The 56,420-nt window shown below is 54.9% G+C and carries 54 protein-coding genes and 4 pseudogenes; 19 read left to right on the top strand and 39 right to left on the bottom strand.

Annotated elements, in window-relative coordinates:
• Window positions 1-168: 168 nt before the first annotated feature.
• The 33 genes and pseudogenes from C8K58_RS27305 to C8K58_RS27150 form a co-directional block, all read right to left on the bottom strand.
• A complete protein-coding gene (locus C8K58_RS27305) occupies window positions 169-885 on the bottom strand; it encodes an MgtC/SapB family protein (RefSeq protein ID WP_065926226.1) in 717 nt (238 codons plus the stop codon).
• 16 nt (window positions 886-901) lie between these two features.
• Window positions 902-3,607, bottom strand: a complete 2,706-nt coding sequence (gene mgtA, locus C8K58_RS27300; RefSeq protein ID WP_108574677.1) for a magnesium-translocating P-type ATPase — start codon at window positions 3,605-3,607, stop codon at window positions 902-904.
• A 505-nt stretch (window positions 3,608-4,112) separates the two neighbouring features.
• A pseudogene (locus C8K58_RS27295) lies at window positions 4,113-4,280 on the bottom strand (FKBP-type peptidyl-prolyl cis-trans isomerase); the annotation flags it as partial.
• Between the two features lie 102 nt (window positions 4,281-4,382).
• Window positions 4,383-4,829, bottom strand: a complete 447-nt coding sequence (locus C8K58_RS27290) for a hypothetical protein (RefSeq protein WP_108574676.1) — start codon at window positions 4,827-4,829, stop codon at window positions 4,383-4,385.
• 180 nt (window positions 4,830-5,009) lie between these two features.
• On the bottom strand, window positions 5,010-5,222 hold the full coding sequence (locus C8K58_RS27285) for a hypothetical protein (RefSeq protein WP_108574675.1): 213 nt from the start codon (window positions 5,220-5,222) through the stop codon (window positions 5,010-5,012).
• 227 nt (window positions 5,223-5,449) lie between these two features.
• Window positions 5,450-5,917 carry a hypothetical protein gene (locus C8K58_RS27280; RefSeq protein ID WP_108574674.1) on the bottom strand — a complete coding sequence of 156 codons (468 nt, stop codon included), beginning with the start codon at window positions 5,915-5,917 and terminating at the stop codon, window positions 5,450-5,452.
• A gap of 80 nt (window positions 5,918-5,997) precedes the next feature.
• The gene (locus C8K58_RS27275) at window positions 5,998-6,543 is read right to left on the bottom strand and encodes a hypothetical protein (RefSeq protein ID WP_108574673.1); all 546 of its coding nucleotides are present in this window, start codon (window positions 6,541-6,543) and stop codon (window positions 5,998-6,000) included.
• Window positions 6,544-7,204: 661 nt separating this feature from the next.
• A complete protein-coding gene (locus C8K58_RS27270) occupies window positions 7,205-7,954 on the bottom strand; it encodes a recombinase family protein (protein WP_108574672.1) in 750 nt (249 codons plus the stop codon).
• A gap of 1,523 nt (window positions 7,955-9,477) precedes the next feature.
• Window positions 9,478-10,233, bottom strand: coding sequence for a Gp138 family membrane-puncturing spike protein (locus C8K58_RS27265; RefSeq protein ID WP_256592555.1), 756 nt, complete (start codon window positions 10,231-10,233; stop codon window positions 9,478-9,480).
• A gap of 185 nt (window positions 10,234-10,418) precedes the next feature.
• On the bottom strand, window positions 10,419-10,691 hold the full coding sequence (locus tag C8K58_RS27260) for a hypothetical protein (protein WP_256592554.1): 273 nt from the start codon (window positions 10,689-10,691) through the stop codon (window positions 10,419-10,421).
• 120 nt (window positions 10,692-10,811) lie between these two features.
• Entirely contained in the window at window positions 10,812-13,130 is a 2,319-nt protein-coding gene (locus C8K58_RS27255; RefSeq protein ID WP_108574670.1) for a hypothetical protein, read from the bottom strand.
• Between the two features lie 19 nt (window positions 13,131-13,149).
• Window positions 13,150-13,590 (bottom strand): hypothetical protein, encoded by a 441-nt coding sequence (locus tag C8K58_RS27250; protein WP_108574669.1) that lies wholly within the window; start codon window positions 13,588-13,590, stop codon window positions 13,150-13,152.
• An 11-nt stretch (window positions 13,591-13,601) separates the two neighbouring features.
• Window positions 13,602-13,979 carry a hypothetical protein gene (locus tag C8K58_RS27245; protein ID WP_108574668.1) on the bottom strand — a complete coding sequence of 126 codons (378 nt, stop codon included), beginning with the start codon at window positions 13,977-13,979 and terminating at the stop codon, window positions 13,602-13,604.
• 131 nt (window positions 13,980-14,110) lie between these two features.
• Entirely contained in the window at window positions 14,111-14,395 is a 285-nt protein-coding gene (locus tag C8K58_RS27240) for a hypothetical protein (protein ID WP_108574667.1), read from the bottom strand.
• Window positions 14,396-14,463: 68 nt separating this feature from the next.
• Entirely contained in the window at window positions 14,464-14,790 is a 327-nt protein-coding gene (locus C8K58_RS33225; protein ID WP_371921659.1) for a hypothetical protein, read from the bottom strand.
• Window positions 14,791-14,810: 20 nt separating this feature from the next.
• Window positions 14,811-15,056, bottom strand: a complete 246-nt coding sequence (locus C8K58_RS27230; protein ID WP_108574665.1) for a hypothetical protein — start codon at window positions 15,054-15,056, stop codon at window positions 14,811-14,813.
• A gap of 13 nt (window positions 15,057-15,069) precedes the next feature.
• Window positions 15,070-15,600, bottom strand: a complete 531-nt coding sequence (locus C8K58_RS27225) for a hypothetical protein (RefSeq protein WP_108574664.1) — start codon at window positions 15,598-15,600, stop codon at window positions 15,070-15,072.
• Window positions 15,600-16,130: a hypothetical protein gene (locus C8K58_RS27220; RefSeq protein ID WP_108574663.1), complete on the bottom strand. Its 531-nt coding sequence runs from the start codon at window positions 16,128-16,130 to the stop codon at window positions 15,600-15,602. The genes C8K58_RS27225 and C8K58_RS27220 overlap by 1 nt, the downstream gene beginning before the upstream one ends.
• A gap of 36 nt (window positions 16,131-16,166) precedes the next feature.
• A complete protein-coding gene (locus tag C8K58_RS27215; RefSeq protein ID WP_108574662.1) occupies window positions 16,167-16,427 on the bottom strand; it encodes a hypothetical protein in 261 nt (86 codons plus the stop codon).
• Window positions 16,428-16,458: 31 nt separating this feature from the next.
• Window positions 16,459-16,680, bottom strand: a complete 222-nt coding sequence (locus C8K58_RS27210; protein WP_108574661.1) for a hypothetical protein — start codon at window positions 16,678-16,680, stop codon at window positions 16,459-16,461.
• A gap of 90 nt (window positions 16,681-16,770) precedes the next feature.
• Window positions 16,771-16,905, bottom strand: coding sequence for a hypothetical protein (locus C8K58_RS32815; RefSeq protein WP_256592553.1), 135 nt, complete (start codon window positions 16,903-16,905; stop codon window positions 16,771-16,773).
• A 1,261-nt stretch (window positions 16,906-18,166) separates the two neighbouring features.
• Window positions 18,167-19,147: a hypothetical protein gene (locus C8K58_RS27200; RefSeq protein ID WP_108574659.1), complete on the bottom strand. Its 981-nt coding sequence runs from the start codon at window positions 19,145-19,147 to the stop codon at window positions 18,167-18,169.
• Window positions 19,148-20,703: 1,556 nt separating this feature from the next.
• Window positions 20,704-21,447 carry a phage baseplate protein gene (locus C8K58_RS27195; protein ID WP_108574658.1) on the bottom strand — a complete coding sequence of 248 codons (744 nt, stop codon included), beginning with the start codon at window positions 21,445-21,447 and terminating at the stop codon, window positions 20,704-20,706.
• 137 nt (window positions 21,448-21,584) lie between these two features.
• On the bottom strand, window positions 21,585-21,869 hold the full coding sequence (locus C8K58_RS27190; RefSeq protein ID WP_108574657.1) for a hypothetical protein: 285 nt from the start codon (window positions 21,867-21,869) through the stop codon (window positions 21,585-21,587).
• The gene (locus C8K58_RS27185) at window positions 21,866-22,336 is read right to left on the bottom strand and encodes a hypothetical protein (protein WP_108574656.1); all 471 of its coding nucleotides are present in this window, start codon (window positions 22,334-22,336) and stop codon (window positions 21,866-21,868) included. Before C8K58_RS27185 ends, C8K58_RS27190 begins: the two co-directional genes overlap by 4 nt.
• Window positions 22,333-22,779, bottom strand: coding sequence for a hypothetical protein (locus C8K58_RS27180; protein WP_108574655.1), 447 nt, complete (start codon window positions 22,777-22,779; stop codon window positions 22,333-22,335). Before C8K58_RS27180 ends, C8K58_RS27185 begins: the two co-directional genes overlap by 4 nt.
• A gap of 19 nt (window positions 22,780-22,798) precedes the next feature.
• Window positions 22,799-23,215 (bottom strand): hypothetical protein, encoded by a 417-nt coding sequence (locus C8K58_RS27175; protein WP_108574654.1) that lies wholly within the window; start codon window positions 23,213-23,215, stop codon window positions 22,799-22,801.
• A 2-nt stretch (window positions 23,216-23,217) separates the two neighbouring features.
• Complete coding sequence (locus C8K58_RS27170) at window positions 23,218-24,054, bottom strand: hypothetical protein (protein WP_108574653.1); 837 nt, start codon at window positions 24,052-24,054, stop codon at window positions 23,218-23,220.
• Window positions 24,055-24,109: 55 nt separating this feature from the next.
• A complete protein-coding gene (locus tag C8K58_RS27165) occupies window positions 24,110-25,054 on the bottom strand; it encodes a hypothetical protein (RefSeq protein ID WP_108574652.1) in 945 nt (314 codons plus the stop codon).
• A 790-nt stretch (window positions 25,055-25,844) separates the two neighbouring features.
• A complete protein-coding gene (locus tag C8K58_RS27160) occupies window positions 25,845-27,431 on the bottom strand; it encodes a recombinase family protein (protein WP_256592559.1) in 1,587 nt (528 codons plus the stop codon).
• Between the two features lie 54 nt (window positions 27,432-27,485).
• A pseudogene (locus tag C8K58_RS32810) lies at window positions 27,486-27,677 on the bottom strand (FKBP-type peptidyl-prolyl cis-trans isomerase); the annotation flags it as partial.
• Window positions 27,678-27,956: 279 nt separating this feature from the next.
• Window positions 27,957-28,358: a type II toxin-antitoxin system HicB family antitoxin gene (locus C8K58_RS27155; RefSeq protein WP_108574650.1), complete on the bottom strand. Its 402-nt coding sequence runs from the start codon at window positions 28,356-28,358 to the stop codon at window positions 27,957-27,959.
• 54 nt (window positions 28,359-28,412) lie between these two features.
• Window positions 28,413-28,596 (bottom strand): annotated as a pseudogene (locus tag C8K58_RS27150) (type II toxin-antitoxin system HicA family toxin).
• 317 nt (window positions 28,597-28,913) lie between these two features.
• Between C8K58_RS27150 and C8K58_RS27145 the strand changes: the two are divergent.
• The 3 genes from C8K58_RS27145 (at window position 28,914) to C8K58_RS27135 (ending at window position 33,057) form a co-directional block, all read left to right on the top strand.
• The gene (locus tag C8K58_RS27145) at window positions 28,914-30,863 is read left to right on the top strand and encodes an FAD-dependent oxidoreductase (RefSeq protein WP_108574648.1); all 1,950 of its coding nucleotides are present in this window, start codon (window positions 28,914-28,916) and stop codon (window positions 30,861-30,863) included.
• A 122-nt stretch (window positions 30,864-30,985) separates the two neighbouring features.
• A complete protein-coding gene (locus tag C8K58_RS27140; RefSeq protein WP_108574647.1) occupies window positions 30,986-31,873 on the top strand; it encodes a nitrilase family protein in 888 nt (295 codons plus the stop codon).
• Window positions 31,874-31,887: 14 nt separating this feature from the next.
• Complete coding sequence (locus tag C8K58_RS27135; RefSeq protein WP_169899763.1) at window positions 31,888-33,057, top strand: hypothetical protein; 1,170 nt, start codon at window positions 31,888-31,890, stop codon at window positions 33,055-33,057.
• Window positions 33,058-33,108: 51 nt separating this feature from the next.
• Here the strand turns inward: C8K58_RS27135 and C8K58_RS27130 are convergent, their stop codons facing one another.
• Window positions 33,109-33,330 (bottom strand): hypothetical protein, encoded by a 222-nt coding sequence (locus tag C8K58_RS27130; protein ID WP_133822152.1) that lies wholly within the window; start codon window positions 33,328-33,330, stop codon window positions 33,109-33,111.
• A gap of 22 nt (window positions 33,331-33,352) precedes the next feature.
• Between C8K58_RS27130 and C8K58_RS27125 the strand changes: the two genes are divergently transcribed.
• Window positions 33,353-34,849 carry a PAS domain S-box protein gene (locus C8K58_RS27125; RefSeq protein ID WP_108574646.1) on the top strand — a complete coding sequence of 499 codons (1,497 nt, stop codon included), beginning with the start codon at window positions 33,353-33,355 and terminating at the stop codon, window positions 34,847-34,849.
• 131 nt (window positions 34,850-34,980) lie between these two features.
• On the top strand, window positions 34,981-35,253 hold the full coding sequence (locus C8K58_RS27120; protein ID WP_027603187.1) for a DUF1652 domain-containing protein: 273 nt from the start codon (window positions 34,981-34,983) through the stop codon (window positions 35,251-35,253).
• On the opposite strand, the gene C8K58_RS27115 is transcribed toward C8K58_RS27120, so the two are convergent.
• Both C8K58_RS27115 and C8K58_RS27110 read right to left on the bottom strand, forming a co-directional pair.
• Complete coding sequence (locus C8K58_RS27115) at window positions 35,216-36,409, bottom strand: MFS transporter (RefSeq protein ID WP_027603186.1); 1,194 nt, start codon at window positions 36,407-36,409, stop codon at window positions 35,216-35,218. The genes C8K58_RS27120 and C8K58_RS27115 overlap by 38 nt on opposite strands.
• A gap of 76 nt (window positions 36,410-36,485) precedes the next feature.
• Window positions 36,486-36,794, bottom strand: a complete 309-nt coding sequence (locus C8K58_RS27110) for an RcnB family protein (protein ID WP_027603185.1) — start codon at window positions 36,792-36,794, stop codon at window positions 36,486-36,488.
• Window positions 36,795-37,014: 220 nt separating this feature from the next.
• Here C8K58_RS27110 and C8K58_RS27105 point away from each other — a divergent pair, with 220 nt between their 5' ends.
• Genes C8K58_RS27105 through C8K58_RS27095 form a run of 3 tightly spaced genes read left to right on the top strand, consistent with a single transcriptional unit; the run spans window position 37,015 to window position 40,042 of the window.
• Complete coding sequence (locus tag C8K58_RS27105) at window positions 37,015-37,572, top strand: helix-turn-helix domain-containing protein (RefSeq protein ID WP_065905559.1); 558 nt, start codon at window positions 37,015-37,017, stop codon at window positions 37,570-37,572.
• 11 nt (window positions 37,573-37,583) lie between these two features.
• The gene (locus C8K58_RS27100; protein WP_108574645.1) at window positions 37,584-38,930 is read left to right on the top strand and encodes a glutamine synthetase family protein; all 1,347 of its coding nucleotides are present in this window, start codon (window positions 37,584-37,586) and stop codon (window positions 38,928-38,930) included.
• A 14-nt stretch (window positions 38,931-38,944) separates the two neighbouring features.
• Window positions 38,945-40,042: a DNA alkylation repair protein gene (locus C8K58_RS27095; protein ID WP_098479926.1), complete on the top strand. Its 1,098-nt coding sequence runs from the start codon at window positions 38,945-38,947 to the stop codon at window positions 40,040-40,042.
• A gap of 39 nt (window positions 40,043-40,081) precedes the next feature.
• Here C8K58_RS27095 and C8K58_RS27090 read toward each other — a convergent pair whose 3' ends face one another.
• A complete protein-coding gene (locus tag C8K58_RS27090) occupies window positions 40,082-40,978 on the bottom strand; it encodes a LysR family transcriptional regulator (protein ID WP_027603181.1) in 897 nt (298 codons plus the stop codon).
• A gap of 128 nt (window positions 40,979-41,106) precedes the next feature.
• Here C8K58_RS27090 and C8K58_RS27085 point away from each other — a divergent pair, with 128 nt between their 5' ends.
• From C8K58_RS27085 to C8K58_RS27060, 6 genes are all read left to right on the top strand, one after another.
• A complete protein-coding gene (locus C8K58_RS27085; protein ID WP_098479928.1) occupies window positions 41,107-42,753 on the top strand; it encodes a GMC family oxidoreductase in 1,647 nt (548 codons plus the stop codon).
• 65 nt (window positions 42,754-42,818) lie between these two features.
• Window positions 42,819-44,441 carry an MFS transporter gene (locus C8K58_RS27080; protein ID WP_027603179.1) on the top strand — a complete coding sequence of 541 codons (1,623 nt, stop codon included), beginning with the start codon at window positions 42,819-42,821 and terminating at the stop codon, window positions 44,439-44,441.
• A gap of 229 nt (window positions 44,442-44,670) precedes the next feature.
• Window positions 44,671-46,620, top strand: a complete 1,950-nt coding sequence (locus C8K58_RS27075; protein ID WP_108574712.1) for a DNA topoisomerase III — start codon at window positions 44,671-44,673, stop codon at window positions 46,618-46,620.
• Window positions 46,621-46,739: 119 nt separating this feature from the next.
• Window positions 46,740-47,180 (top strand): CBS domain-containing protein, encoded by a 441-nt coding sequence (locus C8K58_RS27070; RefSeq protein WP_027603177.1) that lies wholly within the window; start codon window positions 46,740-46,742, stop codon window positions 47,178-47,180.
• An 8-nt stretch (window positions 47,181-47,188) separates the two neighbouring features.
• Window positions 47,189-48,052, top strand: coding sequence for an NAD-dependent protein deacetylase (locus C8K58_RS27065; RefSeq protein ID WP_098479929.1), 864 nt, complete (start codon window positions 47,189-47,191; stop codon window positions 48,050-48,052).
• A gap of 464 nt (window positions 48,053-48,516) precedes the next feature.
• Window positions 48,517-48,846, top strand: a complete 330-nt coding sequence (locus C8K58_RS27060; protein WP_025854475.1) for a hypothetical protein — start codon at window positions 48,517-48,519, stop codon at window positions 48,844-48,846.
• A gap of 62 nt (window positions 48,847-48,908) precedes the next feature.
• Here C8K58_RS27060 and C8K58_RS27055 read toward each other — a convergent pair whose 3' ends face one another.
• Window positions 48,909-49,814: a LysR family transcriptional regulator gene (locus C8K58_RS27055; protein WP_027603175.1), complete on the bottom strand. Its 906-nt coding sequence runs from the start codon at window positions 49,812-49,814 to the stop codon at window positions 48,909-48,911.
• A gap of 133 nt (window positions 49,815-49,947) precedes the next feature.
• Between C8K58_RS27055 and C8K58_RS27050 the strand changes: the two genes are divergently transcribed.
• The 4 genes from C8K58_RS27050 to C8K58_RS27035 all read left to right on the top strand — a co-directional run bounded on the left by C8K58_RS27050 (window position 49,948) and on the right by C8K58_RS27035 (window position 53,706).
• Complete coding sequence (locus C8K58_RS27050) at window positions 49,948-50,646, top strand: CoA transferase subunit A (protein WP_098479930.1); 699 nt, start codon at window positions 49,948-49,950, stop codon at window positions 50,644-50,646.
• A 34-nt stretch (window positions 50,647-50,680) separates the two neighbouring features.
• On the top strand, window positions 50,681-51,340 hold the full coding sequence (locus C8K58_RS27045) for a CoA transferase subunit B (RefSeq protein ID WP_027603173.1): 660 nt from the start codon (window positions 50,681-50,683) through the stop codon (window positions 51,338-51,340).
• An 11-nt stretch (window positions 51,341-51,351) separates the two neighbouring features.
• Window positions 51,352-52,533 (top strand): acetyl-CoA C-acetyltransferase, encoded by a 1,182-nt coding sequence (locus tag C8K58_RS27040; RefSeq protein ID WP_108574644.1) that lies wholly within the window; start codon window positions 51,352-51,354, stop codon window positions 52,531-52,533.
• Window positions 52,534-52,911: 378 nt separating this feature from the next.
• The gene (locus C8K58_RS27035) at window positions 52,912-53,706 is read left to right on the top strand and encodes a DUF4349 domain-containing protein (RefSeq protein ID WP_108574643.1); all 795 of its coding nucleotides are present in this window, start codon (window positions 52,912-52,914) and stop codon (window positions 53,704-53,706) included.
• Here C8K58_RS27035 and C8K58_RS27030 read toward each other — a convergent pair whose 3' ends face one another.
• Window positions 53,707-54,792 (bottom strand): DUF1615 domain-containing protein, encoded by a 1,086-nt coding sequence (locus tag C8K58_RS27030; RefSeq protein ID WP_027603170.1) that lies wholly within the window; start codon window positions 54,790-54,792, stop codon window positions 53,707-53,709.
• Between the two features lie 333 nt (window positions 54,793-55,125).
• On the opposite strand from C8K58_RS27030, the pseudogene C8K58_RS27025 reads away from it, so the two are divergent.
• Window positions 55,126-56,420 (top strand): annotated as a pseudogene (locus C8K58_RS27025) (type IV secretion protein Rhs); the annotation flags it as partial.

The following is a 56,420-nucleotide window of genomic DNA, read 5'->3' as shown; positions in this document are numbered from 1 at the left end:
ACACCTCAGGCAGTACAGGCCCCTCCTTTTGAAAAACACAGTAAACATGTGAAGCCACGCCTTGATTCCTGAACAGGCGCAAGCGCGCAACCTTAGCAACCGCGTGTTTTTGCCAATGAAGGGATAATCTCGACTAAATGTAGGACTTTTCCTCGGAACTCTCCAAAGCTACTCGGTGGTGCTGGGGCTCCAGAAGGCCTGAACCACCAGGGTCGACCTGGAAATTCGCGCCACCAGGGCGTCCAACTCGTCACCGTCTACCGAGGTCACCGCCAGGGTGGCTTCGATTTCAACTTCCTCAGTGCCGAACGGCCGCACATCGACATCGCTGGCCGGGTAGTTACAGCGCGCCAGTTCGGCTTCCAGCAACGCCAATACCGCGGTTTGCTGGGTGCGCCGGGCAATCACATAGAGGATGTTGGTGACCTCCGCCGACACCACATCCAGCGGTTGGCGGTTGATGTTATTGACGATGGGCCGCAGCAGCGTATTGGCCGCCAGCACAAACAGCGTGCCCAACAACGCCTCGAGGACCAGGTCGGCACCGGCGCACGCCCCCACCGCCGCCGACGCCCAGAGCGTGGCGGCGGTGTTGAGACCGCGCACATTGCCTTCTTCGCGCATGATCACACCGGCCCCCAGAAAGCCGATGCCCGACACCACATACGCCACCACCCGCACGGCGCCTTCCGCACCGCCGAGGCGGTTGGCCATGTCAACGAAAATCGCCGCCCCCACCGCCACCAGTACGTTGGTGCGCAGGCCCGCCGTGCGTTGGCGGTACTGGCGCTCGAAGCCGATCAGGCCACCGAGGATAAACGCGGCGGTGAGGCTGACCAGGGTATCGACCAAAGAGTTGAGGTTGATATTGTCGATTGCTTGCATGGGAAACCGTCCCTGTTCACTGCCAGCCAAACTTACGGATGTAGTAGCCCTTCACCGCCTGGGTCAGCGCCATGTACGCCAGCAGGATCACCGGCAGGAACACAAAGTACAGCGACGGCAGCGCCTGCAATTTGAAGTAATGCGCCAGCGGCCCCATCGGCAGGAAGATCCCCACGGCCATGATCACGCCGGTCATCACCATCAACGGCATCGCCGCGCGGCTTTGCAGGAACGGGATTTTCGGGGTGCGGATCATGTGCACGATCAGCGTCTGGGTCAGCAGCCCCACCACGAACCAGCCGGACTGGAACAGCGTCTGGTGGTCAGGCGTATTGGCATCGAAGACGTACCACATGAGTGCGAACGTGGTGATGTCGAAAATCGAACTGATCGGCCCGAAAAACAGCATGAACCGCCCCACGTCCCCCGGCTGCCAGCGTTGGGGTTTGGCGAGCATGTCCTCGTCGACGTTATCGAACGGGATCGCGATCTGCGAGATGTCATACAGCAGGTTTTGCACCAGCAGGTGCATCGGCAGCATCGGCAGGAACGGGATAAACGCGCTGGCCACCAGCACCGAGAACACGTTGCCGAAGTTGGAGCTGGCGGTCATCTTGATGTACTTGAGCATATTGGCGAAGGTGCGCCGGCCCTCCAGCACGCCCTCCTCCAGGATCATCAGGCTCTTTTCCAGCAGGATGATGTCGGCGGCTTCCTTAGCGATATCCACCGCGCTGTCCACCGAAATCCCGATATCCGCCGTCCGCAGCGCCGGTGCGTCATTGATGCCGTCCCCCATAAAGCCCACCACATGCCCGTTCGCCTTGAGCAGGCGCACGATGCGTTCCTTGTGGCTGGGCGTCAGGCGGGCGAACACATTGGTAGTTTCCACGGCCTTGGCCAGCTGGGCGTCGGTCATGTCCTCGATGTCGTTGCCCATCAACAGGCCCTGCTGCTCCAGGCCCACTTCGCGGCAGATCTTGGCGGTGACCAGCTCGTTGTCGCCGGTCAGCACTTTGACCGCCACACCATGGGCTTTCAGCGCCTTGAGAGCGGGCGCAGTGCTTTCCTTGGGCGGGTCGAGGAACGCGACGTAGCCGATCAGCGTGAGGTTGTTTTCATCCGCCAGGCTGTAAGTGTCGCGCCCCGGGGCCATCGGTTGCGCAGCCACGGCCACCACCCGCAGGCCTTCTTCGTTGAACGCGGCAGTGACCTGGCGAATGCGCGCCAGCAGCTCGTCGGTCAGCGCTTCGTTGACCTCGCCATGGCGCACGCTGTTGCACACCGAGAGGATCTCTTCCACCGCACCTTTGCAGATCAGCAGATGCGGCCGGCCCTGTTCGGCCACCACCACCGACATGCGGCGGCGGTTGAAGTCGAACGGGATTTCATCCACCTTCTGGAACGCGGTGCCGACCTTCAGTTCGCGATGCACCTCCACGTGCTCGAGCACCGCCACGTCCAGCAGGTTTTTCAGGCCGGTCTGGTAGTAGCTGTTGAGGTAAGCCATCTCCAGCACGTCGTCGGACTCCTCGCCCCACACGTCCACATGACGCGCCAGGAAAATCCGGTCCTGGGTCAGGGTGCCGGTCTTGTCGGTGCACAGCACATCCATCGCGCCAAAGTTCTGGATCGCATCCAGGCGCTTGACGATGACCTTCTTGCGCGACAGGAACACCGCGCCCTTGGCCAGGGTGGACGTGACGATCATCGGCAGCATTTCCGGGGTCAGGCCCACGGCAATCGACAGTGCGAACAGCAGCGCTTCGGTCCAGTCGCCCTTGGTGAAACCGTTGATGAACAACACCAGCGGCGCCATCACGAACATAAAGCGGATCAACAGCCAGCTGACCTTGTTGACGCCCTGCTGGAACGAGGTGGTCGCACGGTCGGTGGCGGTCACGCGTTGGGCCAGCGCACCGAAATAGGTGCTGTTGCCAGTGGTCAGAATCACCGCCGTCGCGGCGCCGGACACCACGTTGGTGCCCATGAACAGGATGTTCTCCAGGTCCAGCGGGTTGCGGGTGTTGGTGTCGTGCTGCTGGGCGAACTTCTCCACCGGCATCGATTCACCGGTCATCGCCGCCTGGCTGACGAACAGGTCCTTGGCGCTGAGCACGCGGCAGTCGGCGGGGATCATGTCCCCGGCCGAGAGCACGATCAGGTCGCCTGGCACCAACTGCTTGATGGGCAATTCAATGCGCTTGGCATCCTCCCGGCGCAGCACCGTGGCGGTGTTGCTCACCATGGCTTTCAAGGCATCGGCGGCCTTGTTGGACTTGGCCTCCTGCCAGAAGCGCAGCAGGGTCGAGAGCACCACCATGGAAAAAATCACCGTGGCGGCCTTCATGTCTTCGGTCAGCCAGGAGATCACCGCCAGCAAGGTCAGCAATAGGTTGAACGGGTTCTTGTAGCAATGCCACAGGTGCACCCACCACGGCAGCGGCTGCTCGTGCTCGACTTCATTGAGGCCGTATTGCACGCGCAGGGCATCGGCTTCCAGGCTGCTCAAGCCCTCGGTATGGCTGCCCAACGTACCGAGCAATTGCACGGCACTGCTGTTGGCCGCGACCACCAGGGTTTGCGCCAGGGTGGGCGGCACTTCGCGGCTGACGCTGGCATCGGTGACGGTTTCGAGCATCGCCAGGCGGCGGAAATGCCGGGCGATATGCCGGGTCCGCAGGAAGCCGGCGAAGAACTCTTTCAACAGAGTGAGGTTCATGGTGTGTTACTCCTGCGCGAGGAAAAAACCTTCGTGCAGGTACTGCCTGTCCCACCGCGCCCGCTTCATAGGCACAGTCAGCCCGGCCCGCCCACCGTAAAAGGCAGGCGCGTCCGTAGCATCCCGAGGTTAACCGGGTGCTGGTCAGCGTCGATGAGAGGGATCGGACAGGGGCCAGGACTGACCACTGTCGGGATGCCGCTTCTCGCTAGGTGGCGAGACAACGGCATCGAAAAAAATGCGCGTTATCTTGCCAAGTATGTGCCGGTTACCGAGACCGGCCGACAACTGTCACTCGAACAAGTACCCACTGAGGGTCTCCGCTATTGATGAAAACGCGCGAAGCTTACGCCCCGATTTAAGGAGAGTAAACCGTAGGAAAGTTTCCATATGGTGAATAAGAGGATTCTTCAGGGAGGGTTCAGGAACCCCCATCCTGAAGCTGCCGATGCTTGAATGTGAGGTGGCAGCTGCGTACGAGGTGGTGGGCCAGGTTTTTGCGAAATTAATCGTCCCGCGTCAGCACTTCCAGCAACTCAATCTCAAAGCGCAGATTGCTGTTGGGCTTGATATGCGCGCCCATCGACCGTTCGCCATAGGCCAGGTGCGCCGGCACAAACAACCTGCGCACCCCGCCGACCTGCATGCCCATCAACCCTTGGTCACAAGTTTTTCATGGATTAGCTTGTGTGTGTAACCCCCCCCCCCCACGCCCTTTCCTTGGGGCAAAGAAAAGCCCAGCGGGTTAGGCTGGGCTGGGGCTTCTCTCCTTGGGCTACACGCCTTCTGGTTTGAACACCGGGACAATGAAGCTCTGTAGGCCAAAGCGCTTGGCACATCCAGCCACCTCTTTAGCCAGAGCTTGGCGGGTAAACTTGTACACGTTGTAAACGCTGGTGCCTTCACTCTCTTCAACGTACACATGGTAAGGACGGTAAACGAAAGGGAGCTTTACGGTGTCGTTGTTCTTGTGGGAATCAACCAACGGCATACACACCTCAACGTCAAATTCACCAGACACAGCATACTCTTGGAACTTGGGCACACCAGACACTGTGGAGAATGCCCACACCTTCCAACCAATAGCATTGTAGCAGAGGGATTGCTTGAGCTTGATCAGGGTTGGCTCAGAGCCTTTGACAGAACGTTGAATGACAACAATGTCGCCAGCCTTCAACTGAGAACCCATGCGACGTGTGCCCATAACGTGTGTATTGCTCATTGTGACATTCCTGTAATGTGCCACCCGATGTGACAATGAGCGAATGCTACAACCCATTGTGACATTGAGTCAACAACAACACCTCACAACACACAACAATTTCATGTGACAACCAACAATGACAACCATCAGACAAACAAAAGCCCTCACAGGGAGGGCTCAGGGTGTGACATGTACAGATTATTTCTTAGGCTTGGCGTTCGTGGCTACAGGGTCACAACGGAAAGTCACCATGCTTGGGATGGCTCCCCGTCTGAGGGATTCTTTCATACTGATTGTCAAGCTACCTGCAATCTTGTCACAGTCGCTTTGATTGAGGAATGCCGCCCACGTCTTCTCTACAGGATGGCCGTTCGCCCCAATCATGATGGATACCAACAAAGCTTCGAACATCACTCGTCTTCCTTGATCTCTTCACACCGATATGTGGTGCTAGTGTTGCTCTTGGTGAGCCTTGCACCTTCGCTAGCCCCGAGGGTTAGCGACCTAGACAAAAGAATGCAGGTTGTATAGTCGTAGTATTTGGCTACAGGCTGTTCAGGCTCAGCTACACCAGCAGCGTTAACGAAAGCGCTCAACATCAATCCCTTAAATACCACAATCACATCCTCAGTAGCGTGTCATTCTTCTGGCAGATGGCCGTTAGACTCGAAGGGTGCAATATCGTCGTTCTGTGTTGTCTTGGCCAACTCAGCAGCCAATGCAGCATCAGCCTCAATCGTGGCCTTATCAATCATGCGTTGCTTGAGGGAGGATTGATTGTCAGTCAACCATTTGGCGTAAGCCTCAGCCTTCTTGGCTTCATACTCTTCTTCAAACATGGCGTAGAATGGCGAGACAGCCTCTACAGCCTTATAGCTGGGCGTAGACTTAGCCTTGGGTGAGCTGGAACGGACAGGCTTAACACCGCTGGCCCCTTGGGAAGCCCTGTGAGCAACCACAGCAGGCCAGTTCTTGAAGGTGTTGTAGTGAGGGCGGTTGTCACGGTCAGCAGCACACCAAGCCGTGGCAGCCTCACCACTCTCAATCCACTCCTTTACCAGAATGTCTTGCATATCACTTGTGTACTCAACGCCTTTACCAGCCATGTTTAAATCCTCTATGTGTTGTGTATCGGTCAATGTACAGGGTGCTATATCCCTAAGTCAACAATCTTAAAACACTTCTCTTAGAAGCTCTCTGTGTTCATGTTGTGCCAGTTGCTGTGGGTTGTCTTCTCACCCTTGTATGTCACATCCCACTTAGCCATCACATCACCCATATTCTCTGTACATGTGTACACAGTTGTGAAGCCCTCACCCTTGAGAGTGAACGTATACCTAGGGGCGCCCTGAGAGTAGTCAATCTTCCCAGCTTTCAAGCTGTCAGCGTCAACCCCCATTGCATCAGCAATCAGCACAGGACATTGATCAGCACCAACCCTCAATGTCTGGCGTACGCTCTTCTCTGTGTATGTACACTTCCCATGGTAGTCATAAGGGCCAACCTCTGGGCCACAGGCTGGCAAGCTCGCCCTAGCCTTCTGGTAGTCGTAGCTCCAAGGGGCCACGCTCTCATGCGTACCTGTGTTAGAGGGCGGCATGTGGTAAATCACATTACATGCACCGATTGCCAGAGTGAGGCCAATCACACACCTCACAAATCCATACTTCTTGTACAAAAACTTGAACCCACGGCCCAAGCCTCTAGCTGTCTTCTTAAATCTTTCTTTCATTGTTGGTTTTCCTTGTTGGCATCCTTTCATTGTGAGGGGCACTGTTATACAGCGCTGTTGTTTGCTGCGTCAACACAATGTGACATTGCTAGGGGCTTGTTTGTGTGGCGAGCCTTCCCGCCCGCCGTGGGAAAGGGGCTCTTTTCTGGGGAGATTTCAAATCCCCGCCGAAAAATAATGAGGCACTTGTGAGAGGGTTGTGTTGTGGCTGGGGAAATATAACTGAGGGGGGTGTTGTTCCCTTTGGGGTGTTCCCTTTGGGTTGTTGTCGCTCTGGGGGTTGTTCCCTTGGGGTGTGGGAACTCAGGTTTTGAGCGAGAGGTGCTTAACAAGTTTTGAAGGGGCTATTTTAAAAGCCACGGAAAATAGAAATAATAGACAACCCCTATGGGTGTGCCTCCCCTGATTATCTCAACCTATCAACACAGACATGTCTATAACCTCTCTCACAGCGTGTTCTCTCTGTACTCCGTACACTGTAGCGTCTACATCACAAAGCCTCTCAGAACGCCCCACAGAGGCTCACAGCCACAGACAGTGAGACAGCCTGAGTGGTGTAGCACTCAACATGGTTTGATGTGGCTGGGTGATCCCCTTGATAGTGATACAACATAACACATTACATAAGAGCCCCTACAGTGAGTGTGGAGAGGCGCTAGCCTCAACCCTTGGTGAATGCCACACCAATAGAACCCATCAGCCTAGCAACTGTTGTAGGGCTCCACAGGCCACCCCTTGAGGTGAGCTTACCCTTTGAGTTAAGGCAATCAGCTACAGCTTTGAGGGTGCTGGCACCTTCGAACATGCATGCTTTGACATGAGGGGCAATGTCAATATGGTGTTTGGTGGATGTGTTCACCTTTGGGGCTGTCACCTTCTGGGGATTGTCCACCAGTAGGGCTTTATCAGCCTTGGCCTTACGGGCCACTGAGGCGTTATCAGAGCGACGTTTCACCTTAGCCATACTCTCAACACAGCCATTGTCAGCACGTTCCTGTAAAGCCTTGAGAGCGTCCTTTGTACGCTGGCTGATGAACTGGCGTTCTTGTTCTGCCAGAGCTGCAAACAAGTGAAGCTGGAAATTGTCGGCTGTAGGCATTGTGGCAACCTTTAGGGACACCCTTTTCATCAGAGCGGCCATGTGTTCAACATCACGACTGAAACGGTCAATCTTGGCAGCCACTATAGGGATGTTGAGTGTTGAGGCTAGGTTGATGGCCTGTGCCATTTGAGGACGGTCTGTAGGGAGCATGGCCCCTGATACAGCCTCTTGAAAGGTAGCCACCACTTCCCAGTTGTTAGACTCACAAGCCTTCTTTATATAGTCGTGTTGAGCCTCAATGCCAAGGCCGGAAGCCTCTTGTTTGCCAGTGGAGACACGCACGTAAGCGATTACCTTTTGTTTGTTCATTTGTGACACTCCCTAAGATGTTGGTATGGGTAACATTGTACAGTTACAACGCATTACACACAACAACAAAACCTGTCAACACATAAAGTTTTTTACATATTTTGAGGGTAGACGTCCGTCTAGAGAATGTAAAATGTGAAATATCACAATGTGACACTCAGGGATTTATGCACATGTCAATGTAGGAGGATGTTTCTTTTGTTGGTTGTTGGATGGCACACCCTTTTGGCACATACCTTGCTAGGGCGAACAATCCTTGGGGGAGACTCCTATTTGAAGGTTTTCACCCTATCAGTTAAAACAGGAATGGTTCCCATTCAGGGTGGCTCACCCCAAGAGGTGAATTATTGTCTTGACAAGGGCGTTTGGTTGGTGTTCGTGCCAACAAAGTGAGCATTATTGAAATTATTGTGCAGAAAAGCTTGACAGAGAGAAAAGGTTTTGCTTAACAACACCACCTATGTCCCATAGGACATGATTTGTCACCAGTGGTACACCTTCGGGACAGAACACCCCTTCCAACAAATCACCCTTTCATCACAATCACCCCTCACAACTCACTAACCATTCTCACATCATATCCCTCTCTGATAATAGATAGCTTGCTAATCATTAGCCTCCTACTTACATTAGTGATCCTTCCTCAGAGATTTCTATGCACAAGGGTTGATTACTGGAAGAGGTTTTCTAGAGAAGAGTTCTATCATGTCGTAAACGACATAGAGTGATACAGCCTCTCCGTAGGAGAAAGGGAAAGACGTTAGTAGATTGATATTGTGTTAGGATTTTATGTATACAAACCCTTATAACAAATCACCCCTAACAAGAAGAACAAAGCCCTTTGGGCTCTACGGTGCATAACTCCTAGACCGAAGGTCATAGGGTAACTCTCATAAGGTGTAACCCCATGTCGTTTACGACATAGAGTGATACCAGAGGAAAGGAGTATTGATTCTTTGTTAGGTGTATTGTTGTTATCTGTATGGGGTGATCACTCTCAAAGCTTCGTTTTAAAGACAAAGCTCTAGAAGTATTTTAGCGTGCAAGTGAAACCATGTCCAATCAATCACATTGATAGTATGTATTGACAGTATTGATGTTGTTGATTGTGTTGGTTGTGTCCCAACGTCCTACGTAATAGATATGGTTCGCGTGAGTGGGACATTTCATTAGTAGCGTGTCCCTGTGCGTTCGTACAGGACGTTTGCTAGCTGACTGATTGCCTCAATGTGCATTGCACGTCTAGAAGGTATTGTACACTCAGACAGCACCTGTCTCATGAGGTCGAGCCTCACTAGCAAGCTTCTTGTACTCTCATGCCTGTAAGTCTCAACTTGAATCTCTTGTGTGTTCATTGTATGCCCTTGGGGCGTATCCTTATAATGAAGAAAAGCCCCAACCAAAATGGAAGGGGCTTATATCTGTGAGAGGCTGTGTGAGGCGTTCTGAGGATGTTTGATGGCTTTCCCTTGGGGTTGCCCGTCCTTGTAGCTTAAAACGTCTTAGACAAGCTCTCAGGGGGCTCATGCAGCAACTGGAAGGCCGCTTACACCATTGCCGGGTGTTACACCCATGTGGGTGTGAGTCGATACAGCAACACCGTTAACTGTCACTTCACCAGTGATATAGGCTTGACCTGTCCACTGTGTGTTAGCAACGTTGATGCTCATTGTTTGAGCGGATAGCGTGAGGCTGTTAGAGGCGTTTAGCTCAATGTCTTTACCAATCACCTTAACTGTGAACTGAGATTCAACTACAGCATTCCCATCAGCCTTGAGAACAAACTGAGTCTCAGCCCCTGTTCCTGTGTTGTGAACAATCACCAAGTCATTAGGGTCATTGCTCAAGCTCAGACCATTCACTTGTTGTGTAGTGATGGCGAAGGGAGCCAAGCCGGGAACAAACACACTATCCTGTACATCCTTCATACGGTTGTCGTAGGTGAGGATAGGAGCCGTGTTGTTTGCAATCTTGAAGTTGTCTGTATTGTTGTCCATCACCACACACATTCCTGTGTCACCAACCTTCACTGGGAACAAGAACATAGAGTTTGCTGTTCTCATGTGAGCAATAGGAACGTTGATAATGTGCGTGTCATCCATGTTAGAGCCGTCATCGGCTTTACGTGGGTTAGAGATTTCAACAGTGACATTGAATCGACCACTCACCCCAACAACTTTGGCTGGGAAGGCTGTACGGCTGTTCTCATTGTTGTTGTAGATGGCGTTATCAATGACATTCATCCATCCACCTTGCACCTGTTGAGTATTAGTTGCCATGTGGGATTCCTTTCAAGGGTAGAGCCTTACGGTTGCTGTGAACCATGAACCACTTTTCTTTGTGGTTGATGTACGCTTCTACTACGGTGAACTTGTGAACAGAACGTGTGTTGTGTACGTCAAGATATTCTGTAGCTGCGTTGATTGCTTCACTCTTGGTATCGAAGAAACAAGGGTATTGGATGTTATCGAATTCTACGGGATGCATTGTGTTCTCCTACTGGGCTGTTGGAATTATTGAGCGTGGGGTTGGTTGTCATTGCGGGGTTAGCAGTTTGGTTGATTGTGATGGGCGTGTAAGAGGCAAAGCTGTTATGCACCTCTCTTGGGATTTGCACATCTACATACTGCTTGAGTTGTTCTGAGTTGTTGTTGATTAGAGTTCTAAGCTGATTGGATTGGGCAAGGGAAGCGTTAACAATCTCTTGCCTGATCATCGTCAAGTCATTGGCCTTCATGGCCTTGTACTCATTGACTGTGTTGTGGGCGTCAACTGATAGGATCGAACACCCCACTAGCAGAATCAGACAGAACCCGAACAGCCAACCCCAGAGAGGCGGAGTGTTCGTGATCTTCATTTAGTTACCTCTTGCTCTCACCATTGTTGCCTCAGCAGCACCGGGGCTGTTCTTAGACAGAGCTTGTTTAACTGTGTCTACCAGCTTCGCGTTATGCTCTTCCATCTGAGCCTTGAGGGCATCAGCATCAGTTGCACCGTTGATTGTCGTGTCACCAATAGTCACTTGAACGTTGTTGTTCGTAGTGTTGTTGGCTGCTTGACCGTTAACCTGTGGCTGTAGGAATGGTGTGATTGGTGGAGTGGCTAGAGTTGCCAGCTTGTTTTGTCCTGTCGCTTGAGCTGGGTCAAAGTTCACTGTTGGCGAGACTTCACCAGAGCCAAAGATATTGGAAGTGTTGGGCTGTGTAAGCTGTTCAGGTTTGTAGGTTGGGTCATCTTTCTTCTTTTGAAGCAACCACTGATTAGCATCACGCTGGTCAACTTGCCACTGTCTGTTACTGTCATCACTCTTACGTTGCTCTAGTTGGGCGTCCCGGTCCTGTTGAGTCATACTGCCAACACCGATCTTAGAGGCGTACCACTCAATGTCTTGGATCACTCGACCAATACCAATCAGAACATCAGTGAATGCTGTGAGTGCATCCACAATGAATGTGATTACACCTACGACAACTTCAAGGGATGTTTTGAGAATGTCGAATCCACCAGTTAGGCCACCGTTGTCAAACAACGTACTCCAAAGAGTGCTAAGGGCTGTCCCAAGCTCTTTGAAAGCATCACCCAAGCCAGACATAAACTTAGGATCAAGGTAGCTCTCACCATCATTGAACTTGGCTGTGATCTCTGTAAACTTCTGGATCATGGAAGACAGAACATCAACCACAACAGAGGCTGCTTTACCTGTAGCCTCAAACTCAGGTTGTAGTTCGTTCAACGCTTTGTTAAGGCTGTCATACAGTCCGCCGTTGCCAATCATCGAATCTTTCAATGGCGTCTTATCGTAAGCGTTAGCCATGTTAGATTGATATTGGTTGGCGATACGGTTGTCCCATGCTTGTTGTGTATTCCGCCCTTTGTTGAGCATGTCACCATCATTAGCGTGAGAATCTACAACCTCAGAGAAATTGGTAAGCATCTTAACCAGCATGTCACCTGCAATCTTCCTGTCTTGACGGTCTTGCAAGAACTCTTTAGAGGCTGCATCACCTGTCAGTTTTCCGCCCTTAGCACGCTGCCAAGCTTCGGCCATATACTCCATACCATGAGCACCTAGAGGCTCAATGATTTGGTTTGTCTCTTGGGCCTTCAACTGTCCAAAGCCTAGAGCTTGACGCATACCCAGACTAGAGCGTTTAATGTCGATGTTGGATAGATGCTGACTGATTGCATAACGCATGAAACCCTCAGTAACATCAGCCCCTTTATCTACACCCAACTTGCCAGCCAAGGCGTTAGTCAGTTTTGCATAGCTCTCACCAGCATCCTTTGTAGACAGGCCGTTAACTTGGGCGAAGTTCTCAAAACGGTTGTTCATACGTCTACCGTTTTCCTCTGTACGATCACCTACAGACTCAAACTGTCCTAGACGTTGGTTCTTGGTGTTAGCAGCTCGCTCAGCTTCACGGGCGAACCCCACAGCAGCAGCGGACACAGCAGCGAATGCAGCGACTACCAGAGCGGCGGCACCAGCTACAGCACCTAGGCCAGCAGCAGCCCCGCCAAGGCTCCCACCAAGCCCCTCAAGGGCCGCTAGAGGGTTGCCAGCCACACCACCAGCCATTCGGCCAGCTCCACCCAGAGAGTGAAGAGCATGAGCGCCACGGCCAATCAAACCACCACCGTGACTACCACCAGCGGCACGACGATGTGAGCCAGTAGGGTTAGCCAAAGCTCTGTTGAGCCTGTGTTGGGCCAGAGCTTGGCGTACAGTGTGAGCCTGAGCCTGTTGCTGTGCCTTTGCAGCACGGTTAGCAAGGTTTGTACTGTGTAGGGCGTTGGCGATGTTCTGACGTGCGTTAGCGGCCTGTTGAGCTTGAGCGGCCTTTGCTTGGATAGCGGCTAGCTTTGCTCGCTCTTGGTCTAGCTTGAGCTGTTGTTGCTGTGTCTTGAGCCCTGTAGCGGCTCCCTGTTGTTGAATCTTCTGTAGCTTGGCGCCCTGTAGGGCTGCGTCAAACTGGGCTTTGTTCATGGCCTGAGAGGCTTGAGCCATCTGCTTACCACTGAAACCAGCGCCGCCCATGGCCTTTTGCATTGCCTTCCCTGTTGCTTGGGCTTGACGCTCCAAACCCTTGAGCAACTGTTGTGCATGCTTGATGCCAGACGGGTCAACCTTGAAACCAATCTTGGCGAACAGTTCCGCAATAGCTTGTTCATTCATTGTTAGTCACTCCCTGTGATCATTCCACGTCGCGTGCTTGTAGAATTTCAATGGCCTTGTCTTGTACTTCTTGGCTGGCGCCTGCTAGAGCGTCTAGTAGTTCAAGTTCTGTTGTTGCTGTGTTGAGGATGAATCGGGCGTCCACCTCATGGTTAATGCTATCGTCCTTACTCACCTTGATGTGTGCTACAGCATGATTGATTGCCGCTGTGGCTTTTGTGATACGTTCGTCACTCAACACCTTCTCAGCGTATTTCAAGTCTTGGTAACTCACTTGAGAAAGAACAGCTTCACCAAAGCGCTTGCCGTAATCACGGAAGTCAATCAAGGCTAGGATTGAATCAACGTTAGTGTCTGGGGCGGATGTTTCTGTAAGAGCGCGACGGAACAAGTCTTCAACATATTGCTCAAAGAATGCGATGTGTGTACGGGTCAGAGCTGTGGCTTTTGTGTCAGTCATATTGGTTTACCTCATTTGGTGAAATTGAATGTAAAGCCTTCTTGTGGCTTCACTTTGCCCTGTACATCAACTTGTTTCTTGATGCGGGTTTTAGATGGGATATAACGTGGAGTGAATGCCTCAAAGATTTCTCTACACTTGTCTTTGACAGTTGGGTCATCCTTGCGGGGGCGTCCACTCTTGCGGGGTACGATTGGCAAATCTCTTGTTCGAAATTCAGCCACTGTCTTTGTGGTTTCAATCATGTACTCAAGCATGTGGATAAACTCTTCTGGATACCCACACCTGATTGCACTCACTAGCATTGCTTCTAGAGGCTCAATCCCTTTCTTGAATACGTTTGCAGAGATTCTTAGTTCTTGTTCGGCTGTGGGTTTGTTAGCTGGCATCTATCAATCCTCTGGGGATTCGTTAGTGCGCTTGCTGTCTCGGCTTCCACGGTGTTTGTTCTTATGCTTTGGTTTGGAGCGGGACTCTTTGTCTCCCCATTCGTCTGTGTCGTATTGGGCTGTATTGCTTTTCATCTGTTGTATCGTTCCTTTAGAATCTGTTCTGTTCTGGCGAAAGAAGCTGTACTTTGTACAGGGCTCCCACCCATTGTTGTGACCACCACTTGAGCGTCATCAATTGTCTTTCCATCTTCATAGAGCTTGATGATTTCAGCTCTGTGTGTATAGGCAAACTTGTACACAGCTTGAAGGCTGACAGTGTTGTGTGTTGCTGTCCTGTTAATCAGTGCCTTTGCAATCTCAACATGCTCAGGGAACAGAGAATCAAACAGGCTTTTGTTGTCGTTGGTTTTCATGTATGTAGCTCCTTGAGGATAGGTGTATGTGAGGGATTGTGTTGGGCTGTGTACGCCTGCAAAATGCTTTAGGCTGTATCGTCTGTGTTGTAGACGTAGAACAGGCTAAAGAACTCTGACATGATGTTAGAGCTTTCTGTGATCTTGTTGCTGATAGTTGAGTTGATTGGCAAGAGCAGGAAGTAGCCTGTCAGGCCGTACTCCTCTAACGTGTAATCCAGCATCATTGGATACTGTGGCACCAATGCATAACCTAGAACTAGGGGTGTCTGGTCATCTTGTCTTAGGTCAACTTGCCACTGAGAACAGCGTTCATTCCAATAGAAGGTAAACTGATAAGACTTCCCCTCTAGGCTGATGCCATACCTGTACTTTGTGTCAGAGTACAGAGGCATCTCAATAGAGACTGTCTGTGTCATTTGGCATATTTCGCTTTGAGGATTGCAGTTGTTGCATCAATGGCTAGCTGTTGTTCGCTTGGTGCATTGATAATATCCATCACTTGCTTGTGTTTGATGATTGCACGCTGCTCCTCAAGAAGGTTTTCAAGGTGAGCTGTGTTGTCTTTCTCAACTGGCTTTGTCATCTTCTCGATTAGGGCGAGCAACTCAGGGTGCGGCTCTCCAACCTTGAACACTGGTACATTGTGTTTGATTGTCATTGTGTAAGTTCCTTTAGTGAGAGTAGTGAGTTGTTTCAATGTTGTTTTTTCTGTCGCTTTCAATCTTGTCGTGAAACTTCCAAAGGGCGACCAAAACACGATCATCATTTGAAGCCTCTTTCTGGTATCTGGCGATTGCACTGCTGATGGCCCTAGCTTTCTTTAACTGCCAAAGCTTGTGGGCTTCCTCTGGTGTGTCGCAAGAACCCTCAACCCGGCTCCCGCTGCTAGTCTTAATGTGAGCTGCAAACTTGCCGGGTGACTCACCAGTGATCACACCTCTTGGATAACTGCCTTTGTCTGGTGTGCCGTAGATAATGAGTTCATGGATATAATGGGGAACGTAGCAACATGTGGCAGGGTTGTAGGTTGTGTTTCCGGGCTTGATCAAATCTTTGTTGAGAACCCACCCGCTCACTTGGAAATTGTCAAACCAAGTCTTGAAGCTTTTAAAGCTTTTCCACTCGTCTCCTACGTTCGAGTCGCTAGGGTTGTCACCTTCAAAGATACCAACCCAAGCTTGTATATCAGACTTTGCATACATTACTTAGCGGCCTTCATGCCACGGATACGAGCTTGAACACGCTTATCAATTTCAGCTTCTGCCTTGGCTGCGTCTTCACGCTCAATGGCCTTACGGGCTTCTGCCTCTTCAATCAACATGGCTTGACGTTCTTGTTCAAACACACGTTCGTTGTGAGCTTCAATGCTTGCCTCATACTTGGCTGTCACGTCAGTGGTGATAGCTTCAATGTCTTTGGCTTGTTGAGCTTCGCCCTTTACAACGTACATCTTCACTTGATTTGTTGTGTCGGTGAACTCATGAACAGAGCCAGTGTAGAGTTTGTAACCTTCATCAATCTTGGCTTGGGCCTTGGCGAATAGAGCAGGCATGCCAGCCGCTGTAATGGCTTCAATGGCTCCAAACTTGTTGAACTCTGACATCTGTGGACGCTTGTATGCATCTAGGTAAGTGTCCCGACCTTGTACGGCCAGCTTGTATGCACTCACATCCCATTCGATCAGTTGGGCCAGTTCTGCTTTGTCTGCTTTCTTGATTTGTAGCTGTGTCATTATTTGGTTTCCTTATATGCTTGATTTGGGGTTGGGTTATGCAGCTAGGTTGGCTGTTAGGCTTGCTTCGAAGTCGATAGCAAAGCTCAGTAGCTCGGCACGTTGTAGCACCCAGTCATAAGAGTCACTGATTGCCTTGTCATCACCAGACAACATGGATTCAACCAAGTATTCACAGGCAATGTGTAGGTTGGATTTCTCTTTCTCTACTAGCAAAGCTGCTTGATACTCTGGTGTGTTGTTTGGGTTCGGCTTAACGGCGTTGCTCTTGTTGGTGATAATTGCTGTGATAGTCATTAGTAGTTTTCCTTATACTTGATGTTTGGGCTTAGAACGGGATGTTGAGGCTGTGGCAAACGTCTTGATAGTTTTCAAGGTTTTCGTCTTCACAGTCATTGGGATAGCGGTTGTCACGGATGAACAACATTGTCTCATGTGTCGAATCGCCATCACTATCTAGGGTTGCTAGGAACTGTGTACGCCACTCTTTATCAGACAGCTTTGTCAGTGTCCCAATGTCGATTGTTGCTTCTAGGCTGGTCATTGTCATTTCACTTGCTCCCTTTGCTGGTCAGTCTTTCAGTTAGCACACCCACTGTGTACCCGATTGCTAGTGTTGCCAGTGCGATTGCTGCGGTGATCATTGTTGCTTTCCTTTTAGGATGGTGTACAAGATGGATTGTTTACGCGCTGCAAACTCTTGGGGAGTTTCAAGCCAGAGAGTGGCGAGCGCACCAGCCTTCTCTTTGTCAGTCAGCTTGCTAATCATGTTCATCATGTGTTCTGTGGCTTCGGTTACAACGTCAGCTACTGTTGTTGGTGTGGAGTGTTCGACAACGAACGTTGTAGCTCTGTGCTTACGAACGCGACACTTCATAGAGCAGTGAACGTGAGTGGAGCGGGAAGCTAGAAAGCCTCCTTGACACACAATGCATGTCTTCTTTGTTGTAGCCATAAGTAGTTTTCCTTGTACTTGAGTTGTTTAGCTGGGCTGTTATGTTGTAACACTTGTTGTAACGCTAGTTCCTACAGGCACAGAAAAAGAGGCTTTCGCCTCAGTCGCTGTTCAAGCAAGGAATGATGTGTGGTATATGCCGAGCATTGCTCAAGGCAGATAACCTAGAAGAGGTGGCAGCTTGTCGCCCTATGCTGCCTACAGGTCTTTCAAACAACAGAGGCCAAAGCTGGGCGTGTTGTTAGTGCTACCAGTGTTTCACGCCAGCCACTGGGTAAGGCTGTACCAAGCCATGAGAGGCTTTGCGTAGAGGAAACATCCAAAGGATGAAACTTGAGAATTAATTGTGAGTGGTCGCCAGCAACTCACGGTACTGCAACAAGCGTTTAGGCTTTGCGTACTCCGTAGAGAGTAATCTTAGAATGAGTTGACAGTGTAGAGCGGCTACTGTCAGAACCTAGGAGGCGTAGCGTCCAAGAAGGGGGAGACGCTACAAACGCTCATGGCATTCAAAGCGGGAGAAGGGGTCCGCTTGAATAGGGGGAATTTGGTCCAGCTATCTAACCAACTGGAAAGGGCTCTAGTGAAAGGAGGATCACTAGGGCGACGGGGTAACGAATCCCATCTTAGAATTTGTTCCCTTGTGTAGATGTGAGGCCGTACAAGAGAATGTAGGAGAGAGCTTATACAGAGGAAGGTTGAGGAACCTCCGTATCTCTTTCCCTCTCTACACCTATATTGTATCATGACATTGTCAATTGTCAATAACTATATGTCATTTATTGTGACATTTTTGTAAATACTTTCATCACAATGTCAAAAGGTTGTTGTTTTCTGTTAGGCCAAGCTCTTTGGCGTGATACCCATGTCAAAACAAACCCTCTTGAACTCTACGTTGCCCCACTTCTTGACCAAAGCTTGTAGCTCATTCTGAGAGCGTAGGAGCCGGGTAGCAGCTCCAAGCTTACGGCTGTGTAGGATTTGCCCCACACAGTGCTGTACTCGCTCTGTGAGCTTCTGAGAGAGGTTGTATTGAGCAACCTGCATAACTCCAATAACACCTTTGCTGGTGGCATTGGGCTTAGGCAGAAAGGCCATGTTGTTGAGGCTGGCTTGTGCATACTTGGTAGTGATCATTAGAACCTCCTAGGCTGTCAGGGTTGTACTCGATTAGGGATGTGAACAAGTCGTCAAACTCTTCAACATCAGTTGCTTTTTGAGGTGTGGATTCTACAGTGTTTTGTTGTGCGTTGTCAATGGATGTGTTAGCTACAACCTTAAACAATTCTTGCTCAGCTTGTTCAACGGCTTCGTAGAAAGCATCATCATTGTTGCTGTCTGTATAAGGCTCTACAATGCGTTGTGAGGCACGTTGCACCATAACTGGTAGCTCAGCGTCGTTTGCACTATCAAGGGCGTCTGTGAGTGTCAGAGAGCGTGCTAGCAACACTGCTGCATGTTCTGGGCTGTACTCTGTGATTGCCAGTTTCAGAAGGTGGCGACGTGCTGCGTATTGTTGCTTGCGTTGTGCTTCACTGCTTTCTGTTTGGTTGTCGTCATACCCTGTGGCGAACTGCTCCATAAAGGTGTTCACCTTCTGTTGAATGGCTTCCTCAAGTTCAAGGGCCAGACTCTCTAGGGCGACACGGGAAGCTGTAGGCGCTTCATCACATACCCAGTCCATCACGAATGTTGGGACAGATGTTGTACCAACTGCCAGAGCCTTGCAGCGCTCCTTGATGCGGTAGATGGTGTCTTTGCTGTAGTTGATTACATAGACGCCCTTCTCTTCATCCAGCTTGGAGCCGTACACTTCAAAGCAGATGTTGCGTAGTTCGTAGTCCTTGATTCCTTGCGGACGTACAGACAGTGGGTAGACGCGGGATACAGCTTTCTCAAAGTCTGTGTTAGCCACCTTAGCCACAACCTCTACGCCTGCCATGTGTTCACGTACAAAGCGCTCTGTGAAGCCTGTAGCCTTGACAATGGCGGCTCTACTCAGTCCTTGCTGGCGTAGTGTGATAACCTGTGCTGCATGCTCTTCTGTGTACTTGACCTTCATTATGTAAACTCCTATGCTTGATTTGATGTGTTGTTGTGGAAGATTGTGTGTTCTCCCTATCTACTGTTAGTATAGCATGGAAGTCCCAATTGTCAATAGCTGTTGGGACATCTGGGACAACATTGGGACATTTATTTTCATAGTGGTGTGTTGTCACATCATCCTCACAACTGATCACCCCAGACAGGGACTACCTCGGGACACAAATGTCCCAACCGCGAGAACCATATCTATTGGGTGGGACATGGGACATACTGCCCCACGTCAAATACTCCCTACCCCAGTAAACATTGGCTGTCCCAGCCCCGCGAACCATCTTCTACAATGGGACGTTCCTTTGGGACAAAGCCCAGTGGGAACCACTGAGAGTGATACACCTCAAGGAGATTGGGGGAAATATATTTGTGATAACAAATCCCCCAAAAAGAAAAGGGTTACTATCTAGACCTTCGGTCTAAGAGTTTTGCACCAATCAAAGGTCAAGGGCTGTTCTCTTTGGATGTGATGATGTTTGTTATAGGTTTTGTCTTGTTACCCCTGAAACTGATCACCCCTTACAAGACTTCTGGTAGGTGCGAACTCTCCATGGCTTCGCCATACAGGATCACTCTATGACCTTCGGTCTGTTCGCCTTTTCAAGAGGTGATGTGTGTTAGGTGTAATCAAATATAATCTACCCATAACAATCTCACTCTAAGAGCTGTCGCTCTTGATCCTTGGTTGGTGCATAGCTCCTTCTGGGGTGATGCCCTTCGGACGTTCCTCTATAGAATGCGACGCTTTCAGATTGAGGCTGTCAGGGGCTGTGTCGTTGGGGAGTGTCGTTGGGGAGTGGTGGCCTTTCTTATTGAGCGGTCTGGTACTCAATTAGACTTGTCAGGGGCTGGCCCTCGGTGGGGTGATCGTTCCTCTCTTTATAATGCGACACTTTCATAAACCCCCGTAAACACTGGGGATTGGCCGTAAGCTGGAATTTCAGCCCACGCCGGGGAGAAGTAAAATCTTACCTGTCCTAGAGACGCCCCCAAAAATTCGGGAGCCGCTTGGAGCCCATAAAATTCTGGAATCCTCCGGGGTAGATGCCCTTAAATTTCAGGCCATCTAAGGTCAGCGATCACAGGTGAGGGGCAGCGAACATCAGCAAAATCTTTTGCCCATGCTAGGAGCCTCAAAATTTCGATGGTCCTAGGGTCAGCAAAAAATCTTGCATACCCCTCTCACCCTTTGTTACCGGCTGAATTTCTAGCCAGTAATCCGTCAGAACCCGTCAGCGAGATTTTACGCTCACGTACAACTGACAGAGCGTCAGTGACAATCGGCAAAATCTTTTGCTCATTGTAGGAGCCCGTAAAGTTTCGGACTCCACACACCAGCTCCTGAAATTATAGGAACTGGGGTAAGGGAAAAATTCCCCTCACCTCCTACAAGCCGCTCCTGAATTTCTAGGAACCGCTTTCCCGTAAGCAAAAGATTTTGCCCACGGCAACAAACGCCAGACAAAGGAAAGCCCCACTCATTGGCGGGGCTCTGTCTTAGGTGTTGTGTCAGGTGTTGTGTCAGGTGTTGCTTCCATTGGCCCTGTAGTCAGTGGCGCTCTTACCTGTGTAGTTGGATGGGTTTGTAGCTGGGTCCGACTTGGCATCAGCCGTCTTTGTTGTAGACTTGCCAGTCTGCTTACCCTTGCTTCTGATCTTGACATTGATGTTCTGAATCACTGCATAGCTCACCTGTTCAAACTCAAGGTTAGGGAAAATCCCAGCCCCTGTGTTTTCGTCTTCCATGAAGTCAACACCAGTGAACACACAGTTAGGCCAACTGTTCGGGATAGCTCCACCATCAAACTCAAAGAAGGTGAACTGTTCACGGCTGGTGATCATGTCCACCAAGTCAGCCTTAACAACTTGTGCTGTCTTCACTTTGTCTTGAGGTGTGACAAAGGCTGTAGGGATACTGTCCTTGGTAAACTGTGCAATCACCTCTGGTAGGTATTTGTTGATACTACTCACCTCAGTGATTGTCACAGGGGTGACTGTAGAGGTTTTGTTGATGTACTGTTTTCCGTTCACAGCATCGCTAATGAAAGGACGGGACAAGTTGAAGTCAGCATCAGACAGAATGCCAGAGACAGTAAACTTTGGGTTGTCGAATGTTGTGTGGTCAGTCACCAAGGCTCCGTTAGCCATTGGATGTTTTGTCACAGCAGCAGAATACTTTTCTGTGAGCCTTGTGATTGCATCGAAGAAAATCACATCTTTGTTTGCTCGCATAATAGCGAACATGTTAGCACCGTAATCGGCCATGGGTTTTGTTCCTTGTATGAATAATGGGATGTACAAGCCCCCACAAGCTCGCTGGAGCCGTGTTAGGGTTTTGGTAGGGGCAATGTGAGGGGTGTTGTTACAAACGAGGCTAGAACGCCTCTGAGGGGCTTTAGTGTTTAGTGAACGATCGTTTGAGCTTTGTACACGTCTACAGGACGGCCACGGACAATCACCGTCTTGGGCTTGTCGAGCTGGTCAATGTAGTGGCTTGGCTGAATGTGGCGAATCTCCCACAGGGTTGGGTTGCCTTCCATCCATCCCAGAGAGCGTACAAAGGCCGTGGCGGCACGCTCTCTAGCTTGGGTAGACAAACCCCCGTGGTGTTGCTCCAAGAGGCTTAGAAGCGATTCCGTGAGGCTTGGCGTTGGCTCTGTCAGAGCATCACTGATAATGTCTGTCATGCCTTGTCACCTGCAAACATAAACTTGACGCTCTCAAGCATCTTGCCTGTGTCGTATAGCGGACGGTCAAAGCCTTTGGCTTCAATCGTACTGAGGCTGTTATGTCCGGGGTAGTTTGAAATAGTGGCTTTGATTTCACCTACCAGCAACTTACCAACCATCGCCATGATAGAGCGTGCATTGCCCTTTCCACTGATAGAAGCTTGAGCGGCCTTGACCAACAGTCTCACCATCGCCTGTCTTGTTTGGGCGCTGTTTACTGTCTCTTTCATGAATGGCCTTTCAGGGTGAAACCTAGAGCCGTGTTCGTTCCAAGCTGCAACCTGTGCAACTGGCATACCATCATCATACTTGTCTTCAAAGAAACCCACCTTCGGCTGTAGCTTGGCAAGGGTGGCCATTCGCCTAGCAAGGTTGGTTAGTCCCTTCATATCAAGTTTGGTGGATACCGTTGTTGTTATTGTCATTTGGCACCTCCATTGATAACCGGGCTTACATTGATGACTGGGCTAGCGTTCTGGATAACGCTAACGCCCTTGGCTTTGTCAGCCCTTGCTTGGGCTTCCTCAGCCTCAGCTTGCGCATACTTGCTCATAGCCTTTGGGTTGGCTTCATACATCAAGCGTTCAAGCTTCTTAGCGGCGTGGTCTGTGAAGGCAGCTTGAGCGTTAATCTTGAACTCACTATCCTCAACTCTCAGCTTGAGTTGGTACACGTTGTCTTCAACGCTAGAAACACGCTTCTCAACAATGTCCTTCTGTACTCGTACGTTGTCGTATTCGTATTCCTTTACCTTCCCGGTGAAGTAGATAGGGGCCGCTGTGATAGCGATTCCCATCATCACACCGATGATAAGCATCTGTAGCCTTGTAATCGGGAGTTTGAGCCATCCCTGATTGTTGTTGTCCATTATGTGGTTCCTTGCGTTCTCAGCCCAAGTGGGCACCCCCGTAAGAGCGTTGTAGTGGTTGTGGGCTGAATAGTGATAGGCGTTGTTGTAGCACGCCGTTAAATTGATCCCTGTTACGTCCATAGAACAGTTCAACCGCTTCGCCAGCAATGCCAACCTCTACAGCCTTTGTCATGAACTCTTCTACAGCCCCTAGCAGGAACATAGAGCCGGTATAGCAAACCGTGATTGTTTCCCCTGTACGAAACCAGAAGAAGTGATAGTTTGTTACATCGGAGTGTCTACGCTTGAGCATCATGTTGAAGTGACGCCCCAGCCGTCTAAGGTCAACTTGAGAGGATGGCTTGTCACCATCCCCGGATTCCCTTAGTTCGTAGATTGCGGAGTGAAGCCCCATTGTTTGTAGAGCTTCAATGTGTTTGGTGATTCGGGACATTCTTAGCCTCCGTTAGTTTTCGCTTGTCTCTCAGCTTCCTTTCTCATTTCAGAATCTTCAAAGTAGATTCTCAAGGCTGTCTCATTTGCATCAAATGCATCACTCACACTTAGCGTGGTGGACAGGTCAGATAGAGTTGCAAGAGGCTGGGTGCATCTGAGGATGTTGTAGATAACATTCGACTGGCTGAAACTCTGACTCACCTTCTCTAGGGAGCGTGGCGGCTGGATAGCACCAGCACCAGAGTAGTTTGCTGGTAGAGAGAATCTTTCCTTAGTCCATAGATGTAGGAAGTTGTATTCAATGACAGCAGACAGAAGCTGTGCCACTTCAACAATGGAAAGCTCATTGAAGTCTAGAAGCTCGTCATTGAATGTGATGTATCTGAAAAACTCTTCAAACACAGTTTCTAGGTCAAGCGCTTGCACCTGCTTAGCTGTAGCCTTGTAGGTGATTGGGTAGCTCAATGGCGTTGGGACACGCTCCACTGTATCGCTGTGGCGATCCTCAAGAGTCTTACCGGCCAACACTTCACGTACTGTGAGCTTTCCAACTGGGCCAGCGTCTGGCTGCGTAAAGCGTTCGTATGTTTCGTCTGGGGCGGCCACCTTATCCAAGAACTGGTTAAGGGCGAGCCATCTACCATCAATCGCCGTACGGGCTGGATAGTTGAAGGGGCGTGGTAGTTTGTTCTCAACAACAATGTGTTCTTGGGATACAGCGAACGCTACAACGGCATTGCCATAACGCTCTAGGATTGCACAGCCCTCAGTTGCTGGGTGCTGTCTGATCTTGTAGGACTTATCACCTACAGTGATTTTCTTTGTTTGAATTGCCATAATGGATTCCTTGTTTTGTAAGCTGGGCTAGCTTGTTTGTTTAGACAGCCGTTCTTTAAACAACTGTCACGTCGTCGCCTTCCATTGCATTGCACTGTAGTTCTGCATACCAGTTGTTGCCCCGAAAGTCGCCAGTGTATTGGACAGAGCAGATACGGTAGTAACCTGTAATCTCACCATACTCAATCTTGACCACTTGACTTGGCACCAAGCCAGCATCCAACAACACCTTAACTTGCACGCCATAACGTACACGGGTGTCTTTCTTGGATAGCTTGAGCTTTTCAGTTGTACGGAAAGGCGCCTCAATCATGCCTGTTGTTTCACTGATAACAGGGACAGTTGTCACGCTCTTGGAGTATGGGGCGTTAACGTCAGTCACTGTTAGGGTGTTGCCAGTGATGTTGTATTCAAGCTTGTAAGCCTTGGTGATTCGGTCTAGCTCTTCTTTGGCTGTACCGTTCAAACGCCAGCCGTGAACCAAAGGACTATTGAGGTTTGTTCCTACGATAGGACCACGAGCAATACCGGGCATGTTCTCAGTGATAGCAACAAGAACGTCTTGCACAGTTTGACCGGGCGAAAGGATGCGGCTTAGTTTGGATTGAGTGAGATTGACATAACCTTCACCAATCACCATTTGAGTGATGCTGTCTGTACCACGCTTGGTGGTAGAGCATTCTGTGAGGTTGCCACTTGCTAGAAGCTTGAGGCCGTCGCCGTCCTTGTAGCCAACATAGAGAGTTGCCTCAATGAATCGGCTGTCAAGCATGCGCTCTTGCTCAGGGGATAGGTTGTACACTTCAATACTGGCTGTGTTGCCAGTGTGTGTTTTCTTGTTATCGCTAGACTTGTCTACAGTGAATGTCACTTGTAGTGGACGGTCTGTATCTTCGCTGGTGAGTTGAAAACCTTTCCCGTTGTTATAGTCGCCAACGGTGAGCTGATAGATTCTTTCAGATTTGCGATTTGTCGTAGTGGATGCTCTGATAACGGCCATGATGATTGTTTTCCTTGTTCGGCTTGAATGCGGTGAATGTGCTAGTGATGGTCATAGCAATATCTCTCACAGATTTGATTAGGGTTTGTTGGTTGTGGTGATTCGTCCTGCAATAGGACGTACAGTAGGCTTTGCGGGCTGTCTTGCACGGCATTGTGCAACCACAGTGCTGACATGTTCTTGTAGTGATGTTCATTGCAATCCTCTTTATATAAGGGTGTTGTGACACTTGATTAAACCGTACCAAACGCCAGATATAGAAAAGGCCACCAAACTCATTGGCAGCCTCTTTAAGAGCTTTCGCTCTGTACCAGCCCAGTACATGTACAAGGTAGGAAAACTTCCCATCCCATAACACTGTTAGTATAGCACAGTTGTTATAACATTGGAAGCTTTATTGTTTACAATGTGACAAATTTGTTGTATGCCAGACAAAGAAAAGCCCCGACAACAAAAGCTGTCAGGGCCAAGGGAATCAATTCACAAACAACCACATAAGGAAACCAACTTGAACAGCCCCAACCACTAGGGGTTCACGTATATCTGTATGGTATAGGAACAACCTCACAATGTCAATGGCATATCACATACAAATCAAGAGTGCAACCATCAACAACCCGTGTTGAGTTAGATCTCTTATTGAGTGTTCCACCTATCAATTAGAATCTCATGATGCTGTGAGGCTCTGTGAGGCCGTAGGAGACGTTTTAAGCCACAGCCCTAGTCAGCATACCCCAGAAACAACAAAAGCCCCAAAAGGGGCCTTGTAGCTCGTTACATTGACAACCCGTTAAGCTGTCTCGTATACATCACCTTCAACACGACGACACAGCCCAGTTTCACAGTAATCGTTCTTACGGACCATCACTAGGCGCTCTTCTGTCGAGCCGTACGCCTGTATCACCTTGTATTCCTTGGAGCCTTTCAGGTAGCCATCGTATTTGAAGACGGCTTGCCCCACCTGAATGCGCTTGTCTTGGTGAATGGTGATGGTGTACCCGATTTGCTGCATCAAGGCAGACAGGCGCTCAGGGTCATTCTCTTCAAGCCACCACATCTCAGCTTGGTATTGCCAGTGATTGCCAGCTACAGGCTTCTCTGTACGCTCTAGGAGCGTCAAACGGGCCTGATGTTCATCACGCTCAAGGGTCAAGACTTTCAAGTCTTCCAAGAACTCTGGAATGGCCCCTACAGCCTTGATGGTATCCATCAATCCCTTGACCTTGAATGTCACTGTATCAATCTCAGCTCTGAGGGCTGCAATCTCAACCTCATTCACGCTTGAGTGTAGAGTTGCAATCCCGGCAAGCTTCGCTTTGTCACCAGTCCAAGCTAGAACAGCATCCATAACGGGCTTTGGGATACAGGCAAAGTTGGGACACTGCTTGTCATTGGTGTGGACACGGCACTTCATGTTGTGAGGCTTGCCGTTCACATTCTGGTAAATGTAGTTCTTGCCACACTCAGCACACTTCACCAATCCAACAAGAAAATGTTTACTGTGCTGTACAGGCTTGGCTGTTCCAACACGCTCCCTGTGAAGCTGGGCTTTCTGGTAGAGGGCCAATGTGATGATTGGCGGATAAACACCAGCAATCACCTCTGTTTCTCTGTCTGGGTTGTCCTTGTGAGCCTCCCAGTCACCAACCGTACAACGGTTCTTCAACCATCCGTCAACGGTAGGGCCAGAACACTTAGCCAGCTCAGGTACACCAGACTCACGCAAGCGTTTAGCAATGGCTGTCTTGCCCAAGCCCGACACATACAACTCATAAGCTAGCTTCACCTGAGCAGCAATGCTAACAATCACCTCTCCCTCTGTCGTCAACCAAAGAGGCGTCCAACGCTTGGGCACTACACCTGCCTTTGCTGCCTTCCTACGGCTCTCGTATGACGCACCAACACGCCTTGACAGTGTATCGCTGTACTGGTGAGCGGATTGAATCTTGGCACTCAGCATGAACAACCCGGCACCATTCAATGCACTACGGTCGTACGTCTGATTGTCATCAAGGGTGATGATTGCCACACCAGCACTGATGATTGGGTGAAGAATGCCAAGCATGTCTGTTGCATCAAGTCGGCCTGTACGGTCGAGGGCTTCAACCAACACAACATCACCAGCTTGGATTGCTCCCCTGTGGATTGCCTCAAGGAGCTTACCGAAACCGCCGCCCTTCTCAACATGCTCACCCTTGAAGCCGCTCTTGGCCAAGTCTTTAAACTCAGTGGTGTACAGGTCGTAATCAGGATGGCCCTCAAGCCAACTGGCAATCATTGCCTCTTGACGCTCAACAGATGTACCGCCCGTTTGCCTCATGCTTGAGAAACGAACGTAGGAGATTGCGTAGGGGCGCCGTGTGGCTGGGGCTTTCATTGCTGCAAACACCTTTCTTCTATGACTTGAGGTAGATGCTAACATCTGAAAACGTTGGTCCCAGCCCTTGATCACCCGCCCGGTGCCGATCACACACTGGAACGGCTTGCCCCGCTCCCGGGACGAATCGAAGACCGTACCGTCTTCCAGGGTGCCGGTGTACTGGGTGGTGATCAGTGCGCCCTTGACCACGGCTTTGCCGGTGCCTGGGCGGATGTCGGTGATTTGGAGTTCGTCGGGGCTCATGGGGTTCTCGTTGAAGGCGTAAAGGCTGGGGTTTTCCCAGAATCGGTGGGGTTTGGCAAGTGCAGGAACAGTCGCAGCCGTGACATTTCCCTTTAACTTGCAGGACGTTTCCGAGAGAATCCCAAGCGCTTGCGTCGCTCAAGCGAGGGAGCTTGCTTCCGTTGGGCTGCGCAGCGACCCCGTTGCTTTAGTACTGCCCCCCACAAAAATCCCGTAGATATAGCGTCGGCCCGACTTGAACACGCCATAAGCCGATATAGAGTGCTCGCTTGTGCTTACTTACGCAGAGAGCTCACGCAGCGCTGCCGTCGCCAAAAAACCTGACCGCGATGCATAGCGATGATCCTTTTGCACACGCTCGTCAATCCGCTGCAAGAGGTGTTCCGGCAGAGAGGCATTGAACCGCACTGATTTCCCCAGATAAGGCGTGAGGTCAAAGTCGACTATCGCCCAGACACCACCGGCAAAATCCGGATTACCCAAATGGGCATCAACCTCCAGCGCCTGAGGAAGCTGTTCCTGATCGGCAACCAGGCCTTCGAGATGCAGAGCCAATGCCTCATGTACATTGTCCAGCGCTTCGGAAAAAGACCCGCCCGCCGAGAAACACCCCGGCACATCAGGGACGGTCACGCTGTAATCCGAATCAGCATCTTTGTGTACTACCACAGGGAATTTCATTGCTCCTCCTCTGACCGAGCCCGTGGGAGCTCGCCCAATTCATCCAGCAGGCAATTATTTGAGACCGGCTGATTTGAGAATACTGTGCAGAGTGCCCTTGGCAATCTCTGACTTGGGATGAGGGACGGTGACTCTTCCCCGCTTCACGGGGTGCTTGAACTGATGATGACTGCCCTTCACCGCCACCTCAAACCAACCATCCGCAACCAGCAGGTCAATCATCTGCTCGACTTCTCATCGCCTCACCCTTGGGTGTGTATATACACCCCACTAAATGGTAATGCGTTTTTTGCACACACGAGACACACGGATAAAAAATCTTGCGACTTGATGACGGCGGGTAAACCCCTTACGCCAGTGAAGTAATATCAATCTTTGTGCTCTGGATCGCTTTCACGCGGAGCGTGGAACAATCAAATACTCGGGCCAGTTCCCCTTCACCTACAACAGAACACGACATACCCTAGCCAAAAATCACATCCTGCTTATTGTCTCTTCCAGAACCTATATTCAACCTATAAGTAGAAAATCAATTCTGAACGAGAAACATCAAAAATGACCATCGGTTCAAACTTTAATTATCCAGCAGATATAGCCCAACAAAGTCATCGTAAAAAGCGCACTGTAAAGAATAAATGGAGGGCACGATTCCCTAGCCCGCCAGATTTGTGTTTCGATTACCGAGCATTGGTAGAGCAAGAAAACGGCGTTGCTCAAGCGACCGACACTGCTCACAAAATTTGCATTATTGGTGCGGGAATTACAGGTTTAACAACTGCACGCGAGCTGCATAGGTGCGGCTTCAAAAATATCACACTAATAGAAAAGTCAAAGCGTATAGGCGGTCGACACCTGACAGCTCTTGGTAGTAATAATACGAATACTGTTGGCCGCCCTCCTTTTGAGATGGGCGCAATGAGAATGCCGTTCTTCAATAGATCAAATGAGCAGCCCAAAGATGGTCGTTCGCTCATGGCTTATTACGCAAATGAATTTGAATTGGTCTGCTCCGACTTCCCAAACCCCGGCAGCCCCAGCGTCCACTCAACTGGAATCTACCTGAGAGAAGGAAGCCTGGAAGGAGACAGTGAACCCACAATGCTTATCTGGAAAAACCCAAACGGAAAAACATCACCACCCGGTGAAATCTTAGGGTCCGTTTTTGCGAAGTGGAAGGCATTTGCTGAACGGATGGCCCTGCACGTTTCCGAGCATTTCGGCTCTGACGCTTGGGAATACATGTGGGATGCCATAGTAAAAAAATATGAGGGCACGTCATTTCGTGACTTGGTGAAGATGCCAACCATCGATCACTGGCGGCAAAGTGATCCTGGCAACTTTGGCGGAATGGGAATGACCGCACAGGAGTCGGCTGTTTTTTACTCAATCGGCATTGGTGATGGCAGTTGGGGAGCGTTCTATGATGTCTGCTCGATTTATCCAATACGCACGGCGATATTTGGTTTCAGCAGTCATTTGCAACTGATCCACGGCCGTGTGAACTCAGAAGGTGCCCCCCTGGCGTCACCTTATCTTGACGTCACAGAGACAGTTGACTCGAGAGGCCTAAAATTTAATAAACCAAATTACATTGGTCTTGGCTCACTGGCCGAATCCCTGCTTTTTATAAAAGCGCAAGAGACCACCGAATCATTATATGAACACTTACTGAAAAGCCCATACGGTTTGCTGACCAACAGTACTGCAACGAAAATAAAAAAACTTGAGAATGGAAAAACAAGGGTTTACTACGACTGGAACACTACACAGCCGAGTAAAACAAAAAGTGAATTTATCGATGTCGATTCACTTGTAATCACCCTTCCATCATGGCTGATAGAAACACAAATTCTTATCGAGGATTTCAGCCAAGACATGCTTCCCTTCGAAACAATCGCAGCCTACAAAACGGCTCATTGGGAAACCAGCTGCAAGGTGTACGCGCCCCTCAAAAAATCTTTCCTCTCACTCAATAAAAACATACCTCAAGCCATTGTAACCGATAGCTTCATACATGATATCTACACCTATCGCTACAATGAAAACCACACTTACGACTGTATCCTCTTAAGCTACACGTGGGAGGATGATGCAACAAAGCTTTCGCTGTTCAGCGACGGAGAACTGGTCGACAAATGCATAGAAGAGCTGGACAGGATACTTTTGAAGTCAACAAATATTAAAAAACGCATTTCTCCCTATATAGGACGTGACCAAGCAATCGTTCAGCGCTGGATGAACGATAAACACGCCCTTGGCTGTGCAAAACTCTATCGCCCTGGCACCTACTACGACGCCGTAGGCCTGATGAAATACAACAGGGACTTCTCTCTCACATCCGGGCTTTATCTTTGTGGTGAATCTTTTTCTGTGGATGCTGGCTGGACAGAACCTTGCTTCAGAGGCGCCATTGATACTGTGATCAATATCTGCAACAAGACCCAAGCAAAATTCAATGGAGATTTTTGCATGCAAGATTATCCAGAGTACAAGACAGAGACTTAAACTACATCAAGAGAATCCGGCTACGTCACAACAGGAATTATCTGACTTTTCTTTAAACATTTCTTCACCTCTTATAAACATCCAACCAAAACCCGGTTGCATAACAATAAGAGGTCATCCCCATGAGTGAACCAACAAGCCCAGCCCGCGTCGCCGTCGTTCAGTTCAACCCACAGGTCGGTATAGCCAACCGAAGCGACAACCTGCGTCAAAGTCTTCTACTGGCGACTGAAGCAGTAAACGGCGGCGCCAATCTGATCGTGCTGCCGGAGCTTTCCAACTGCGGCTATTTCTTCAGCAGCCGCCAGGACGCGTTTGATCATGCAGAGGCAGTGCCGAACGGACCGAGTGTGCGGGAATGGATCGATTTTGCCTGCAAGCACCAGGTGTATCTGGTCGCCGGTCTTAGCGAAATCGATGGTATGCAGCTGTTCAACACAGCCGTATTGCTGGGGCCCGACGGGTTCATAGGCAAATACCGAAAAGCCCATTTATGGAACCTGGAAAAGCTTTGGTTCACCCCGGGGAATTCTGGCTTTCCAGTGTTTGAAACGCCGATCGGTCGTATAGGCCTGCTGATCTGCTGGGACATCTGGTTTCCGGAGGTACCGCGCATTTTGAGCCAGCAAGGCGCCGATATCATTTGCAGCTTGAACAATTGGGTATGGACACCCCCGCCGTTGTTCGATGAGGCAGGAAAGTGCATGGCGTCGTACCTGACGATGACCGCTGCACATGTGAACAACGTATTTATCGCGGCCGCGAGCCGCATTGGTGAAGAGCGGGATGCCCGTTATCTCGGATGCTCCTTGATTGCAGGGACAAATGGCTGGCCAATCGGCGCTGTGGCTTCGGCCAATCGCCAGGAGATCCTGTTCGCCGACATTGACATCACCAGCGCCCGCAGCGCGCCGATCTGGAACAGCCTCAATGATCTGCAACGGGACCGTCGCAATGATCTTTATGATCAGATGCTCGGGTATTCCCAGCACCCTGCCCTGCCTCGCTGAGAGGAGGGCAATCTATGGAAACGTTGTTTGCCAGGAAAACGCCAACCCGCTCACGAGCGGATATCACAGTTATTGTACTGGGACTCGTCGCTACCTTGCTCGCGGTATGGGTTGTATCCAGTCATCAAGGTTCATGGCCAGGATACAACGAGATGGTGACGGCCCTCCCCCAACCCGTAGCGTGGGTGCGGTGGGTAGTGGGGGATATAAGCGAAGTTGCCTTTTACAAGCATGAACTCGCGTCACTGGGCCTATTGAGTGGTGCCTATCTGGCATGGTGGGCAAACAAACGTGGCAAAGCCTGGCAGGGCTTTTCCATTTGCTATGGCACCGGATTGTGGCCTTGGGTGGTGAGCAGTTCGTTGATCGGGCTGTTGCTGAGCAACCTCCTGTGGGGTTGGAGCGTTACCGCCGAAACCTGGCAGCCTACGTTTGCGGCGTTTGTTTCATTGCCAGCAGCGATGGTGCTCATGTTTGGCAGCGGTTGGAAGGTCGCCCTCAATGGTGCAGTGCTGGGAGCTTTACTGGTTACTCCACTGTGCTTGTTGATCGTCAATCTGGTGTGTGTGCCACTGGGTTTACCAGCCGTGGTCGGTAATGTGTTAGGCATGGCTATCGGAAGCGTCATTGCATTTGCACTGTGTCGTCGGGTGCCCTCGCTGGTGCGTTCGGACTCTATCGCTCCAGACCGACCGATACCTGTTACCCCGCCCAGTTACGGAGTGTTCTGGAGCCTGCGCCGAGTGCTGGCGGACTTTTCCGAAGCACCCTTTTTTGGAAATGAGCTGGCCAGTCTCGGACTGTTGGCAGGCGTGTTGCTTGCCTATGCCCTCAACCCCATGAGCCCGGCTTATGGCTCCGGCCTGCTTTTGCACATGGTAGGAGCACAGGCACTGACGTCGGCTTTTGGCGTAGTGATCTGGCGCCATCAATGGATAAAACGGGGTTGGTATCCCACCTATGTACCGTTGGTATCTGTGGTACCGGCAGCAGTGTTGACCCACGGTGGCAGTTGGATGGTGGTGACTTCAAGTGCATTGCTGGGTGCACTGATCGCACCGCCGTTGGCCTGTGCAATTGCGGCGAGACTGCCTGCCCATTTTCATCCGTACATTGGCAATGTAGTTTCAATGGCGTTGAGTACGTTGATGATTGTGCCGATCGTAGGTTGGCTGGCAACTTGAAAGGTGTGGTTAGGCCCCCCCCTAACCACTTTTGAACACAACAATAATCGATCAACCCAATTGCACCCGACGCACCGTCAGTGCCATTCGCCCCACAAAGAAACTCAACGCCGCACGCGACAGCTGCTTGGGCGCCACTTCACGGGTTTTATACTCGGCCTGTTGCTTCAACTCCTCATCCTCGCGCAAAGGCACCAGGCCATCTGGTGCATTCGCACCCCACGCCGCGCAATTACCCTGCACTATCCTGACACCGGGCTGTCGTACTTTCATGCGTCTAAAACCCGGAGAAACCATGACCCAGGATGTCCTCGCCAAAGAAACCAACCGCCGCCAGCTGCAGCAGATTATCTCCGGGCTGTCCGACGGGATCATCCTGGCCGAAGTCGACCAGACCATTCTCTGGGCCAATGAAGCCGCGCTGGCCATGCACGGTGTGGAGGACGTCACGGCACTGGGTGCCAATACCCAGGAATACGCCGAACGCTTCAGCCTGCGCTATCGCAATAATCATCCCTTGCCCTTGGAGAATTACCCCCTCGCCCGCGCGGCGGCAGGCGATGAATTCAGTGACGTGGTAGTGGAGGTCATGCCCACCGCCGATGAAGAAAAAACCTGGGTGCACCGCCTGCGCAGCCTGGTCATCAGCGATTCCCACGGCACGCCTGAATTGCTGGTGCTGATCCTCAGCGACGCCACCGAATGGGCCAGCGCCGAACAGCGCTTCGAGAAAACCTTCAACGCCAACCCGGCGCCGGCGGTGATCTGCCGCCTGAGCGACCTGCGCTATATCAAAGTGAACCAGGGCTTCCTGGAGATGACCGGCTACACCCGTGACCAGGTGATCGGCCGCTCCGTGTATGAACTGGACGTGCTGGAGCATGCCGAACGCAGGGAGCTGGCCATTCAGCGCCTGGGGGAAGGCGCGACCATCCCGCAGATGCAGGCCGAGCTGAAACTGCCTGGAGGCGGCAGCAAACTGGTGATTGTCGCCGGCCAGCCGCTGGACATGAACGAGGAAGACTGCATGCTGTTTTCCTTCACCGACCTGGAGCCACGCCGCAAGGCCGAGATTGCCCTGCGCCAGAGTGAAGAGCGCTTCGCCAAGTCGTTTCGACTGACGCCGGTGCCCACCTTGGTGTGCAGCGCCGCCAACCGCCAGGTGGTGGATGTCAACGAAGCGTTCATGACCATTACCGGGTACACCAGCGAAGAGCTGATCGGTAAATCCATCGAAGACATCAACTTCATCGACAGCCAGGAGGCGGCCGCCCAGTTGTTCGCCACCCTGGAGAAAGCCGGCAACCTCGATGGCCAGGACCTCAAGGTGCGCAAGAAAGGCAACGAGGTCATCGACTGCGTGGTCTCGGCGGACACGGTGATCATTGAGGATGTGCCCTGCTATCTGCTGGTGATGATGAACATCACCGAACGCAAGCGCTCGGAGCTGGAGTTGGTGGCGGCCATCGAGGAAGTGATGCAGGACGCGTCCTGGTTCAGCCAGACCCTGATCGAGAAACTGGCCAATGCCAAGAGCGTCAACAGCCCCAACCTGCCGAACGTGGCCTTCACCGACCTGACCGCCCGCGAGCGCGATGTACTCGGCCTGATCTGCGAGGGCCTGGCCGACAAGGAGATCGCCTCACGCCTGAAATTGGCGCCCAACACGGTGCGTAACCATGTGGCCACGGTGTACTCGAAACTGGGGGTGCATAGCCGTAGTGCAGCGATTGTCTGGGCCCGTGAACGCGGGCTGTTTGCCGGTGAACTGCGGGTTAAGAAAACCCGATAAAAGTGCAAATGCACTAGTGCGGCTAGTGCGAATTCGCCTTATCCCGCGCAGTCCCAATCCCTAACCTTCAAGGTGTGAGTACAGGGCTTTCAACCTGTGCCGTCGTAAAACGACACCTTGAAGGAACCCACATGTTTACGCTCTCTCAACTGCGAAATTGCATCGAAGAAGGCCTCGCGCCGCTGACATGCGAGTTCACCCTGTGCCGGGATGCGTCGCTGACCCTCAAGGTCTACGACGCCGACACCGGCCGGGTGGACCTGGTGGTGACGGGGATCAGCACCAACCGGCTGCAGACCCCGCAAGACGTGGAAAAGATGGTGGAAGAACTGCGCTACGAACTGCAAAGCAACAACATGGGCAAGGTCACGCTGGAAGACGCGCCTTCAACGACGAACCAATGAAATAGAACACCCCGCCCGCGACGATGAACGCCCCCAGCATGTAGAACATGTAGTGGGCCGGCAGGCTGGCCAGCACCAGCCCGCACAACACCGGCCCCAGCGCCGCCCCCAGGTTGGACAGGTTCTGCGCCCCGTAGTACATGCCCCGCAGGTGGTCCGGGGCGATCCGGTCGATAAACATGTATTCGGCCGGAAACACGATGATTTCCCCCACGGTAAATACCGCCATCGCCAGCACCCACCACAGCACGCTGGTGGACAGCGCAAAACCAATCAAGCCCAGCATGAACATGCCCAGGCCGGCGATCAGCCATTGGCTGAGGTAACGGTGGGAAATACGTCGACCAATCACGTACTGCAAGGCGATCACCAGCACGGCGTTGGTGGTGAGCACGGCGCTGATGACGGTGTAGGTGTATTCAGCACTGGTGGTGGTGACCAGGTACTGCGAGAGGTAGGCGGTGAACTGGCCGAACACCACGGCGCTGAGCACACCTCCAAGGGTGAAGCACACCAGGCGATGGTCACGCAGCAGCACGCGGCCGACGGCCAGGAACGGCACCGGCTTTTGCGTCACATCGATGGTCGCCAGGGTGCGATCGCCCCAACGCCAGTACAGCAGGAAAAACCCCGCCCCCAACAGCGCCGACAAGATGAACGGCAGACTGATGTCCAGCTTGGCCACCATCGCCCCAAAGAACGGCCCCGCGGCATAGCCGATATTGGTCAGGGTGTACTTGATGGAAAACACTTCGCTGCGTGCATCTTCCGGCAGCAAGCTGGCAAAACCGGCCTTTACCGCAATATCGATGACCGCGTAGGCCAGGTTGATCAGGATCAGGCAGCTGTAGAACGCCCAGATGTTCTGCGCCAGCACCGTACCGATAAACCCCAGCCCAAACAGCACGCTCAACCCCAGCAACAGCCGATAACTGTTGATGCGGTCGACCAGAAAACCGCCATATACGCTGAGCAGCGAGCCAAGGATCAACGAGCTGCCGATCACCAGCCCAACCTGGGTGATGTCGAGGGCAAATTGGCGGGTGAGGTAGATCACCAGGTAGGGAAAGGTAATCGCTTTGGCAAGCGTCAGCAGCAACGTGGCGGACAACAGCAGGTTCACGGCGCGGGGGTAGTTTCTTATTGTGGCAAGCATCCTGCTCTCTTTCTTTGAAGGTAACACGGTCTTGATGGCCGGTTACCTTACCGCAAGAGCCGAAAAAAAACGCGGGTCATTTCTTGACGGGCGTGATCTCCAGGATGGTGCCGTTGGTGGTTTTGAGCAGCACGAACCTGTCGCCCACACGGGCCCACTGGCTGTCGGCTTCAGGCTGCTTGAGACCGCGTTTCTTCCAGTCGCTGACCGCCGACTCCTTGCGCATCAGGATGTCCGGGGCACGGTCGCCTTCTTTCAAATCACGGGTATTGATGTTCGAAGGCTGCACGGTTTCCTGGGGGGTATCGCCGGCCTGCACGACAAAGCTGGCGGTGGACAGGCTGGCGGCGACCAGGACACAGGCAGCGAGGGTTTTGGACTTCATGGGTGCTCCTTCAATGAATGATGCGTACCCAGGTTCCGACCGCAGGCGCATGAAATCATTCAGCCTGCTGAACCTTGATCCCCTGTGATGAGCATAGGTATCTACACAACTTTTCAGAACCCTGACAAATCTCCCTGTGGTGAGCGGACTTACGCGTGCCCCCATTGCCCTTATGAAATTAATCCTGTAATTTTTCATGAAATTATTAGATATAAATTTCATGAACCAGCAAGAAGAACTCGACGCCCTGGCGATCCTGATCCACGACCTGCGCAAGCACAAGAAACTCACCCTCGCCCAACTCGCACAGAAGATCGAGCGTTCGGTAGGCTTCCTGTCCCAGGTGGAACGAGGTTTGTCGCGTCCGACCGTGGCGGATCTCACCGCCATCAGCCATGCCCTCGACGTGCCCACCACCTATTTCTACAGCCTGTCCAAACCCAAGGCCGTGAGCTGGGTCACCCGCCCCAACGAACGTCGTACGGTGTACTACGCCAACGGCATCACCGACATCCTGGTGTCCCCCAGCATGAATGGCGCCTTCTCGATGCTCGACAGCCTGCTGGCACCCGGCGCCAACAGCGGTGAACAGACCATGAGCGACCGCGCCGAGCAGGCCGGATTTGTACTGGAAGGCGAATTGACGCTGTGGGTAGAGGGCGAGGCCGATTCGGTCACCCTCGGCCCCGGTGACAGCTTCCACCTGGCCAGTTTCGCCCACTGCCGCTACGCCAACCTCACCGACCTGCCCGCCCGCGTGCTGTGGGTTTACAACTAGGAGCAACACCCGTGAAAAGCCAAGCCTCCACGTTACTGGCCGAAGTACGGACCTTTCGCCAGAACCATCCCGACGTGCGCTATGTCGACCTGATCGCCCTGGACATCCCCGGGCATTTCTACGGCAAGCGCTACCCCATCGAGATGCTGGAAAAGGTCGCCGCCGGCAGCCCCTTGAAGCTGCCGCAGAACGCCGTGCTGCTGGGGGTTCAGGGCGGGCTGTTCAAGATCGGCGACTACTGCTTCCACGATGGCGACCCGGACGCCAACCGCCGCCTGGTACCGGGCACGCTCAAGCCGGTGAGCTGGGAGTCGCAGCCGCTGGGACAGATGTTGATCACCTCGGACGGCACCGAGGCGCCGATCGAATTCGAACCTCGCGAAGTCCTGGCCAAGGTGCTGGAGCGCCTGCACCACAAAGGCATTCACCCGGTGGTGGCCTTCGAACTGGAGTTCTACCTGTTCGACAAAAAACTCGACAACGGCCTGCCGCAATTCGCCCGCGACCCGCTCAGCGATGACACCGACGACCAGCCCAACCTGCATATCGAACGGCTGTCGCGCTTCAGCGAGGTGCTGGACGACATGGCGCAGACCGCCAAGGACCAGGGCATCGACATCACAGTGATCACCGCCGAACTCGGCCCCGGCCAGTTCGAGATCAATTTCGGCCACCTCGACGAGGGCCTGCGCGCCGCCGACTGGGCGGCCCTGTTCTGCCGCAGCACCCGCGGCGTGGCGCTCAAGCACGGCTACCGCGCCAGCTTCATGGCCAAGCCTTACCTGCAATTTCCCGGCAGCGGCATGCATGTGCATGTCAGCCTGTATGACGGCGCGGGTAACAACCTGCTCGCGGCGCACCAGCAGCAACCCCTGCGCCACGCCGTGGCCGGTTGCCTGGAATTGCTGCCCCACTGCATGCCGATCTTCTCGCCCAACCACAATGCCTTCCGCCGCCTGGGGGGTACGGTCAACGCGGCCACCCGCGCCTGCTGGGGGTTTGAAGACCGCGATGCGTGCGTGCGCATCCCCGAGTCAGACCCGCGCAACCTGAGGATCGAGCATCGCTTGGCCAGTGCCGACGCCAATCCGTATCTGGTGCTGGCGGCAATCCTGGTCGGCCTTGAACATGGTCTTGAAGCCAGGCAAGAACCTATCGCGCCACTGAACGAGGACCGCAGCAGCGGCACCGATTTCCCTGTGGAAATGCTCGATGCCGTGCGCGCCATGCAGCATCAGCCGGTAGTGCGCGATAAGCTGGGCGCCGAATTTGTCGACGTGTACTGCGAGAACAAACGCCAGGATCACCTGGCCTTTCAACAAGAGATCCATGCGCGGGAATACCGCTGGTTTCTCTAACGACGGAATAACCGATGACCGACCAAAGCGCCCCGGCCCTCAAGGACATCTTCAACCTCGAACGCCTGCAACACATCGCCAGCGAGATGACAGCGGTGTACCCGGCGTTCGACGCCAAGGGGTTTCTCCAGCACGCCAAGGCCGGGCTCGCCGAATTATCGGTAATGCAGCGTGTGGCGCGGGTCAGCGAAAGCCTGCACGCGGTGATCCCGCTGGACTATGCCCAGACCCTCAAGCTGCTCTACGCCCTGGCGCCGCGCCTGAACAGCGGGTTTGTCAGCCTGTGCCTGCCGCACTACGTGGCGAGCTACGGCCTGGCTGACTTCACGCGCTCCATGGCCGCGCTCAAATACTTCACCCCCTTCGGCTCGGCTGAGTTCGCCATAAGACCCTTCTTGCTCCACGACTTCGAACGCACCCTGGCGGTCATGCAAACCTGGTCGCTGGATGAAAACGATCACGTACGCCGCCTCGCCAGCGAAGGCTCGCGTCCGCGCTTGCCGTGGTCGTTTCGCCTGGCCAAGGTGCAGGCCAACCCCGAACTGTGTGCGCCGATCCTCGACAACCTCAAGGCCGACAGCAGCCTCTACGTACGTAAATCCGTGGCCAACCACCTCAACGACATCACCAAGGACCACCCGGATTGGGTGCTCAGCCTGATCGAAGGCTGGAACCTGGATAACCCGCACACCGCCTGGATCGCCCGCCATGCGCTGCGCAGCCTGATCAAGCAGGGCAACACCCGCGCGCTGACGATCATGGGCGCAGGCGCCAAGGCCGAGGTGAAGCTCCATCACCTGAGCGTGACGCCGGCGGTGATCACCCTGGGCGAGCGGATCACCCTGTCATTCAGCCTGGAATCCACCGCCGCCACGGCGCAAAAACTGGTGGTCGACTACGCCATCGATTACGTCAAAAGCGCCGGTCACAGCGCGGCCAAGGTGTTCAAGCTCAAGGCGTTTACGCTGGGCGCGGGTGAACGACAGAACCTCCGCCGCGAGCAGCATATTCGCACGTTGACCACACGCAAGCACTATCCCGGCAGGCATGCGGTGCATGTGCTGGTAAATGGAGAGCGATTGGGCAGTGCCGAATTCGAATTGAGGGATTAACCCGATTCAACCAACACCGCAGATCACTATGGAAGGGTTTCATCCGTTGGATTCGCCCAGCAACAGTGGCTGCTCCCGCGCGCACAATTCCACCACGTAGTCCCACAGCACCCGCAACCGCACCGACTTGTGCAACTCCCGGCGCGAGCTGATCCAGTAGCTGCGCTGGATCCCCTCCCCCGGCAGCAACGGCACCAACTGCGGGTCGCCCGACGCCATAAAGCACGGCAACACCGCAATCCCCAATCCGGAGCGTGCGGCCTGGTGTTGGGCGATGACGCTGGTGCTGTGGAACACCACCTTGGGGTTACGGCAGAAACTGCTGAGGAACTTCAGCTCCTGGCTGAACAGCAGGTCGTCGACATAATCGATCCATGAATGGGCCGCGAGATCTTCGCGTTTTTCTATCGGAGGGGTGCGCGCCAGGTAGGCACGGCTGGCGTAGAGCGCCAGGCGGTAATCGGTGAGTTTGCGCGTGACCAGTTGATCGACGCTGGGGCGTTCGAGGTGGATGCTGATTTCCGCCTCGCGGTTGAGGATGCTGACGAAACGCGGCACGGCAAGCAGTTCCACTTCCAGGCCGGGATAACGTTCGAACAGCCCGCCCATGCGGCCGGCAAGGAACATCACCCCCAACCCTTCGGCCACCCCGAGGCGGATCTTGCCCAGGGGCGCAGCGGCGTGGGTCAATTCGTCCTCGGCCAGCAGCGCGACGTTTTCCATGGCCTCGGCGTGTTTGAGCAGGGCTTCGCCGGCGGGGGTCAGTTCGTAGCCCTGGGCGTGCTGCACGAACAGCGCGGTGCCGAGGCTCTTCTCGATGGCTTCGATATGCCGGGCCACCGTGGCATGCGTGGTTTTCAGGCGCTGCGCGGCGGTGAGCAGGCGGCCGCTGCGCTGCAACTCCAGAAAATACCGCAGGTCATTCCAGTCGAACATGTCGCCTCCATTGCATGGCCTGGACAGCGCTGTTTAAAAACGCACAGCAGCTGGGTAAAAACTAACATTTTTAAGACGAAAACTAACAACTAGGATGGAGCCAATAAGAAAAACAAGCGAGACCTCAGATGCCCATTGCAGCTGCTGAATACGATTATGTGGTAGTAGGCGCCGGCCCCGCAGGCTGCCTGCTCGCCAATCGACTGTCCGCCAACCCCGCCCACCGCGTGCTGCTGCTTGAAGCCGGTGGCCGCGACAACTACCCCTGGATCCATATCCCCGTCGGCTACCTGTTCTGCATCGGCAACCCGCGCACCGACTGGTGCTTCAAGACCGAAGCCCAGGAAGGCCTGCAAGGCCGTGCGCTGAGCTACCCTCGGGGCAAGGTGCTCGGCGGCTGCTCGTCCATCAATGGCATGATCTACATGCGCGGCCAGGCCCAGGACTACGATGGCTGGGCGGCGGCAGGCAACGATGGCTGGGCCTGGAAAGACGTGCTGCCGCTGTTCAAGCAGAGCGAAAACCACTTTGCCGGCAGCTCGGAATTCCACAGCGATGGCGGCGAATGGCGGGTTGAGCAGCAACGGCTGTCCTGGCCGATCCTCGATGCGTTTCGTGAGGCGGCAGCGCAAAGCGGCATCTCCAGTATCAGCGACTTCAATCAAGGCGATAACGAAGGCTGCGGCTACTTCCAGGTCAACCAGAAGGCCGGGGTGCGCTGGAACGCGGCCAAGGCGTTTCTCAAGCCGATTCGCCAGCGTCCCAATCTCACCGTGCTGACCGAGGTCGAGGTAGACCGCGTGGTCCTGGAAAACGGCCGCGCCTCGACCGTGATCGGGCGTCAAAACGGCCAGCCAGTGAGCTGGAAGGCGCGCAAGGAAATCGTACTGTGCGCCGGCTCCGTGGGCTCGCCGGGCATCCTGCAACGCTCGGGCATCGGCCCGTCCAGCGTGCTCAAGCCGTTGGGCATCGATGTGCTGCATGAACTGCCAGGGGTCGGCGGCAACTTGCAGGATCATCTGCAATTGCGGCTGATCTACAAGCTGGAAAACGCCCGCACCCTGAACCAGATCGCCGGTACCGTATGGGGCAAGATGGGCATGGGCCTGCGCTACCTGTACGACCGCAGCGGACCGCTGTCGATGGCGCCCAGCCAGCTCGGCGCGTTTGCCCGCTCGGGCCCGGAACAGACCTCGGCCAACCTTGAATACCATGTACAGCCGCTGTCCCTGGAGCGCTTTGGCGAACCGCTGCATGGGTTCCCGGCGTTTACCGCCTCGGTCTGCGACCTGCGCCCGCAAAGCCGTGGCCGCATCGATATCCGCTCGGCCAACCCGGCGGATGCGCCGCTGATCCGCCCCAACTACCTCAGCCACCCGGAGGACCTGCGGGTGGCCGCCGACGCGATTCGCCTGACCCGACGCATCGTCGCCGCACCGGCCCTGAGCCAGTTCAAGCCGGTGGAATACCTGCCGGGTGATTCGCTGCAAACCGAAGAACAACTGCACGAAGCCGCCGCGCGTATCGGCACGACGATCTTCCATCCGGTCGGCACCTGTCGCATGGGAAGCGATAAAGACGCGGTGGTCGACGCCCAGTTGCGCGTGCATGGCGTGCCCGGCCTGCGTATCGCCGATGCCTCGGTCATGCCGCGCATTACCTCCGGCAATACCTGTTCACCGACGCTGATGATCGCGGAAAAAGCCGCGCAGCTGATCCTTTCGCCGAACACAAGGAGTCTCGCCCCGGAGAAAGAACTGGTTCATGCAATCTGAATAGCGGCGCCAAACCTGGCGCCGACAGTGGAACAACAATAAATAATCACTGTGAGGGCTTCCCGATGTCAGAACATGCTCAAACCCTGGGCTCGGCCACCAACGCGAGCACCGGTAACGAATCAAGAAAAGTCATCTTCGCCTCGTCCCTAGGGACGGTGTTCGAGTGGTATGACTTTTTCCTCTACGGCGCCCTGGCGGCGGTAATCAGCAAGCAGTTCTTTGCCGGGGTCAACGACACCACGGCGTTTATCTTTGCCTTGATGGCCTTCGCGGCCGGCTTTGTGGTGCGCCCGTTCGGCGCGCTGGTGTTCGGCCGCCTGGGCGACATGATCGGGCGCAAGTACACGTTCCTGGTGACCATCATCCTGATGGGCGTGGCGACCTTCTGCGTCGGCCTGCTGCCAACCTACGCCAGCATCGGCATCGCGGCGCCGATCATCCTGATCGTGCTGCGCATGCTGCAAGGCCTGGCATTGGGCGGCGAGTACGGCGGTGCGGCCACCTATGTGGCCGAGCATGCGCCGGCCGGCAAACGCGGCCTCAACACCAGCTGGATTCAATCCACCGCGACCCTCGGTTTGCTGCTGTCGTTGCTGGTGGTGCTGGCATGCCGGTACTTCACCGGCGATCAGTTCGAAGTCTGGGGCTGGCGTATACCGTTCCTGTTCTCCATCGTGCTGCTGGGCATCTCGACGTGGATCCGCATGAGCCTGCATGAATCGCCGGCGTTCCTGAAGATGAAAGAGGAAGGCAAGGCCAGCAAGGCGCCCATCCGTGAATCCTTCGGCAAGTGGGAAAACCTCAAGGTCGTGTTGATCGCCTTGTTCAGCATCAACGGCGGCCAGGCGGTGACCTTCTACGCGGCGCAGTTTTACGTGTTGTTCTTCCTCACGCAGTTCCTGCGGATGGACCCTGCCCTGGCCAACATGCTGCTGATTATCAGCGTGGTGATCGGCGCGCCGTTCTTTATCTTCTTTGGCTGGCTGTCCGACAAGGTGGGTCGCAAGCCGGTGCTGATGCTTGGCTTGCTGCTGGCCACTGCGCTGTACTTCCCGATCTTCAAAGGCCTGGCACACTACACCAACCCGGCGATGGACCAGGCCAGCCGCCAGGCACCGATCACCGTGCTGGCCGACCCGGCCACCTGTACTTTCCAGTTCGATCCGGTAGGCAAGGCAAAATTTGACAGCCCGTGCGACAAGGTCAAGACCTTCCTGGTCAAGCAAGGCCTGCCCTACAGCAGTGCCGCCGCCCCAGCTGGCAGCCCGGTGCAGGTCAGCGTGGGTGAAGTGCGCATCGACGGCTTCGACGAGGCAGCGCTGCGCGGTGCAGTGGCCCTGGCCGGCTACCCGACTTCTGCGGATGTGGCCCAGGTCAACAAGGTCATGGTGGTGGTGCTGATCGTGGTGCTGATCCTGATCGCCGCCATGTGCTACGGCCCGCTGGCGGCGCTGATGGTGGAACTGTTTCCAACGCGTATTCGCTACACCTCGATGTCCCTGCCCTACCACATCGGTAACGGCTGGTTTGGCGGGTTCCTGCCGACCGTGTCGTTTGCGCTGGTGGTGTACACCGGGGATATCTTCTATGGCTTGTGGTACCCGGTGGTGGTGACGGGGGTGAGCCTGATTGTCGGATTGTTTTGCCTTAAAGAAACGCGGCATGTGGATCTCGACAACAATTAAACCGATCGCCTGAACACAGGAGATCCCTTGTGGGAGGGGGCTTGCTCCCGATAGCGGTGGTTCAGTCACAGTTGCGTTGACTGATATGGCGCTATCGGGAGCAAGCCCCCTCCCACATTTATTTCCGCAACGCTTACACGAATTGCTGTACATCCATACAGATAATAGTTGCTCAAATTCCTCTGACTGAGCATCCTGCAAAGCATCAACCCGATCTGATGTGATGACCATGCGGCTGTACCTCTGTGAAAAACCCTCCCAGGCCAAGGACATTGCGGCCGTGCTCGGCGCCGGTCGCCGTGGCGACGGTTGCTGGTTGGGCAATGGGGTCACCGTCACCTGGTGCATCGGCCACCTGCTGGAAACCGCCCCACCCGACGCCTACGACGCCAAATACAAACGCTGGGTGCTGGCCGACCTGCCGATCGTCCCGGAAAAATGGAAGATGCTGGTCAAGCCCAAGACCGCCAGCCAGTTCAAGGCCGTCAAGCGCCTGCTGGGGGAAGCCCAGGAACTGGTGATCGCCACCGACGCCGACCGTGAAGGCGAGATGATCGCCCGCGAACTGGTCGAGCATTGCCGCTATCGCGGGCCGATCCAGCGGCTGTGGCTGTCGGCGCTGGACGATGCCTCCATCCGCAAGGCCCTGGCGGCGCTCAAGCCCGGCGCCGAAACCTTCAGCCTGTACCACTCGGCCCTGGGCCGCTCCCGCGCCGACTGGCTGATCGGCATGAACATGAGTCGCCTGTTTACCCTGCTGGGGCGTCAATCCGGCTATCAGGGCGTGCTGCCGGTGGGCCGGGTGCAAACACCGACCTTGCGCCTGGTGGTGGACCGCGACCGCAGCATCGCCGACTTCGTGCCCGTGGCGTACTGGGCCATTGATGTGGACCTGCGCCACCAATCCATGACGTTTACCGCACAATGGCGCGCGACTGAAGATGCCTGTGACGACCAGGGCCGCTGCCTTGACCCGCAGCTGGCCCGGGACGCTGCCGACGCCATGACCAACGCCGCCGGCGCACGCCTGATCAAGCTGCGCACCGAACGCATGCGCGAGGTGGCCCCCCTGCCCTTCGACCTCGGCACCCTGCAGGAGATCTGCTCGAAGAAACTCGGCCTCGGCGCCCAGGAAACCCTGGATATCGCCCAATCCCTCTACGAAACCCACAAGGTCATCACCTACCCCCGCAGTGACTGTGGTTACCTGCCATTGAGCCAGCACAGCGAGGCGCCGAAGATTCTCGCCGCATTGGGCCGTGGGGATGCGGCAGTCCATGAGCTGATGCCGCATATCGATCCCCAACGCCGCTCACGGGCCTGGAACGATGCCAAGGTCAGCGCGCACCACGGCATCATTCCCACCGGCGCCGGCAAGGACGTCGGCCAACTCAACGGCAAGCACCGTGCGGTCTACACCTTGATTCGCGCGCGTTACCTGGCGCAGTTCCTGCCCAACCATGAATACGATCGCACCCAGGCGGATTTCGACTGTGCGGGCCAGGCGTTGCGTGCGGTGGGCAAAGTGGTGATCGAACCAGGCTGGAAACGTGCCTTGCCCGAAGCCCTGGCTCCGGCGAAGGGCCGTGAAGCACCGGCACCCCAGGCCTTGCCGACACTGGTGCAGGGCCAGGATTACGCGGTGGCCAAGGTCAACCTCAAGGACCTGTGGACCCAACCACCCAAGCCCTTTACCGAAGGTGACCTGATCAAGGCGATGAAAAACGTCGCCAAACTGGTGGAAGACCCGCTGCTCAAGCAAAAGCTCAAGGACACCACCGGCATCGGCACCGAAGCCACCCGCGCCGGGATTATCCAGGGCCTGCTCGACCGCGGTTACCTGGTGAAGAACGGCAAGGCGCTGTCGGCCACCCCGGCAGCCTTCAGCCTGATCGACGCGGTGCCCCGCGCCATTGCCGACCCCGGCACCACCGCGATCTGGGAGCAAGCGCTGGACATGGTGCAAAGCGGTGAGATGAGCCTGGAAGAATTCGTCGCCAAGCAGGCGGCGTGGATGAGCAAGCAAGTGGCCCGTTGCAACGGCATGCGCATGACCATCAGCGGGCCGGCCAGCCCGCCGGGCCGAGGTGCTGCGCCGTGGAAAAAGAAGCGCAAGTCGGCCCCTCGCAAGACCGCCACTGGCCCAGAGCGCGCCAGGAAACCGAAAAAAACCGGGTGAAAGGCGAAAAAAACCGGCGAATGACGTTTTTCGACGGGTTTAACGCCGCATTGGACCTTGCCCCGGCGAGTGCCGTCTAGGATTCTGTAGGGGATAACAACAACACCGGAGTGGCCGCCATGAAAACCGTCGCACAATTGCTCAAAGCCAAGGACCAGAAAAACCAGGACGTCCACACCATCCAATGGGACCACACTGTGTTTGAGGCGCTGGTGCGGATGTCGGAGAAAAACGTCGGCGCCTTGCCGGTGGTCAAGGAAGGCACGGTGGTGGGGATCATCAGCGAACGCGATTACGCACGCAAAATAATGCTCAAGGGCCTATCGTCGGTCACTACAAAGGTCCATGAGGTCATGAGCTCGCCGGTGATCACCGTCGATACCCATAAAAGTGTCGAAGCGTGCATGAACATCATGACCGACAGTCACCTGCGCCACCTGCCGGTGGTCGAAGACGGCAAACTGCTGGGCCTGCTCTCCATCGGTGACCTGGTCAAGGAAGCCATCGCCGAACAGGCAGACCTGATCAAGCAGTTGGAGCAGTACATCCGCGGCGAATAGGGGACCCCATGCTCGACACCCAGGAACATCAACAGGACCACCTCGACACCCTGCACCGCGCCATGGCCGAACGGCGCTTCCTGGTATTGACCGGTGCGGGCATCAGCACGTCGTCGGGAATCCCCGACTACCGCGACAGCGAAGGCGTGCGCCGGGGCAAGGCGCCGATGATGTACCAGGAGTTCCTCGCCACTGCCCAGGCGCGGCGGCGCTATTGGGCACGGGCGATGCTGGGGTGGCCGAGGGTACGTATCGCCCAGCCGAACAACGCTCACCGGGCACTGGCGACCTTGCAACAACGCCAGCACATCAGCGGCCTGATCACGCAAAACGTCGACACCTTGCATGACCAGGCCGGCAGCCATGACGTGATCGAATTGCACGGCAGCCTGCACCGGGTGCTGTGCCTGGATTGCCAGTTGCACAGCACGCGCGACCTGATCCAGCGCCAGATGGAAATCGATAACCCGTACCTGGCGCAAGTCCATGCGGTACAGGCGCCTGATGGTGACACCTTGCTCGACCCCGCGTTTGAAGAGCGCTTCCAGGTCCCCCGCTGCCCCCATTGCCAGGGTGAGCGACTGAAACCGGACGTGGTGTTTTTTGGCGAGAACGTCGCACCGGCGACGGCGGCCAGGGCGATGGCGGCGGTAGCGCATGCCGAGGGGCTGCTGGTGGTAGGTTCATCGCTGATGGCTTACTCCGCATTTCGCCTGTGCAAGGCAATGGTCGAACAGGGCAAGCCGGTGATCGCCATCAACCTGGGCAAGACCCGGGGTGATGAGTTGTTGCAGGTAAAGATCGAAACCTCGTGCGAACAGCTTCTGCCCTTGTTGGCAGACCGCCTGCAGTCAACCCCTCCTCAGCCATAGCGACCGTCCAGCGCAAAAAATGACGCTCGAGTCACGCATTTGCCGTATCTCCCCATAGCCACGACGAATTATGTAGTGATCAAAAATAATCACTACATAAGCGTTGACGTAACCTTTTTGTCCTTGCATGATCTAGACGTCTCCCGGATCGGGAGCGTTGGTAACAAGCGTTTTGAACAAGCTCGTCTGACCGCCGAGCTGTTTTTTCCGGATGTGCACTGCCCACAAGGCAGATTGATGAAGCTGACCGACCCGAAAGGATCGGTACAAGGCGCTCAAATGCGGCTTGTCTTCGTTATGAAACCATTGCGTAGCAGTTCATCAGCAAGACTACATGCATCAGGTTCAAGACCCTGCCCGTATTCGGCAGACCGTCACTGACGCCCGGTTTTCCAAGCCGGAGACAACTAAGCAGTTTTAACGGAATCAACTGATAGATCGCCAACTGGTCAAGGGGCTTACACATGAATCTGAACAACCAACCAACTATCGATGAATTGGCTGAGATGTTCGCAGCGCAGAAAGACACACTCGACGACCATATCCTGTGGATTGGCAAATCGGGCGAAGTGCAAATCGACTGCCTGGCGCCCCACACTGAAGAAGCCGAGTTCGACCGCAATAACCGTGAACTGGCGGCGCGCCTGAAGATGTACCGCCGTGGCCAGGGTTATGTCGGCAAGAAGGCCGCGGCCGATCGCAACTTTATCGAGCAAGTATTCCACACACTTAATACCGAATGGCAGAACCTCAAAGGCCAATCGCAAGTTAAAGTGATTGATAGATACTGCTGATAACAGTGCACCTTTAAATTTAAGCCCGCTGGTCTATTCGAGCGGGCTTTTTAATACCTGTTTTATAACACCGCCGGAAACCTGCCCTTTCCCGCCTCATCCCGAAAAATATCAAACAACACCTGCGCCGCCGCTGACAGTTCATGCCCAGGCTTGGTCAGCACACCAATCGGCCGCTCGATCACCGGATCGGTCAAGGTGATGCAATGCGCCCCCGCCTCCTGCATCTGCTGCGCACACAAGGCCGGTACGGCGCTGACACCCAGGCCGCTGGCGACCATCTTGCCCACGGTTGCCAATTGATGGCTCTCCAAGGCCACCGGCAGCTTCATCTTCAAGGCCCCCAGGTGCTCCTCCAGCATCACCCGCACCGTGGAAGGCCGCTGCAACGTAATGAACGGGTGCTCCAGCAAGGTTTTCCAGTCGACCTCGGCACACTGTGCCAGCAGTGAATCACCGGGCACCACCGCAATGAAGCGGTCCAGGTACAACGGTGTAAAGGCCAGCGACGAGCCTTCCGAGGGTTCAAACGCCACGCCCAGTTCCACATGGCGGTCGCGAACCATCTCCAGCACTTGCTCGTTGATCAAGTCATGCACCGTCACGTTCACCTGGGGGTAACGTGCGCGGAATATCTTCAGGATCGGCGGCAGCAGGTTGCCGGCAAACGACGGCATCGCCGCCACGGTCACCCGCCCGCGTTGCAGGGTGAACAGCTGACGCAGCTCGTCCTCGGCATTGTCCCAATCGGCCATCAGCCGACGGGCCAGGGGCAGCAGGGATTCGCCCTCGGGCGTGAGCGCCACGTTGCGCGTATTGCGGCTGAACAAGCGCCCGCCCAGCCCTTCCTCCAAGCCTTTGATGGTCAGGCTCAACGCCGATTGAGAGAGGTGCAGGCGCTCGCAGGCGGCGGCAAAACTCAGGCTTTGGGCCACGGCCAGAAAGGCACGCATCTGTTTAACGGTCATGGCGCTACTCCGGGCGGCGGGTTGACTATGCTGTTTTCTAAATCAATCAACCTTAAAAAACAACTTAACAAATCAATCCGTCGGCGCAACACTCGATTCATTGGCTGGCCCACAAACAATAAAAGAGGTGCATATGGCAGGTTTCGATAAACGCGTGGCGTCCTACGAGGAAGCACTGGCAGGCCTGGAAGACGGCATGACCGTGCTCTCCGGTGGTTTCGGCCTGTGCGGCATTCCGGAAAACCTCATCAATGAGATCAAGCGCAAAGGCACCCGTGACCTCACCGTGGTTTCCAATAACTGCGGCGTCGACGGCTTTGGCCTGGGTGTGCTGCTGGAAGAAAAGCAGATCAGCAAGGTGATCGCTTCCTACGTCGGTGAAAACGCCCTGTTCGAGAAGCAGTTGCTCAGCGGCGAAATCGAAGTGGTCCTCACCCCCCAAGGCACCCTGGCGGAAAAAATGCGCGCAGGCGGCGCCGGTATCCCCGCCTTCTTCACCGCCACCGGCGTCGGTACTCCGGTGGCCGAAGGCAAGGAAATCCGCGAATTCAACGGTCGCCCGTACCTGATGGAAGAATCCATCACCGGCGACTTCGCCATCGTCAAAGGTTGGAAAGCCGACCACTTCGGCAACGTCATCTATCGCCACACCGCCCAGAACTTCAACCCGCTGGCCGCCACCGCCGGCAGGATCACCGTGGTCGAGGTCGAGGAAATCGTCGAACCGGGCGAGCTGGACCCGGCGCAGATCCACACCCCTGGCATCTACGTCGACCGGATCATCTGCGGCACGTTCGAGAAGCGCATCGAACAGCGCACCGTGCGCAAATAATCCGCCTCCAGCCCGAACAATAAGGACTCATAAAATGGCTCTTACCCGCGAACAAATGGCTCAACGCGTCGCCCGCGAAATGCAGGACGGTTTCTACGTCAACCTGGGCATCGGCATTCCGACCCTGGTGGCCAACTACATCCCCGAAGGCATGGAAGTCATGCTGCAGTCGGAAAACGGCCTGCTCGGCATGGGTCCGTTTCCTACCGAAGACACCATCGATGCCGACATGATCAACGCCGGCAAACAGACTGTGACGGCGCGCATCGGCGCCTCGATCTTCTCCTCCGCCGAATCCTTCGCGATGATTCGCGGCGGCCACGTCGACCTCACCGTGCTCGGCGCCTTTGAAGTGGACGTACACGGCAACATCGCCTCGTGGATGATCCCCGGCAAACTGGTCAAAGGCATGGGCGGCGCCATGGACCTGGTGGCCGGTGCAGAAAACATCATCGTGATCATGACCCACGCCTCCAAGGACGGTGAGTCCAAGTTGCTCAGCCAATGCAGCCTGCCGCTGACCGGCGCCAATTGCATCAAGCGCGTACTGACGGACCTGGCGTACCTGGAAATCGAAAATGGCGCTTTTGTCCTCAAGGAACGCGCACCTGGCGTCAGCGTTGAAGAGATTGTGAGCAAGACCGCCGGTAAACTGATCGTCCCGGACCACGTTCCAGAAATGCACTTCCAGTGAGGACAGATTCCATGCAAGACGTCGTGATTGTTGCTGCCACCCGCACCGCCGTGGGCAGCTTTCAAGGTTCACTGGCCACCATTCCGGCACCGGAGCTGGGCGCCGCCGTGATCCGTCGCCTGCTGGAGCAGACCGGCCTGGACCCGGCCGAAGTGGATGAAGTCATCCTCGGCCAGGTACTCACCGCGGGTTCCGGCCAGAACCCCGCACGCCAGGCCTCGATCCTCGCCGGCCTGCCCCACGCCGTGCCGAGCCTGACCCTGAACAAAGTCTGCGGCTCGGGCCTGAAAGCCCTGCACCTGGGCGCCCAGGCCATCCGTTGCGGTGACGCCGAGGTCATCATCGCCGGCGGCATGGAGAACATGAGCCTGGCACCCTACGTACTGCCTGCTGCGCGCACGGGCTTGCGCATGGGCCACGCCAAGATGATCGACAGCATGATCACCGACGGCCTGTGGGATGCGTTCAACGACTATCACATGGGCATCACCGCCGAGAACCTCGTGGACAAATACGGTATCAGCCGTGAAGCCCAGGATGCTTTCGCCGCCGCCTCCCAGCAGAAAGCCACCGCCGCCATCGAGGCCGGGCGTTTTATCGATGAGATCACGCCGATCCTGATTCCCCAGCGCAAGGGCGACCCGATTGCCTTCGCCGTCGATGAGCAACCTCGCGCCGGCACCACCGCCGAATCCCTGGCCAAGCTCAAGCCGGCGTTCAAGAAAGACGGCAGCGTCACCGCCGGTAATGCTTCCAGCCTGAATGACGGCGCCGCTGCGGTGCTGCTGATGAGTGCCGACAAGGCCAAGGCCCTCGGCTTGCCGGTATTGGCCCGTATCGCCAGCTACGCCAACGCGGGCGTCGACCCAGCGATCATGGGCATCGGCCCGGTCTCGGCCACCCGCCGTTGCCTGGATAAAGCCGGTTGGAGCCTGGGCGACCTGGACCTGATCGAAGCCAACGAAGCCTTTGCCGCGCAATCCCTGGCGGTAGGCAAAGAGCTGAAGTGGGATGCGGACAAGGTCAATGTCAACGGCGGCGCCATCGCCATCGGCCACCCCATCGGCGCGTCAGGCTGCCGCGTGCTGGTCACCCTGCTGCATGAAATGATCAGGCGCGATGCCAGGAAAGGCCTGGCGACCCTGTGCATCGGTGGCGGCCAAGGCGTAGCCCTGGCCCTCGAGCGCAGCTGATAAACGAGCAACACGGAAAAGGCCCGGCTCCACGAAAAGCCAGGCCTTTTCTTTATGCGGTTTCCCTGAACAAACACAGTCCAAATGTGTGGGGGCTTGCCCCCGATGAGCATAGGTATCTACACAACTTTGTCTAAACGCTGCCTCCCCCGGCAGAAAGCGCTGTTGTGGCGAGCGGGCTTGTCCCGCGTTGGGCTGCGAAGCAGCCCCAAAACCAGCCTCTACAGAGTGTCTGATACACCGCGTTCTTCTTTAGGCGCACGGTAATCCACTCCGCGACCACCATCAGCCTTGCAAATCCTGCACGATACTTTGCGTTAATTCGCCGGACCCGCTTTAATCGCCGCCAATGTCCCCCGCACACCTCAAGGAACTGCAATGCGCCATCCGGACGGCACCCCTCAATCGCTTCGCGCGCCCCTGTTGATCCTGCTGGCCGGCCTGGCCCTGGTCGGCTGTTCACCCAAGGACCACTCCCGCGCCACGGTGATCAATGGCGAACAAGGCCGGGCCGGTGCGCAACTGGCCTATGAGCACGAACTGACCCTGGCCCTGCCCGGCGCCCTGCTCGCGCCGCGCATGCAGGCCACCCGCGAGGCCTGTGAGTCGGCGCGGTTTGGCGCGTGCAATATCCTTGGCATCACCGAAGACAGCAACGGCGGCGAGATCATCCTGCGGATCGCGCCCACCGGGGTCGAACCGATGGTCGCCATGGCCGCTGAAGGCGGCAAACTCGGCCAGCGCATCACCACCGCCGAAGACCTGGCCGACGCGGTCGCCGATGTACGTCGCCGCCAGGATCGCCTGCAAGCCCAGCAACAGCGCCTCGATGAACTGGCCAAGCGCAAGGACATCAGCGTCAGCGACCTGATTGCCTTGAGCAAGGAGCAGGCAGGCATTGAAAACGAACTGCAGGAACTCGCCCAGGTCGCCGCCGGCCAGCAGCGTCGCCTGGATACCAACCGCGTCACCCTCAACTTCCGCTCTGCCGACGGCGCCAACCAACCGTCACGCTTCAGCCGGATGTTCAGCAACCTGGGGACCAACCTGGTGGACGGCACCGCAGACGCCCTGGAACGCGCCAGCTATGTGCTGCCGTTCGTGATCCTGGCGTTTCCGGTGGTGTGGTTGTGGGTGTGGCTGTGGCGCACATTTGTCCGGCGCCGCAGTTGATCAGCGCTTCATGCAGCGCTGGTACCGCTCATCCACGCGCTTGGCAAACCACGCCGTGGTCAGGTTGCGGGTGATCTTCGGGCTTTTGAGCACGATGCCCGGCAGGATCGCACGGGGCATCGGCTTGCCGGCAGCCTGGTCGGCCAGGGCAAACACGCGTTTGTAGAGGGTGGTGTCTTCAAAATCCAGCTGTTCGCCCTGTTCCAGCTGGCTGCGAATACTGGGATTGCGCATGTCCAGCTTCGCGCCCAATGAGCGCACCGCCAGTTCGGTGGTGCCGGGCAGCAATGAGCCGTAGCGAATCAAATCCCCGTCCAGCGCCAACTCAGTGCCCGACGCGCGGCTGACCGCCGCCTGGAACGCCGCATTACGGCTGGCGTACCACCCCGCATTGAAGTCGGCAAAGCGATACAACGGCTGGTCATAGCTCACCGGATAGCCGAGCAAATGGGCGATACCGAAGTACATGCCGCCGCGCCGGGTGAAGACTTCCCGACGAATCGTGCCATCCACCGTGTAGGGATAACCCCGCGCCTGTTTCTGGGCGAAGTCGATACTGACCTGCATGGGACCGGCGGTGTGCACCGGATTGAAACCGCCAAACAGGGTGTTGCCCAGGGGCACCACGCTGATGAAGTCATCGAAGATGCCACTCAGGTCCTTCTCCGTGCGCGCGGCACTCAAACGGTCGGCATAGGACTTGCCGGTGGGCGAGCGCAGCTGCAGGGCGCTGCGCACCACAAAAGCGGGCACATGCACCTTGGCGGCACGGCGCAGGATTTCATCCTGGGCGATCTTGCCCATGTTGGGCACGGGCGGGTCGACCTGATAGGTGGATTCCTGCTCGGTCACCGCCAATACGGCACAAATATTCTCGGTACTGGGGTAGATCTTTTGAGTGTCAAAGGCGGTGTAGATGTCCTGGGCCCAGCCGTTGCGGTCTGGAACCTTCGCCGGGAGCAAACGCACGATCTCGGCCTTCACCTCGGCTTCGCTGCGCGCTGGTTGCTGCGGACCGCGTGACGTGGAACAGCCGGCCAGCACCACCAATGAGGTGAGGCAGAGGATCAGGCAGCGTGGGGACATGGGGCTTCCTTGAGGACGATGGGCCAGGCGTTGCGGATATGGACCGGTAAGTCTAACGCGGGTTCGCCAACTCACCTTCTCGCCAGCCAGGGTTGAACCTGGCGTTCGCGCAGCGCTGAAGGCTTTTTGATACGTCGCCAAAAAAGGGACGATAGCCGCTGAAAGCTCCCACGTAACGGCAAGATAAGCTCTACAGCCCCTGCCTGAAAACCGCTGCAAAGTCCCTCGCCTGAATACACAGTGCGAGGGATTGCAGATGGTTGTTTTCGTTAAAGCCCTGGTTGAAGGGGCGGCCTCTTGAACCCGGCCATTGGCTGGCTGGCCCTGACCCCGATGGATGTGAAGACGGTCGACGTTGAAAGCGTCTTCCGTGACTTTCGCGAATGCCTGAATACGTTCGATGACTGGGCGCAAAGTTTCTGGCGCTTCTCGGCGCTGGAGGTCGAGCAGGTCTTCAAGGTCGGCGATGAGGTGGCGCTGGTTGCGCCGATCAATCGCTCAATCATTCCCAGCAGCACCGTCGCCACGTGCCCGGCCAATGGCACCCTGACGCTGGTGCATATGTTCCAAAGCACGCGCTTCGTGCCCATCGGCGACACGCCGGTGATGCTGCAGCGCGTCGATCCCAATGGCGGCCCGTTGGGCGAGCCGATCCACAAGACCATCGGCCCCAGCGGCCTTCTCGAAATCACCGAGTGTGATCGCAACCAGCCGTACCGAATCAGTTTCTACCCCAACGTTTCCAGGGATCACGTCAAGGCGCTGTATGGGTCTTATCAGTCGGTGATCGCGGGGTTGGAGGCGCGCCTGCGTGAAGAGTGGGCCCGCACTTTCCAGGATGAGTGGAAAGACTATGCCGAAGCCAAGCCCCTCGATCGGCGCCGAATGCTGGAAGCAGCGTTTTTCAGCGGCCTTGGAAAAGCCCTCTTCAATGTGTGGGACAACGTTACGCAGTTGTCTGACCTGCTGGCGGACCTCAAGCCCAACAGCGAAAAGCTGTTGGCCTACCTCTCCCAGGCCGAACTCGATGAACTGCTGAAGCTCGGCAACGACACGATTGCCAACGGTTTGCTGGTGCTCAGCGATGAGCCGCTGTTGTTTATCTACCTGTCGGCGATGGTCAGTTGGATGCGCCTGCTGCCACCGCCGCAGATGAATGAACTGTGGGGTGAGATCACTGGCGAGGTCCTGATCAATCTGCTGTTGATTCGTGTATTGGGTGCGATGGGGGTGGTGGCGCGGCTGGGGGCTCAAGTGCTGAGCGCTATCAAATCCAAGCGCGCGCGGGAGTTGTTGGAGTTGCTGGCCAGGCAGCTTGTAGAGCCGGGGTTGGCGCCGCATGTCGAAGCGGTGAAACCTTTGCTGCTCGGTGGCCCGGCGACGTCGATCAAGACCGTACCGATTGCGCCGTTGAAGGCGGGGGAGCATGTGGTTTCGAACCCGGTGTCGGCGGCTCGCAGGAAAACTCAGCAGACGGTGTTGGTCCGCCAGGAGCCTGTCGATGATGTGCCGGTTTCAGGGAAAAACCCGAATGGGGATGCGGCGGCCCCTTCGGATAAGACCGTCACCAACGGCTGCCCCGTGTCGATGGTTACCGGGGAGGAATTGCTCACCCTCACCGACGGCAC

The sequence above is a fragment of the Pseudomonas sp. GV047 genome, from assembly GCF_003058245.1.
GTDB classification, from domain to species: Bacteria; Pseudomonadota; Gammaproteobacteria; order Pseudomonadales; family Pseudomonadaceae; genus Aquipseudomonas; species Aquipseudomonas marginalis.
This window is presented reverse-complemented; position numbering and strand designations above follow the sequence as displayed.

What these genes read in the sequence shown, in the direction of transcription:
- C8K58_RS27305 (WP_065926226.1), bottom strand. Translation starts at nt 885, where the DNA reads ATGCAAGCAATCGACAATATCAACCTCAACTCTTTGGTCGATACCCTG.
- mgtA (WP_108574677.1), bottom strand. Translation starts at nt 3,607, where the DNA reads ATGAACCTCACTCTGTTGAAAGAGTTCTTCGCCGGCTTCCTGCGGACC.
- C8K58_RS27290 (WP_108574676.1), bottom strand. Translation starts at nt 4,829, where the DNA reads ATGAGCAATACACACGTTATGGGCACACGTCGCATGGGTTCTCAGTTG.
- C8K58_RS27285 (WP_108574675.1), bottom strand. Translation starts at nt 5,222, where the DNA reads ATGTTCGAAGCTTTGTTGGTATCCATCATGATTGGGGCGAACGGCCAT.
- C8K58_RS27280 (WP_108574674.1), bottom strand. Translation starts at nt 5,917, where the DNA reads ATGGCTGGTAAAGGCGTTGAGTACACAAGTGATATGCAAGACATTCTG.
- C8K58_RS27275 (WP_108574673.1), bottom strand. Translation starts at nt 6,543, where the DNA reads ATGAAAGAAAGATTTAAGAAGACAGCTAGAGGCTTGGGCCGTGGGTTC.
- C8K58_RS27270 (WP_108574672.1), bottom strand. Translation starts at nt 7,954, where the DNA reads ATGAACAAACAAAAGGTAATCGCTTACGTGCGTGTCTCCACTGGCAAA.
- C8K58_RS27265 (WP_256592555.1), bottom strand. Translation starts at nt 10,233, where the DNA reads ATGGCAACTAATACTCAACAGGTGCAAGGTGGATGGATGAATGTCATT.
- C8K58_RS27260 (WP_256592554.1), bottom strand. Translation starts at nt 10,691, where the DNA reads ATGAAGGCCAATGACTTGACGATGATCAGGCAAGAGATTGTTAACGCT.
- C8K58_RS27255 (WP_108574670.1), bottom strand. Translation starts at nt 13,130, where the DNA reads ATGAATGAACAAGCTATTGCGGAACTGTTCGCCAAGATTGGTTTCAAG.
- C8K58_RS27250 (WP_108574669.1), bottom strand. Translation starts at nt 13,590, where the DNA reads ATGACTGACACAAAAGCCACAGCTCTGACCCGTACACACATCGCATTC.
- C8K58_RS27245 (WP_108574668.1), bottom strand. Translation starts at nt 13,979, where the DNA reads ATGCCAGCTAACAAACCCACAGCCGAACAAGAACTAAGAATCTCTGCA.
- C8K58_RS27240 (WP_108574667.1), bottom strand. Translation starts at nt 14,395, where the DNA reads ATGAAAACCAACGACAACAAAAGCCTGTTTGATTCTCTGTTCCCTGAG.
- C8K58_RS33225 (WP_371921659.1), bottom strand. Translation starts at nt 14,790, where the DNA reads ATGCCTCTGTACTCTGACACAAAGTACAGGTATGGCATCAGCCTAGAG.
- C8K58_RS27230 (WP_108574665.1), bottom strand. Translation starts at nt 15,056, where the DNA reads ATGACAATCAAACACAATGTACCAGTGTTCAAGGTTGGAGAGCCGCAC.
- C8K58_RS27225 (WP_108574664.1), bottom strand. Translation starts at nt 15,600, where the DNA reads ATGTATGCAAAGTCTGATATACAAGCTTGGGTTGGTATCTTTGAAGGT.
- C8K58_RS27220 (WP_108574663.1), bottom strand. Translation starts at nt 16,130, where the DNA reads ATGACACAGCTACAAATCAAGAAAGCAGACAAAGCAGAACTGGCCCAA.
- C8K58_RS27215 (WP_108574662.1), bottom strand. Translation starts at nt 16,427, where the DNA reads ATGACTATCACAGCAATTATCACCAACAAGAGCAACGCCGTTAAGCCG.
- C8K58_RS27210 (WP_108574661.1), bottom strand. Translation starts at nt 16,680, where the DNA reads ATGACAATGACCAGCCTAGAAGCAACAATCGACATTGGGACACTGACA.
- C8K58_RS32815 (WP_256592553.1), bottom strand. Translation starts at nt 16,905, where the DNA reads ATGAACATGATTAGCAAGCTGACTGACAAAGAGAAGGCTGGTGCGCTC.
- C8K58_RS27200 (WP_108574659.1), bottom strand. Translation starts at nt 19,147, where the DNA reads ATGAAGGTCAAGTACACAGAAGAGCATGCAGCACAGGTTATCACACTA.
- C8K58_RS27195 (WP_108574658.1), bottom strand. Translation starts at nt 21,447, where the DNA reads ATGGCCGATTACGGTGCTAACATGTTCGCTATTATGCGAGCAAACAAA.
- C8K58_RS27190 (WP_108574657.1), bottom strand. Translation starts at nt 21,869, where the DNA reads ATGACAGACATTATCAGTGATGCTCTGACAGAGCCAACGCCAAGCCTC.
- C8K58_RS27185 (WP_108574656.1), bottom strand. Translation starts at nt 22,336, where the DNA reads ATGACAATAACAACAACGGTATCCACCAAACTTGATATGAAGGGACTA.
- C8K58_RS27180 (WP_108574655.1), bottom strand. Translation starts at nt 22,779, where the DNA reads ATGGACAACAACAATCAGGGATGGCTCAAACTCCCGATTACAAGGCTA.
- C8K58_RS27175 (WP_108574654.1), bottom strand. Translation starts at nt 23,215, where the DNA reads ATGTCCCGAATCACCAAACACATTGAAGCTCTACAAACAATGGGGCTT.
- C8K58_RS27170 (WP_108574653.1), bottom strand. Translation starts at nt 24,054, where the DNA reads ATGGCAATTCAAACAAAGAAAATCACTGTAGGTGATAAGTCCTACAAG.
- C8K58_RS27165 (WP_108574652.1), bottom strand. Translation starts at nt 25,054, where the DNA reads ATGGCCGTTATCAGAGCATCCACTACGACAAATCGCAAATCTGAAAGA.
- C8K58_RS27160 (WP_256592559.1), bottom strand. Translation starts at nt 27,431, where the DNA reads ATGAAAGCCCCAGCCACACGGCGCCCCTACGCAATCTCCTACGTTCGT.
- C8K58_RS27155 (WP_108574650.1), bottom strand. Translation starts at nt 28,358, where the DNA reads ATGAAATTCCCTGTGGTAGTACACAAAGATGCTGATTCGGATTACAGC.
- C8K58_RS27145 (WP_108574648.1), top strand. Translation starts at nt 28,914, where the DNA reads ATGACCATCGGTTCAAACTTTAATTATCCAGCAGATATAGCCCAACAA.
- C8K58_RS27140 (WP_108574647.1), top strand. Translation starts at nt 30,986, where the DNA reads ATGAGTGAACCAACAAGCCCAGCCCGCGTCGCCGTCGTTCAGTTCAAC.
- C8K58_RS27135 (WP_169899763.1), top strand. Translation starts at nt 31,888, where the DNA reads ATGGAAACGTTGTTTGCCAGGAAAACGCCAACCCGCTCACGAGCGGAT.
- C8K58_RS27130 (WP_133822152.1), bottom strand. Translation starts at nt 33,330, where the DNA reads ATGAAAGTACGACAGCCCGGTGTCAGGATAGTGCAGGGTAATTGCGCG.
- C8K58_RS27125 (WP_108574646.1), top strand. Translation starts at nt 33,353, where the DNA reads ATGACCCAGGATGTCCTCGCCAAAGAAACCAACCGCCGCCAGCTGCAG.
- C8K58_RS27120 (WP_027603187.1), top strand. Translation starts at nt 34,981, where the DNA reads ATGTTTACGCTCTCTCAACTGCGAAATTGCATCGAAGAAGGCCTCGCG.
- C8K58_RS27115 (WP_027603186.1), bottom strand. Translation starts at nt 36,409, where the DNA reads ATGCTTGCCACAATAAGAAACTACCCCCGCGCCGTGAACCTGCTGTTG.
- C8K58_RS27110 (WP_027603185.1), bottom strand. Translation starts at nt 36,794, where the DNA reads ATGAAGTCCAAAACCCTCGCTGCCTGTGTCCTGGTCGCCGCCAGCCTG.
- C8K58_RS27105 (WP_065905559.1), top strand. Translation starts at nt 37,015, where the DNA reads ATGAACCAGCAAGAAGAACTCGACGCCCTGGCGATCCTGATCCACGAC.
- C8K58_RS27095 (WP_098479926.1), top strand. Translation starts at nt 38,945, where the DNA reads ATGACCGACCAAAGCGCCCCGGCCCTCAAGGACATCTTCAACCTCGAA.
- C8K58_RS27090 (WP_027603181.1), bottom strand. Translation starts at nt 40,978, where the DNA reads ATGTTCGACTGGAATGACCTGCGGTATTTTCTGGAGTTGCAGCGCAGC.
- C8K58_RS27085 (WP_098479928.1), top strand. Translation starts at nt 41,107, where the DNA reads ATGCCCATTGCAGCTGCTGAATACGATTATGTGGTAGTAGGCGCCGGC.
- C8K58_RS27080 (WP_027603179.1), top strand. Translation starts at nt 42,819, where the DNA reads ATGTCAGAACATGCTCAAACCCTGGGCTCGGCCACCAACGCGAGCACC.
- C8K58_RS27075 (WP_108574712.1), top strand. Translation starts at nt 44,671, where the DNA reads ATGCGGCTGTACCTCTGTGAAAAACCCTCCCAGGCCAAGGACATTGCG.
- C8K58_RS27070 (WP_027603177.1), top strand. Translation starts at nt 46,740, where the DNA reads ATGAAAACCGTCGCACAATTGCTCAAAGCCAAGGACCAGAAAAACCAG.
- C8K58_RS27065 (WP_098479929.1), top strand. Translation starts at nt 47,189, where the DNA reads ATGCTCGACACCCAGGAACATCAACAGGACCACCTCGACACCCTGCAC.
- C8K58_RS27060 (WP_025854475.1), top strand. Translation starts at nt 48,517, where the DNA reads ATGAATCTGAACAACCAACCAACTATCGATGAATTGGCTGAGATGTTC.
- C8K58_RS27055 (WP_027603175.1), bottom strand. Translation starts at nt 49,814, where the DNA reads ATGACCGTTAAACAGATGCGTGCCTTTCTGGCCGTGGCCCAAAGCCTG.
- C8K58_RS27050 (WP_098479930.1), top strand. Translation starts at nt 49,948, where the DNA reads ATGGCAGGTTTCGATAAACGCGTGGCGTCCTACGAGGAAGCACTGGCA.
- C8K58_RS27045 (WP_027603173.1), top strand. Translation starts at nt 50,681, where the DNA reads ATGGCTCTTACCCGCGAACAAATGGCTCAACGCGTCGCCCGCGAAATG.
- C8K58_RS27040 (WP_108574644.1), top strand. Translation starts at nt 51,352, where the DNA reads ATGCAAGACGTCGTGATTGTTGCTGCCACCCGCACCGCCGTGGGCAGC.
- C8K58_RS27035 (WP_108574643.1), top strand. Translation starts at nt 52,912, where the DNA reads ATGCGCCATCCGGACGGCACCCCTCAATCGCTTCGCGCGCCCCTGTTG.
- C8K58_RS27030 (WP_027603170.1), bottom strand. Translation starts at nt 54,792, where the DNA reads ATGTCCCCACGCTGCCTGATCCTCTGCCTCACCTCATTGGTGGTGCTG.